General features: G+C 58.4%; 48 protein-coding genes and 1 tRNA gene (1 of these 49 cut by a window edge). 20 read left to right on the forward strand and 29 right to left on the reverse strand.

What is annotated here, in order from left to right:
* On the forward strand, positions 1-42 hold the final stretch of the coding sequence (gene gatB, locus SA339_09180) for an Asp-tRNA(Asn)/Glu-tRNA(Gln) amidotransferase subunit GatB (protein MDW5563385.1). 1299 nt of this gene lie to the left of the window's left edge; 42 of the gene's 1341 nt are visible here — the last part of the coding sequence; its start codon lies beyond the left edge, outside the window; its stop codon occupies positions 40-42.
* Here the strand turns inward: gatB and aspS are convergent.
* Both aspS and SA339_09190 read right to left on the reverse strand, forming a co-directional pair.
* Positions 39-1871, reverse strand: coding sequence for an aspartate--tRNA ligase (gene aspS / locus SA339_09185; protein MDW5563386.1), 1833 nt, complete (start codon positions 1869-1871; stop codon positions 39-41). The two genes, gatB and aspS, sit on opposite strands and share 4 nt — an antisense overlap.
* Before the next feature lie 124 nt (positions 1872-1995).
* Positions 1996-2475 (reverse strand): Lrp/AsnC family transcriptional regulator, encoded by a 480-nt coding sequence (locus SA339_09190; protein MDW5563387.1) that lies wholly within the window; start codon positions 2473-2475, stop codon positions 1996-1998.
* 131 nt (positions 2476-2606) lie between these two features.
* On the opposite strand from SA339_09190, the gene SA339_09195 reads away from it, so the two are divergent.
* The 5 genes from SA339_09195 (at position 2607) to SA339_09215 (ending at position 7297) form a co-directional block, all read left to right on the forward strand.
* The gene (locus SA339_09195; protein ID MDW5563388.1) at positions 2607-3794 is read left to right on the forward strand and encodes an alanine--tRNA ligase-related protein; all 1188 of its coding nucleotides are present in this window, start codon (positions 2607-2609) and stop codon (positions 3792-3794) included.
* A 101-nt stretch (positions 3795-3895) separates the two neighbouring features.
* The gene (locus SA339_09200; GenBank protein MDW5563389.1) at positions 3896-5239 is read left to right on the forward strand and encodes a glutamine synthetase family protein; all 1344 of its coding nucleotides are present in this window, start codon (positions 3896-3898) and stop codon (positions 5237-5239) included.
* A gap of 74 nt (positions 5240-5313) precedes the next feature.
* Positions 5314-6603 (forward strand): substrate-binding domain-containing protein, encoded by a 1290-nt coding sequence (locus SA339_09205; GenBank protein MDW5563390.1) that lies wholly within the window; start codon positions 5314-5316, stop codon positions 6601-6603.
* An 82-nt stretch (positions 6604-6685) separates the two neighbouring features.
* Positions 6686-7057 (forward strand): nascent polypeptide-associated complex protein, encoded by a 372-nt coding sequence (locus tag SA339_09210; protein ID MDW5563391.1) that lies wholly within the window; start codon positions 6686-6688, stop codon positions 7055-7057.
* 6 nt (positions 7058-7063) lie between these two features.
* On the forward strand, positions 7064-7297 hold the full coding sequence (locus SA339_09215; protein MDW5563392.1) for a HypC/HybG/HupF family hydrogenase formation chaperone: 234 nt from the start codon (positions 7064-7066) through the stop codon (positions 7295-7297).
* 29 nt (positions 7298-7326) lie between these two features.
* Here the strand turns inward: SA339_09215 and SA339_09220 are convergent, their stop codons facing one another.
* The 5 genes from SA339_09220 to SA339_09240 all read right to left on the reverse strand — a co-directional run bounded on the left by SA339_09220 (position 7327) and on the right by SA339_09240 (position 10994).
* Positions 7327-7974, reverse strand: coding sequence for a DUF1847 domain-containing protein (locus SA339_09220; protein ID MDW5563393.1), 648 nt, complete (start codon positions 7972-7974; stop codon positions 7327-7329).
* A gap of 110 nt (positions 7975-8084) precedes the next feature.
* Complete coding sequence (locus SA339_09225) at positions 8085-9026, reverse strand: thiamine pyrophosphate-dependent enzyme (GenBank protein ID MDW5563394.1); 942 nt, start codon at positions 9024-9026, stop codon at positions 8085-8087.
* Positions 9023-10183: a pyruvate ferredoxin oxidoreductase gene (gene porA, locus SA339_09230; protein MDW5563395.1), complete on the reverse strand. Its 1161-nt coding sequence runs from the start codon at positions 10181-10183 to the stop codon at positions 9023-9025. Before porA ends, SA339_09225 begins: the two co-directional genes overlap by 4 nt.
* Complete coding sequence (locus SA339_09235) at positions 10180-10443, reverse strand: 4Fe-4S binding protein (protein ID MDW5563396.1); 264 nt, start codon at positions 10441-10443, stop codon at positions 10180-10182. The genes porA and SA339_09235 overlap by 4 nt, the downstream gene beginning before the upstream one ends.
* Entirely contained in the window at positions 10443-10994 is a 552-nt protein-coding gene (locus SA339_09240; protein ID MDW5563397.1) for a 2-oxoacid:acceptor oxidoreductase family protein, read from the reverse strand. The genes SA339_09235 and SA339_09240 overlap by 1 nt, the downstream gene beginning before the upstream one ends.
* Positions 10995-11358: 364 nt before the next feature.
* On the opposite strand from SA339_09240, the gene ppsA reads away from it, so the two are divergent.
* A complete protein-coding gene (gene ppsA, locus SA339_09245) occupies positions 11359-13665 on the forward strand; it encodes a phosphoenolpyruvate synthase (GenBank protein MDW5563398.1) in 2307 nt (768 codons plus the stop codon).
* A gap of 19 nt (positions 13666-13684) precedes the next feature.
* Here the strand turns inward: ppsA and SA339_09250 are convergent, their stop codons facing one another.
* Positions 13685-14500 carry a CBS domain-containing protein gene (locus SA339_09250; GenBank protein MDW5563399.1) on the reverse strand — a complete coding sequence of 272 codons (816 nt, stop codon included), beginning with the start codon at positions 14498-14500 and terminating at the stop codon, positions 13685-13687.
* Positions 14501-14663: 163 nt separating this feature from the next.
* On the opposite strand from SA339_09250, the gene SA339_09255 reads away from it, so the two are divergent.
* Positions 14664-14739: transfer RNA gene (locus SA339_09255), tRNA-Asp, on the forward strand.
* Between the two features lie 21 nt (positions 14740-14760).
* On the opposite strand, the gene SA339_09260 is transcribed toward SA339_09255, so the two are convergent.
* From SA339_09260 to SA339_09275, 4 genes are all read right to left on the reverse strand, one after another.
* Entirely contained in the window at positions 14761-15855 is a 1095-nt protein-coding gene (locus tag SA339_09260) for an acetoin utilization protein AcuC (protein MDW5563400.1), read from the reverse strand.
* Positions 15856-15911: 56 nt separating this feature from the next.
* Positions 15912-16688: an ABC transporter ATP-binding protein gene (locus SA339_09265; GenBank protein ID MDW5563401.1), complete on the reverse strand. Its 777-nt coding sequence runs from the start codon at positions 16686-16688 to the stop codon at positions 15912-15914.
* A 22-nt stretch (positions 16689-16710) separates the two neighbouring features.
* Positions 16711-17751 (reverse strand): iron chelate uptake ABC transporter family permease subunit, encoded by a 1041-nt coding sequence (locus SA339_09270; protein ID MDW5563402.1) that lies wholly within the window; start codon positions 17749-17751, stop codon positions 16711-16713.
* Positions 17752-17830: 79 nt separating this feature from the next.
* Positions 17831-18763: an ABC transporter substrate-binding protein gene (locus tag SA339_09275; protein ID MDW5563403.1), complete on the reverse strand. Its 933-nt coding sequence runs from the start codon at positions 18761-18763 to the stop codon at positions 17831-17833.
* A 161-nt stretch (positions 18764-18924) separates the two neighbouring features.
* On the opposite strand from SA339_09275, the gene SA339_09280 reads away from it, so the two are divergent.
* Genes SA339_09280 through SA339_09290 form a run of 3 tightly spaced genes read left to right on the forward strand, consistent with a single transcriptional unit; the run spans position 18925 to position 19968 of the window.
* On the forward strand, positions 18925-19302 hold the full coding sequence (locus tag SA339_09280) for an aspartate 1-decarboxylase (GenBank protein ID MDW5563404.1): 378 nt from the start codon (positions 18925-18927) through the stop codon (positions 19300-19302).
* The gene (locus tag SA339_09285) at positions 19299-19736 is read left to right on the forward strand and encodes a ribonuclease HI family protein (protein MDW5563405.1); all 438 of its coding nucleotides are present in this window, start codon (positions 19299-19301) and stop codon (positions 19734-19736) included. Before SA339_09280 ends, SA339_09285 begins: the two co-directional genes overlap by 4 nt.
* A 31-nt stretch (positions 19737-19767) precedes the next feature.
* Positions 19768-19968: a dodecin family protein gene (locus SA339_09290; GenBank protein MDW5563406.1), complete on the forward strand. Its 201-nt coding sequence runs from the start codon at positions 19768-19770 to the stop codon at positions 19966-19968.
* Between the two features lie 179 nt (positions 19969-20147).
* Here the strand turns inward: SA339_09290 and hisS are convergent, their stop codons facing one another.
* Both hisS and SA339_09300 read right to left on the reverse strand, forming a co-directional pair.
* A complete protein-coding gene (hisS, locus tag SA339_09295; protein MDW5563407.1) occupies positions 20148-21398 on the reverse strand; it encodes a histidine--tRNA ligase in 1251 nt (416 codons plus the stop codon).
* A 127-nt stretch (positions 21399-21525) separates the two neighbouring features.
* Positions 21526-22122 carry a hypothetical protein gene (locus SA339_09300; GenBank protein MDW5563408.1) on the reverse strand — a complete coding sequence of 199 codons (597 nt, stop codon included), beginning with the start codon at positions 22120-22122 and terminating at the stop codon, positions 21526-21528.
* A gap of 579 nt (positions 22123-22701) precedes the next feature.
* Here SA339_09300 and SA339_09305 point away from each other — a divergent pair.
* Entirely contained in the window at positions 22702-23328 is a 627-nt protein-coding gene (locus SA339_09305; protein ID MDW5563409.1) for a hypothetical protein, read from the forward strand.
* A 600-nt stretch (positions 23329-23928) separates the two neighbouring features.
* Here SA339_09305 and SA339_09310 read toward each other — a convergent pair.
* Both SA339_09310 and arcC read right to left on the reverse strand, forming a co-directional pair.
* The gene (locus tag SA339_09310) at positions 23929-25044 is read right to left on the reverse strand and encodes a GTP-binding protein (protein MDW5563410.1); all 1116 of its coding nucleotides are present in this window, start codon (positions 25042-25044) and stop codon (positions 23929-23931) included.
* Positions 25045-25048: 4 nt separating this feature from the next.
* Complete coding sequence (arcC, locus tag SA339_09315; protein ID MDW5563411.1) at positions 25049-25993, reverse strand: carbamate kinase; 945 nt, start codon at positions 25991-25993, stop codon at positions 25049-25051.
* Positions 25994-26080: 87 nt separating this feature from the next.
* On the opposite strand from arcC, the gene SA339_09320 reads away from it, so the two are divergent.
* From SA339_09320 to SA339_09330, 3 genes are all read left to right on the forward strand, one after another.
* Complete coding sequence (locus SA339_09320) at positions 26081-27076, forward strand: zinc ribbon domain-containing protein (GenBank protein MDW5563412.1); 996 nt, start codon at positions 26081-26083, stop codon at positions 27074-27076.
* A 61-nt stretch (positions 27077-27137) separates the two neighbouring features.
* Positions 27138-29132, forward strand: a complete 1995-nt coding sequence (locus SA339_09325) for a DNA topoisomerase VI subunit B (GenBank protein ID MDW5563413.1) — start codon at positions 27138-27140, stop codon at positions 29130-29132.
* Complete coding sequence (locus tag SA339_09330; protein ID MDW5563414.1) at positions 29125-30225, forward strand: DNA topoisomerase IV subunit A; 1101 nt, start codon at positions 29125-29127, stop codon at positions 30223-30225. Before SA339_09325 ends, SA339_09330 begins: the two co-directional genes overlap by 8 nt.
* Positions 30226-30305: 80 nt before the next feature.
* On the opposite strand, the gene SA339_09335 is transcribed toward SA339_09330, so the two are convergent.
* The 6 genes from SA339_09335 to lysS form a co-directional block, all read right to left on the reverse strand.
* Positions 30306-30578: a hypothetical protein gene (locus SA339_09335; protein MDW5563415.1), complete on the reverse strand. Its 273-nt coding sequence runs from the start codon at positions 30576-30578 to the stop codon at positions 30306-30308.
* Positions 30575-31033 carry a hypothetical protein gene (locus SA339_09340; GenBank protein MDW5563416.1) on the reverse strand — a complete coding sequence of 153 codons (459 nt, stop codon included), beginning with the start codon at positions 31031-31033 and terminating at the stop codon, positions 30575-30577. The genes SA339_09335 and SA339_09340 overlap by 4 nt, the downstream gene beginning before the upstream one ends.
* A 9-nt stretch (positions 31034-31042) precedes the next feature.
* Complete coding sequence (gene feoB, locus SA339_09345; GenBank protein ID MDW5563417.1) at positions 31043-33019, reverse strand: ferrous iron transport protein B; 1977 nt, start codon at positions 33017-33019, stop codon at positions 31043-31045.
* A gap of 15 nt (positions 33020-33034) precedes the next feature.
* Positions 33035-33265 carry a FeoA family protein gene (locus tag SA339_09350; GenBank protein MDW5563418.1) on the reverse strand — a complete coding sequence of 77 codons (231 nt, stop codon included), beginning with the start codon at positions 33263-33265 and terminating at the stop codon, positions 33035-33037.
* The gene (locus SA339_09355; GenBank protein MDW5563419.1) at positions 33262-33501 is read right to left on the reverse strand and encodes a FeoA family protein; all 240 of its coding nucleotides are present in this window, start codon (positions 33499-33501) and stop codon (positions 33262-33264) included. The genes SA339_09350 and SA339_09355 overlap by 4 nt, the downstream gene beginning before the upstream one ends.
* Positions 33502-33671: 170 nt before the next feature.
* Positions 33672-35216, reverse strand: coding sequence for a lysine--tRNA ligase (gene lysS, locus SA339_09360; GenBank protein ID MDW5563420.1), 1545 nt, complete (start codon positions 35214-35216; stop codon positions 33672-33674).
* 146 nt (positions 35217-35362) lie between these two features.
* Between lysS and SA339_09365 the strand changes: the two genes are divergently transcribed.
* The 3 genes from SA339_09365 to SA339_09375 all read left to right on the forward strand — a co-directional run bounded on the left by SA339_09365 (position 35363) and on the right by SA339_09375 (position 36606).
* Positions 35363-35704: a hypothetical protein gene (locus SA339_09365; protein ID MDW5563421.1), complete on the forward strand. Its 342-nt coding sequence runs from the start codon at positions 35363-35365 to the stop codon at positions 35702-35704.
* A gap of 51 nt (positions 35705-35755) precedes the next feature.
* Positions 35756-35926 (forward strand): preprotein translocase subunit Sec61beta, encoded by a 171-nt coding sequence (locus SA339_09370; protein MDW5563422.1) that lies wholly within the window; start codon positions 35756-35758, stop codon positions 35924-35926.
* Positions 35927-36075: 149 nt separating this feature from the next.
* On the forward strand, positions 36076-36606 hold the full coding sequence (locus SA339_09375) for an inorganic diphosphatase (GenBank protein ID MDW5563423.1): 531 nt from the start codon (positions 36076-36078) through the stop codon (positions 36604-36606).
* A gap of 26 nt (positions 36607-36632) precedes the next feature.
* Here SA339_09375 and SA339_09380 read toward each other — a convergent pair whose 3' ends face one another.
* Positions 36633-37814: a hypothetical protein gene (locus SA339_09380; protein ID MDW5563424.1), complete on the reverse strand. Its 1182-nt coding sequence runs from the start codon at positions 37812-37814 to the stop codon at positions 36633-36635.
* A 530-nt stretch (positions 37815-38344) separates the two neighbouring features.
* Here SA339_09380 and SA339_09385 point away from each other — a divergent pair.
* Positions 38345-38677, forward strand: a complete 333-nt coding sequence (locus SA339_09385) for a hypothetical protein (protein ID MDW5563425.1) — start codon at positions 38345-38347, stop codon at positions 38675-38677.
* A gap of 92 nt (positions 38678-38769) precedes the next feature.
* Here SA339_09385 and SA339_09390 read toward each other — a convergent pair whose 3' ends face one another.
* Positions 38770-39318, reverse strand: a complete 549-nt coding sequence (locus tag SA339_09390; GenBank protein MDW5563426.1) for a flavodoxin family protein — start codon at positions 39316-39318, stop codon at positions 38770-38772.
* Between the two features lie 131 nt (positions 39319-39449).
* Between SA339_09390 and SA339_09395 the strand changes: the two genes are divergently transcribed.
* Positions 39450-39929 carry a hypothetical protein gene (locus tag SA339_09395; GenBank protein ID MDW5563427.1) on the forward strand — a complete coding sequence of 160 codons (480 nt, stop codon included), beginning with the start codon at positions 39450-39452 and terminating at the stop codon, positions 39927-39929.
* A gap of 93 nt (positions 39930-40022) precedes the next feature.
* On the opposite strand, the gene SA339_09400 is transcribed toward SA339_09395, so the two are convergent.
* The 5 genes from SA339_09400 to SA339_09420 form a co-directional block, all read right to left on the reverse strand.
* On the reverse strand, positions 40023-41024 hold the full coding sequence (locus SA339_09400) for a DRTGG domain-containing protein (protein MDW5563428.1): 1002 nt from the start codon (positions 41022-41024) through the stop codon (positions 40023-40025).
* The gene (locus SA339_09405; protein MDW5563429.1) at positions 41024-43120 is read right to left on the reverse strand and encodes an acetate--CoA ligase family protein; all 2097 of its coding nucleotides are present in this window, start codon (positions 43118-43120) and stop codon (positions 41024-41026) included. Before SA339_09405 ends, SA339_09400 begins: the two co-directional genes overlap by 1 nt.
* Before the next feature lie 247 nt (positions 43121-43367).
* Entirely contained in the window at positions 43368-43766 is a 399-nt protein-coding gene (locus tag SA339_09410) for a CBS domain-containing protein (GenBank protein MDW5563430.1), read from the reverse strand.
* Between the two features lie 84 nt (positions 43767-43850).
* The gene (gene cls / locus SA339_09415; GenBank protein MDW5563431.1) at positions 43851-45293 is read right to left on the reverse strand and encodes a cardiolipin synthase; all 1443 of its coding nucleotides are present in this window, start codon (positions 45291-45293) and stop codon (positions 43851-43853) included.
* Between the two features lie 201 nt (positions 45294-45494).
* Positions 45495-45679: hypothetical protein (locus SA339_09420; GenBank protein ID MDW5563432.1), on the reverse strand; the 185-nt coding region annotated here is incomplete at its 5' end.

A 45679-nucleotide genomic window follows, 5' to 3' on the forward strand; every position in this document is an offset into this window, starting at 1 on the left:
GTCGCAGAAAGGATGAAAAAGGAATTAGAGAAAAGGGTTTAGTTCTTTTCGTCCTCTTCGTCACCTACCAGGCAGAGGAGCTGGAGTTCGGAGAGCTTGCCCTCCTCCACCTTCGCCGGCGAGCCGTCCATCGGGCACTGGAACTTCTTGTTCTTGGGGAAGGCGATGACCTCGCGGATGGTATCGCAGCCCAGCAGGATGGAGACCAAGCGGTCGACGCCCAGGGCGATACCGCCATGGGGCGGGGCACCGTAACCCAGGGCTTCGAGGAAGAACCCGAAGTCGTTATCGATCTTCTCGTCGGACATGCCCAGGAGCTTGAACACCTTGCGTTGGACTTCGGGATCATGGCACCTCACCGAGCCGGAGCCGATCTCCGAGCCATCGAGGACCAGATCGTAGCTCAACCCCTGGATGGAAGTAAGGTCCTTGCATTCCCCTAGATTCATGTTCTCCGGCCGGACGAAGGCATGATGGAACGCCTCCAGCTGACCGGATACACTGTCCTTCTGGAACAGCGGGCAGCCGACCAGCCATACGAACTGATGCCCCTTGCCCTCGGTTAGGCGGAGGTCCTTGGCGAGCTTACGCCTGAGCTCTCCGCCGGCCTTGAGCGCGGCGATCTCCGAGCCCGCCAGGAACAGCAACAGGTCGCCCTCCTGGGCGTTCATCTGCTGTTCCAGCGCGGTGGTGACCTCCTTGGGGAAGTACTTGACGATGTTGCTCTGCAGTCCCTCGGAGGTCATGCGCATCCAGGTCAGACCGCCCATGCCCTGGGACTTAGCCCACTCGATGAGCCTATCCACTTCGTTGCGGCCGACCGCGGACTCGTCGCCAGCAGTCGACCTCATAAGATCGGCCTTGACGTTCATGCACTCGACCCGCCCGCCCTTGGAGAGTATCCGCTTAAAGATCTCGTAGTTCGCTCCTTTGACGATCTCAGTGACATCGCGGAGCTTGAGATCATAACGGATGTCCGGGGCATCGGTGCCGTAGCTGTGCATCGCCTCGTAGAAGGTGACCCGGGGGAACGGCGTTTTCAGCTCGGTTCCGTAGATTGCGCGCCACATGGAGGACAGAACCTCCTCGATGAGCGCCTGCACGTCGCGGTCGTCCACGAAAGACATCTCCACGTCCAGCTGAGTGAACTCCGGCTGGCGGTCGGACCGCGAGTCCTCGTCCCGGAAGCATCGGGCCACTTGGTAGTACTTGTCCATGCCTCCCACCATCAGCATCTGCTTGTACAACTGGGGGGACTGAGGAAGCGCATAGAAGGTGCCGAGCGAGATCCTCGACGGCACGATGAAGTCCCTGGCTCCCTCCGGCGTCTGGCGGCACAGGATGGGTGTCTCGACCTCGACGAAGCCGAGATCGTCAAGCGCCCGCCTTGCCGCGGCCACAAGGCGATGTCGGAACCGCAGGTTGTTGGCCATCTGGGTCCGCCTGAGGTCAAGGAACCGGTACTTGAGACGGAGGTCCTCCGACGGCAACAGGGACCCTTTCTGATCGGCCACCTCAAAGGGCAGGGGTCGGGAAGAGTTCAGCAGCCTAGCGTCCTCGATGAGCACCTCTAGCTGCCCGGTGGGGTTCCGAGAATCCTCGGTCCCGGGCACACGATTCCTGACCACTCCGGTGACCGAGATTACAGACTCTCGGCCGAAGGACTTGAGCATCCTCTCTAGGCTCTCGCGGCCGTCCCCTCTCGACATGGCCTCAGGGTCGTACACCACTTGGGTGGTGCCGTACGCGTCCGCCAGGTCAAAGAAGAGCACCCCGCCATGGTCTCGGGAGAACCTGATCCAGCCGGCCAGCTGTACATGCTTGTCCAGATGATCGGCGCGCAGTTCTCCGCAGGTGTGTGTCCTCATCATTTCCAGACCTCTTTAGAAGTCGCGGTCGTCCAAATATGTGGCCCCAAGATAAACCATTCGGTGCGGGGCCTTCAATTATCGATAGTGTGAAAGAAATATGGGTTGGGTTGGGCCCGAGACCCGATCATAGGATCTCATCCTGATGGTCCCCGGCGATATTCAGATCGGGGATGAACTGGTAGGGATCCTTGATCATGTTCAGCACCACGTAGGTGTTGGTCTTCTTGATGCCGTGGATGGTAAGCATGCGCTTGATCAGGTCAGAGAACTGGTCGCGGTTTTTGCAGGCCACCCAGGCGACCGAATCGCATTCCCCGGTGACGTCGAAGATGGCGAGCACGTTATCCATCGCCTTGATCTTGGCCTGCACGTCGAGGATATCTCCCTCGGTGTAGATATGCACCAGGGCCATGAACTCATATCCTAGCTTCAGGTAGTCGACGTTGGCTCGGTATCCCTTTACGATGCCCTGCTCCTCGAGATTCTTCACTCTTTGGATCAGAGTGGTGGGGTGGACCCCCAACCTCTTGGCGATCTGACGGTAGGAGCCCTGGCTGGATATGCAGAGTTCCTCGATGATGCGCTTGTCAAGCTCGTCTAGCATTTTAACTACCCTACTGGATGGTTGTCTAATGAGGATGGGGGTATAAGTAACTATTAGAGAGGGAGCGGTCCCGCCGGATTGTTATAGCCGGCCCGTAATCGTTAATAGCGGCCAATGATTAGCCACCGATGATGACCGTTTGCCTTTACCAGACCGATCCCAACTGCCGCCATTTCGAGTCTCGGGTCACGGAGGTGCGGGGTGACTGGATAGTCCTCGAGAGCACCGCTTTCTACCCCGGCGGAGGTGGACAGGACCCTGACCGGGGGACGCTCTCGGGAGCGGCTGTGGAGGAGGTCAAGAAGGACAACGGCAATGTGCTGCACAAGGTCCCCGGCCATCATTTCACGGTCGGAGACGTGGTGCAGGGGAAGATAGATTGGACGAGGCGATACGACCTCATGCAAGGGCATACCGGCGAACACCTGCTGTTCTCCAGTCTCTCCCGGGTCAGCCCGGAGCTCAAGGTGGTCAAGATCGCCATCACACCGGAGAAGAAGAGCGTCATCGTCTCCGGGGAGCTGGACTGGGAGAGGGTCAAAGAGGCCGAGCGGCTGGCCATGGAGGCCATCGCCCGCGAGCTGGCCATCACCGAACGGATCGTGGGACGGGACGACCCCTACCTGGAGGAGACGCGGGTCAAGCTGGACCGCATCCACGGAGACAGCGTGAGGATCATCGAGATCGGGGACGTGGACCGGGCGGCCTGCTCCGGCGTGCACGTGGAGAACACCCGGGAGCTGGAAATGCTGCTGGTCACCGGGGTGACCTCGGCCCGCCCGGTGGGGGACCTGGAGGTCGAGTTCCAGGTCGGGAACCGGGCGAAGATGAGCGCGGCCGAGCTGGCCATCACGGCCCTACGCGCGGCCGAGGCCCTGGGGTCCACGCCTAACGATCTCTTGGGGGCGCTTGGTAACCTGATCAGGGATCGGGAGAGAGCGACCGCTGCGCTCCGCAAGTACGGAGCTAAAGCGCTGGAGGAGCTCGTTCCCTCGGACATCAACGGCGTCAAGCTGTACTCGGGCATCTTCGAGAATATGGATAAGAAGACCATCACGGACGCCGCCACTCGGTTCATAAGGGACCGCGCGGCTTGCGTGCTGGGCACGGTAGGCGAGCGCTTCATGCTCATCGTGGCCTGCGATCCGTCGATCAAGGTCAACTGTGTTGAGGTGCTCAACAAGGCCCTGGAGAAGGTTGGGGGGCGGGGAGGCGGTAAGTCCAACTTCGCCACCGGGGGCGCTCCAGAGTCCAAGGGGGCGGAGGAGGCCATTGTGGTAGCCATCGCATTGGTCACCGATGCACTCATGAATGAGTAGACCTGACGCCGACGTCCAGTTGATTGAGCTGCCCGCCCTGACATTCGCAAGGCGTTGTTCAATCAGAAAGACTCTTTACCAAGCTTATCATACTATCATTTATGCCAGCCGCTAATGGGTTCTCGAGAGAGGACATCATAAAGACAGTCAAGGAACAACACGTCAAGTTCATCGAGATGCAGTTCTCGGACATCTTGGGCGCGGTAAAGACCGTCGCCCTTCCCACGTCCAACATCGAGAAGGCGCTGGATGAGGGCGTGTACATCGATGGGTCGTCGATCCTGGGCTATGCGACCATCGAGGAGTCGGATATGAGGGCCCAACCCATCCTTTCATCGTTCCAGGTATATCCTTGGACCGCCAATGGGAGCATCAAGACCGCCCGGCTCTTCTGCCAGATCTTCGACCACTCCGGCAACCGGTTCAAGGGAGATCCGAGGTGGGTGCTGGAAAAGATGGTGGCCAAGGCCAAGGAGAAGGGCTGGACCGTAAACCTGGGCCCGGAGTTTGAGTTCTTCCTCTTCAACCTGGATGCCTGCGGCAACCCGGTGGCCGCGCCCTCCGATTCGGCCGGCTACTTCGACCTCATGGCCCTGGACAAGGGGGAGGAGGTCCGCAAGAGCATCATGCTCAACCTCGATGAAATGGGGTTCGACTGCGAAGCCTCTCATCACGAGGTCGCCCCTGGCCAGCATGAAGTGGATATGCGCTACAATGATGCCCTGACCGTTGCCGACCGCATCATGACCTTCAAACTGGCGGTGAAGACCATCGCCCTGCAGCATGGACTGTGGGCCAGCTTCATGCCCAAGCCCATGTACAGAATGTCAGGGTCGGGGATGCACGTCCATCAGAGCCTAGCGGGATCCAAGGGGAACGCTTTTGACGACCCGTCCGGCAAGTTCGGGCTGAGCGAGAACGCCATGAAGTACCTCGGGGGGCTCCTCGCCCACTCCAAGGAGACCTGCGCCATCCTCAACTCCCATGTGAACTCCTTCAAGCGCCTGGTGCCTGGCTACGAGGCGCCATGCTATATTTCGTGGGCCAACATGAACCGCTCCGCGCTGATCCGTGTGCCCGCCGGAAGGGGCGTAAAGACGAGGATCGAACTGCGTAATCCCGATCCCGCAGGGAACCCCTACCTGCAGTTCGCAATGATGATCGCCTCTGGCCTCGACGGAATCGAGAAGGGCCTGTATCCGCCCGAGCCAGTGGAGAAGGACATCTTCCACATGAACAAGGAGGAACGCCACCGGAACAAGATCGACTCCTTACCCGAGAACCTCGGCCAGGCGCTGGACGTGATGGCGGAGAGCGAACTGGTGCGGAAGACCCTGGGCGATCACGTGTTCAACCACTACCTCAAGATCAAGGGGGACGAGTGGGACGAGTACCGCACCTTCGTGACCGATTGGGAGGTCCAAAGGTACCTGAAGTTCCTTTAAGTAAACCTTTTACGGCCTTCGGGCCGTCCTTTTCATATATTATGGGCACAAATAGTCCTCATCCAGGTATGGACATGTTCGCCTGGAAAAGATCGGCGATCGCCCTGGTGACGACGGGCGCCATCCTTCTGATGTTCACGACCGCGGCATCCGCTATTTCTGGAGGCCCGATGGCCGTCAGCGGGCATGAGGAGGACGGAAAGGTGGTCCTGAGCTGGCTTCCTCCCGAGACCTCGCCTGCCACCATCAATCAGACCGGTTGTGACTCCATGAACATGTCCATGAGCTACATCTACTCCAACTTTACTGCCCTCTACCCCAACATCACGGTGATGCTCCGCGGTGGTGGGAACGACCTGGGCTTCGCGCGATGGATCGCCGGAGAGTCTGATATCGACCAGGCGTCCAGGGCCATAAGCGTTTCGGAGACGGAGATGGCCATGGCCGAGGGCATGAACGTGACGGATACCAAGGTCGCTGTGGAAAGCGTGGCGGTCATCGCTGACCCCAGCTCCGGGGTCACCGAGCTATCCTTCGACCAGCTCAGGGGGCTGTTCAACGGATCGATCGCCAACTGGAAGGACGTGGGTGGGGCAGACCTGGCGGTAAAGGTGTTAGTGCCGCCGGCCACCGGCAGCCCCAACCTATTTTTCAACAAGTCAGTCATGGGCGCCTCAACGTTCGCATCCTCTGCGATCGCCATCGATGATGGTAAGGAGCTGGCCAGCGCAGTGGCCAACACCACTGGGGCGGTAGGCTTCGTCCGAGCTGGTTTCGCCGATCAGACCGAAGCTCGGTGCCTTGCGATCAAGAGCACGGCGGACGGGAAAGCCGTCCTAGGGAACGATACCGCCGCTGCGTACAATGGTACCTATGCCCTGTCCCGGTACTACCGCCTGTACACGAACGGCACCATCCAGGGCGCGCAGGCAGTATGGGCGGCATTCATCCTTGACCCCGGATACGGGCAGAGGGTCCTGGCCGACAATGGTTTCCTCCCCCTCCAGGATGGGGACAGGGAGAACAGCACTAGGAACGTCGACCTGACCTCCACCGAGGTCGGGTACCGCATCGTTCGGCAGTCGTCCGACGGATCGTCAGTGACCATCGATGTTAACAGCACCATGTACGTCGATTCCAACGTCACCGCGGGGAGCACCTATACCTACGCCGTGAGCGCGATCAACGATGCGGGGCAGGAATCCAGTGCCTCACCCATTTCTGTGACCGTGAACCAAACGGGAGGCTCGCAGGGAACGCCCCTAGCTGCTTCCATCTCCAGTCTGGGTGTCCTCATGTTGACGGTGACGGCGGTCGTGGCGGTCATGGTGGCGGTAGTGCTGGTCCGCCTGAGGCGCGAGTGAGGTTGAAACCCCTTCCGTCCCCCGCTCCTCTCGGCCGAAAAGGTTTAACTAGACCAAGGCAATCACAAGGGTCGTTGCCATGATGCCAGGTATGAGGGGTGTGAACCCTCGGCAGATGAAGCAGGCCATGAAGCGCATGGGTATCACCACCGAGGATATCAACGGCGTGGAAGAGGTCATCATCCGGACCAAGGACAAAGAATATGTCATCAAGGACGCCGCTGTGACCGTCATGGAGGTTCAGGGCCAGAAGACGTTCCAGGTCATCGGAGAGGCTTCCGTTTCGCCCAGGTCGGCCGCTCCCGCGGCGAAGAGCGGGGAGGTCCAGCTGCCCGAGGAGGATATCGAGCTGGTGATGGCGCAGACCGGAGCCGGGCGGGAGCAGGCGGTCAAGGCCCTCAAGGAGAGCGGCGGACAGCCAGCCGAGGCCATCTTGAAGATCATGTCAGCGTGAGGAACTATGTGCTTAGCTGTACCAGGTCAAGTCGTCTCCGTCGACAGCAATCAGGCTGACGTCGATTTCGGAGGCGTGGTTAGGAAAGTCAATGTGTCCCTGGTCGACGCCAGGGTGGGCGAGTGGGTCGTCGTGCACGCTGGCTTCGCCATCGAGAAGATGGATGAGGAGGAGGCACGGGAGACCCTCAAGCTCTGGTCGGAGATGCTGGACCTGGAAGAGGAGATCTCTGGGCAGTAATGAAATAAAAAAGGAAGGGGCGGACCCCTTCAATATTTCTTCAATATCTCCGAGAAGAATCCAGAGTACAGCGGCGCTATCGTATTGTTACCGGTCATGCGGTCCTTGACCGACAGCGTGGTCACGTAGGCTTTGGAATTCTTCGTGAACAGCATATCATGGCCGACGCAGAGTCCCAGCACGATGTTCAGCTGTGTACCTGCCTGGTTCAGCAGCTCGGCCTGGTAGACAGGATTGCACACCGACTCCATCTCACTCTTAATGCAGTTCTCCTTGGGAATGTCGAACTCCACCTTCTTCATGGAAAAGTTACGGCAGATGACCGAGCATACCTCGAACCCTCGGGCCTCCAGCACCTTGGTCAGCTTGATCCCCTCGTCCCTGGCGGCCAGGCAGAATGCCACTCCGATCTTTTTCCATCCCATCTGGTCGGCGAAAGCCATGATCTCGGATATGCGCGGCCTGATGGGAGTGAGTACTCCATTCACCGGCTGCAAGGTCCCCCGCTCGACCTTGGCCGCGGTCTGCATGATCTTCTGGGTCTCCGGTTCATGGTAGCGCTCGATAATCTCCTCTCGAGTCACCTCGGAGACGTTGGTCGGGCAATCCTTGAATTTGCCGGGCTCGCCGGCCTTGCATCCGGCATCCCCGCACCTATCGCATCTTGGAAAATCCATCAGTTCACCGTTATCGAATCTTTAGGGGAGTTAATATAGTCTGCCCCAAAATGTGCCACAAGCCTATTTTATTGAAAAAGCTTAAAAAGGAAGAATGAAGGGGTTTAGGCTCAGTGCTTGGATAGCCGGATGAGCTCGTCCCACTTGCGGTCCACGTTGGCCTGGATCTCCTCGACCAGCGCGGAGTGCTTGGGATCCATAAGGTGCTTGAAGCGGCCCTGGGACTTCAGCCAGTCCATGATCGGGCGCTTCTCCGCCTTGCCCTCGGCGATGCGCTTGCTCTCAGCGGTGATCCTCCACTTGCCGTTGTCGTACTCGTAGAGAGGCCACAGGCAGGTCTCCACCGCTAGTTTGGACATATCGATGGTCAGCGCCGAGTCGTACCTCCACCCGCGGGGGCAGGGTGAGATGACGTTGAGAAAGGCGGGGCCGCCTGCCTCAAAGCCCTTGGCGGCCTTCTCGATCAGGTCCTTCCAGTTGTGCGGGGACGCCTGAGCGGCGTACGGCAGTTCATGGGCGGCGACAATCTTGGTGATGTCCTTGGGGAACTCCCGCTTCCCGGGAATGCAGGTGCCCGATGGGCAGGTCGTGGTAGACGCTCCCTTCTCGGTCGCCCCGCTCCTTTGGATGCCGGTGTTCATGTACGCCTCATTGTTCATGCACACAAAGAGGAACTGGTGACCGCGCTCGATGGCCCCGGACAGCGCCTGGAAACCGATATCGTAGGTCGCACCGTCGCCGGCGAAGCAGACGAAACGCATGTCATCCTTAATCTTTCCCTTACGCTTGAGCACGCGGTACGCCGATTCGACCCCGGAGATCGTGGCGGCGGTATTCTCGAACGCACTGTGGATCCATGGGACGTTCCATGAGGAATACGGGTAGCCAGAGGTGGAGACCTCGAAGCACCCAGTGGCGTTAGACACGACCACCGGCTTATCCGTCGCCAGGAGCACCTGCTTAGCGACAACAGGCTCCGAGCAACCGGCACACAGGCGGTGACCCTCGGTGAGCCTGACCGGCTTGGCCGTCATCTCCTTGATGGATATCATTGCTTCACCCCCAGATAATTGATGTTCTTGGCCGTCCCGGCCTCCATCTCCCTGAACACGACCTTCAGGTCCTCGACCCCCACGTCCCTGCCTCCGAGACCATAAACATAGTTCACAGTCCGAGGGTGAATGCGGTTGTCGAACTCGGCCGAGCGCACGTCGGAGAACAGCGGCCCGACAGCTCCGAAGCTTATGACCCGGTCCATGACCGCCACGGCCTTCTTACCCTCAAGGGCCTTTGCGATCTCCTGGTAGGGGAACGGACGGAACAGCCGCACCTTGATGCAGCCGACCTTGTGACCCTCCTTGCGGAGGTCATCGACCACGGCCTTCAGCGTGCCGGCGGTGGAACCCATGGCCACCGCCACGTATTCGGCGTCGTCGACCATGTACTTCTCGATAAGATCGTACTTCCGTCCGGTCAGCTTCTCGAACTCGGCGGCGACCTCCTTGAACACCGGGATGACGTTGTTCATGGCCATGGCTTGCTGGTACTTGTGCTCGTAGTAGTAGTCAGGCATGTCGAATGGCCCGTAGGAATGGGGGTTCTTCCAGTCCAGTAGGGGCAGAAGCGGCTTGTACTCCCCGACGAACTTCTTGACCTGGTCGTCCTCCACGGGGGTGAAGGACTCGATAGCATGGGTCACAATGAACCCGTCCAGACAGTTCATCACCGGCAGGTGGACGTCGGGATGCTCGGCGATGCGGAAGGACATCAGAGAGTTATCGTAGGCCTCCTGCACGTTCTCGGCGAAGATCTGCACCCAGCCGCTGTCCCTCGAGCCCATGGCATCGGAGTGGTCACAGTGGATGTTGATCGGCCCGGAGAGCGCCCGGTTGGCCACGGTCATGACGATCGGCAAGCGCATGGAAGCGGCGATGTAAAGCATCTCCCACATGAACGCCAGGCCGGCCGAGGCGGTCGCGGTGACCGATCTGGCACCAGCGGCGGCGGCACCGATGCAGATGCTCATGGAGCTGTGCTCCGATTCGCTGCACACGTACTCGGTGTCGACCTCGCCGTCGGCGACGTAGTCCGAGAACGCTTCCACAATGATGGTCTGCGGCGTAATGGGGTACGACGCGCACACATCCGGGTTTATCTGCTTCCAGGACAGAGCCACTGCCTGGTCCCCGTTCGCTGCGATCCTCTTCACTGCTCTCCCTCCTCGACCATAACGATAGCGTTCTTGGGGCATTGGTTGGCGCAGATGCCACAGCCCTTACAATGAGATAGCTTGATTCCCTTCATCTCTCCGCCCTCGACCAGGATGGAGTTGTCCGGGCAGTACATCCAACAGAACATGCAGTTGATGCACTTCTCCTTATCCACGACCGGCCGCTTGGACCTCCAGGAGCCGGTCTTGTATTCCTTGGCAGTGCCAGGTTCCATGATGACGGTAATCTTAGCGGACATCAGTCCACCTCCTCGTAGGCACGCTCGACGCTGAGGATGTTCTTCTCCACGACCTTCTCCGGGAGCTTTCCGCCCAGCTTGTTGCGCAGCTCCTTCTTGATGCTGTCCAGCTCCAGGACGCCTGAGACCTTGACCAGCGCGCCCAGCATGGCGGTGTTGGCCAATGGCTTCCCTATAGTCTCCAGGGCGATCTTGGTCGCGTTCACGGCATGAACGTCCAGATCGGTCGCCAAAGCCCGTCTCAGGCTCTCTTTGCCCTCGGCGTAGTTGGCCACCAGTGCGCCTTCCTTCTTCATCCCCTCGAGCACGTTGATGTTGCCGATGAGGGTAGGGTCCAGCACGACAACGTAGTCGGGGAAGTAGACCTGGCTGTGCACCTTGATGGGCTCCTCGGAAATGCGGGCGAATGCCCGGATGGGAGCTCCCATCCTTTCCGGCCCGAACTCGGGGAAGGCCTTCATGTACTTGCCCTCTTCGAGCGCGGCACCGGCCAGGATCTCGTTCGCGGTGACAACTCCTTGTCCACCCCTGCCGTGCCATCTTATCTCCATGGTCCTCAACTTAGTCCCTCGCTGGGCTCCGTGTAATCTTGAAAATATATAACCTTATCTTAAAAACGGCTATTTATTGCCCAAATTTCTTCGATTAAGCATATAGAGGAGAGAGTTATTCGGAAACGATTGAAGGATATCGCAGCTGACTGCATACCCAGTATATGCTTACCATCCGGAGATCGCTAACGTCCAGTTCCTCGGCCTTCCCGCGGACCCAGGCGGTCCGCGGCCTGGAAGGGGCGATACGGCCAGTATATTTTAAAAAATTTCGATAGATGTCCTGCAAAAGATTAGGTTTAAGACCATTGACTTTATGTTGGCGATGCTCCATGCAATCACAGGAGTCGACCGGGGATCGTACATGAGACGGATCATGAGCATCAAAGACCTTGGAGTAAATGACATTCCGATCGCAGGCGGCAAAGCCGCAAATCTGGGAGAGCTTACCTCCGCGGGGTTCAAGGTCCCGCCGGGATTCGTTCTGACGACGGAGTCGTATGATTACTATCTCACTCACAACGACCTGACCACGGTCATCGAGAAGGCCCTGGCTGGCCTGGATGTATCATCGGATGCCTCCTTGCAGGAGGCTTCCGGCAAGATCCGCAAGGCGTTCGAGGAGGGCGATATGCCCAAGGACCTCGAGACCGCCATACTGGAGGAGTACAAGAAGCTGGGCAAGGGCAAGAACCCCCTTGTAGCAGTCCGCTCCAGTGCCACCGCCGAGGACCTTCCCACCGCGTCCTTCGCCGGACAGCAGGATACCTACCTCAACGTGTCTGAGCCAGCATCCCTCCTTCTGAGCGTCAAGAAGTGCTGGGCCTCCCTGTTCACCCCCCGGGCCATCGCCTATCGGGTGTCTAAGCACTTCGAGCACGACAAGGTTAAGCTTGCCGTCGTGGTCCAGCGCATGGTCAACTCTGACATCTCCGGGATCATGTTCACCATTGACCCGAACTCCGAGCTGCCCCACATCATTATCGAGGCCGGTTACGGTCTGGGAGAGGCGTTGGTGGGCGGCAAGGTCACTCCCGATACCTATGTCGTCGACAAGTTCCACAGCAAAATCCTCAACCGCCGCATCTCCAACCAGACCTGGAAGCTGGTCCGGGGGGAGAGCGGGGAGTGCATGCGCAAGGACGTGCCCGTGGAGCTCGCGAAGCGGCAGAAACTCACCGACGAGCAGATCCTGAAGCTTGCCGACACTGGCAACCAGATCGAAATGCACTACGGCAGGCCGATGGACATCGAGTGGGCCATGGAGGGCGACGATATGTTCATCGTCCAGGCCCGGCCAGTCACCACCCTGACCAACGGCAACGGGAACAAGGAGCCCAAGAAGGAGGAGAAACTAGAGTCCGCCCGTAACATCCTGATCAAGGGCCTGGGAGCCAGTCCCGGCAAGGCCTGCGGACCGGTGCGGATCTACACCGACGACATGAGCCTGGACGCTGTCAAGCAGGGCGATGTCCTGGTCACCCAGATGACCACTCCTGACATGGTACCGGCGATGACCCGGGCGATCGCCATCGTCACCGACGAGGGTGGAATGACCTGCCATGCTGCGATTGTGGCTCGCGAACTCGGGATACCCTGCATTGTCGGTGCTATCGAGGCCACCAAGGTACTGAAGAATGGTATGGGCGTCACCGTCCACGGGCAGATGGGCGTAGTGTACGAGGGTCTGGAGAAGGAAGAAAAACCTGCCACCGTAGTAGCGGCCGCTGCGGCGACCGCTGTGGCCACGCCGATCACCGCTACCAAGATCATGGTCAATGTCGGCGTACCGCAGAAGGCCGAGGAGTATGCCCAGCTGCCAGTGCAGGGCGTCGGCCTGATGCGCATCGAGTTCCTCTTCACCTCATATATTCAGGAGCATCCATGCGCGCTGATCGAGCAGGGCAGGGAAGACGAGCTTGTAGAGAAGCTGTCCCAAGGCATCGCCATGGTGGCCAAGGCCTTCTACCCCCGCCCCATCATCCTTAGGACTAGCGACTTCAAGACCAACGAGTATCACGACATGAAGGGCGGCTCAAAATACGAACCGAAGGAGCAGAACCCCATGATCGGCTGGCGCGGCTGCTCACGGTATGTATCAGACAGCTACCGGGCGGCGTTTCTCGCGGAACTCAAGGCAGTCAAGAAGGCGCGCGACGAGATGGGCCTGAAGAACGTCTGGGTCATGCTACCGTTCGTTCGCACGGTGGATGAGGTCAAGCAGATCGAGAAGATGATGAACGGGGTGGGTCTGTACCGGGGCAACGACTTCAAGCTCTATCTCATGGCCGAGGTACCGGTGATCGTCTTCATGGCCGAGGAATTCGCCTCCGTGTGCGACGGTTTCTCCATCGGATCGAACGACCTTACCCAGCTGACCATGGGCGCGGATCGCGACTCGGACATCCTGGGCCGGATGGGCTACTTCGACGAAAGGTATCCGGCGATCAAGCGGGCCATCGCCCACCTGATCAAGCATGCCCATGCCAAGGGCATACCGGTCGGCATATGCGGGCAGGCGCCCTCGGTATATCCGGAGTTCTGTGAGTTCCTGGTGCGCTCGGGAATCGACTCAATCTCGTTGAACGCGGATACCGTGGTGAAGACCATCAACTATGTCGCCGCGGCCGAGCAAAGGATGATCCTGGAGTTGATAAGGAAGCAGCTCTAAACAATACGGGCCGGCGGGCTCACTTTTTCTCGCTCGCCGGCTCCTCGTCCTTCAACAATCTGGAATACACTTGAACCAGGGGGTGGTGCGAGCTCTGGATGATCTTAACGTCATCAAGAGTGTGTACACCCATCTCATCGGCCGACTTCTCCATCCCCAGTTCGATCTCGCGGTCGGGTTCCAGGACGAAGGCCTGGAACTGCCGTACCCCCATGTCCCTGGCCGCCAGAACACGGTGGTGGCCGTCCACCAGTACGTAGTGGTTGTTCTTCTGGATAACAATAAGAGGCTCGACCAGGCCCCGCTTGATCTCGTACTGCCTTCCCCTCAGCTCGTCAGCAAAAACCTCATGCTGGGTCGGCCTGATCATCTCGATGGGGATCACCCTCCGCTTAATGGCAATGCTGACCCCGTGCTTCTTCTCTAAGAAAGTCTTCAGCATGTTGATCTTGTTGGGGGTGGCCTTCTCGATGTGCGAGCGGATGATGTCGATATTTGACAGCATACCGACAGCAAGGCCGTTATCGTCGACCACCGGGACGTTCCTCAGCCCGTAACGGAAGAGGACCCTGGAGGCGTCATCGATGTCCATGTCCGGAGAGACGGTGATGGTGCCTACCTTGATGATATCCCGGACCTTGTCCTTGGGTCGGTCGATGGCCCTCAGCAGCTCCTTGGCGGTAACGAACCCGATGATATGTCCGTTCTCGGCCACCGGGAGACCGTGGAACTCGGTCTCGATCAATTTGCTCCGGGCCTGCTCCACCGTGTAGTCAGGAGGTATGGACACGACCTCCCGGACCATGTAATTGCTGACCTTCAGCTTCCCGTCCATGGGCTCCCTGCCACCCACATAACCAAGGGAGACACATAAAGTTGATGCACATTTCGTGTACCCAGGGCCGGGAAGTGCGTGACGGCATCATCAAAAAAGGTACCAGCAATCAGGGCGTCTCGCAAACGCATATATAGGACTAACATATTTGGGTCAAAAGCAAGCCCTGGTAGTGTAGCGGCCTATCATGAAGCCCTGTCGAGGCTTCGACTCGGGTTCAAATCCCGACCAGGGCGCCAATCGTTCTCATTCTCCTGTGTTCAAGCGAACCGGATCATCTTCTCCACCATCGGTAGGGCGATCTCCTCCTGCCGGGCGATGACCCTGTCAACTTCGGCCATAATCTCCGGTGAGGGTTCCTGGGTCTCTCGATCGTGGAGGGCAGCCAGCCGCTCGTCCTGGTCCGACGGCCATCCCGCCATCTCCCCGAACATGATGGTCCAGGTACGGCGGGTGGCGTCGATGTCGTAGCCCCCTCCCCCGACCACCAGGTATCGGCCATCGCACAGCTCGTGAGCGAGACCATGCATGGTGCGCGCTAGCTCAGCATATCCCAGGGTGGTGAGACCAAGGCCGACCAGGGGGTCCTTGTAGTGTCCGTCAGCGCCGAATTGGTGAATGATGAACTGCGGCTGGTAGGCCTTGAGCGCAGGGAGGGCTATGGTACGGTAGGCCTCCATGTATGTCCGGTCGTCGGTCCCCGGAGGCAGGGGGATGTTGATGTTGTAGCCCTTCCCCTCGTCCGTTCCCCTTTCATCCATGTTCCCCGTACCAGGGAAGAAACCCCGGCTGAAGCGATGAAGGGAGATCGTCAGCACGCTCTCCCCGTAAAAGATGTCCTGTGTTCCGTCCCCATGGTGGCCGTCGATATCCACCACCGCTATGCGCTGCAATCCGAACTCCCTCTGGAGGCAGCGCACCGCTACCGCGATATCATTGAACACACAGAAACCCGATACCGCTTCGGGATGAGCGTGGTGCAGCCCGCCGGCGGGATTGAAGGCGTGCTCGAACTCACCGTTCATTATGCCCTCGACCCCCCGAACCGTGCCGCCGACCGCCGCCAACGCCCCGGTGAACAGTCCGGGGTTTCCAGGGGTGTCCCCCCGATCCAGGAGGCTCCCTGCGATGCATCCTCGCTCGACCTCGGTCACGAAGCTGGGCGGGTGAACCCGGTTGAGCCGCTCCATGCTCACCAGGGGGGGCGTGACCTCTCTGGCCTGGCCATCCAATATGCCCAGCGAGCCGAGGGTGTCCTTGGTCAGCCGTTCCCTGATCGGCTGGAAGGGGTGCCTGGGACCGAACTGGTACAGCATGTACTCATCTGTGTAGATGAACGCGGAATCGCCGGACATGGACCATTAACCATTGCAGGCCATCCGTCTTATAATTGTCCCGAGCGGCGTCCAGCCTATTCCTCGGTCTCTCCGCGGCACGACCGGATGATCGCCACGCTGTGAGCCCCGATACGCTCATCAAAATAAACTGAGGCCTCTATGCCGAACACCCGGCGAAGGTTGGCCGGGGTCAGGGCGTCCATGACGTCCCCGGCGGCGACGACCCGACCTTTCTGCATGAGAACGAGCTTGTCGCAGTACCTGGCGGCGAGGGCGAGGTCATGGGTTACAAAGATGACGATGAGCTTCTCCGACCGGGCCAGCCCGGTGATCAGATCCAGGATGTCGAGCTGGTGGTTGACATCGAGGTGCAGGGTCGGTTCGTCGAGAAGCATGATGCGGGGCTTCTGGGCCAAAGCCCTGGCGATGATCACCCGCTGCCGCTCTCCCCCGCTCAGCTGGTCCATAGGTCGACCGGCGAGGTGCTCGGTGTTGGTCATTTCCATTGCTTCCTGGACGATCTCCAGGTCCTGCTTGGACTCTGACTCGAAACGCTTAAGGGCGGGAGTGCGGCCCATGAGGACAATGTCCAGGGCGGTGAATGGAAAGTTGACGTTGGCGCTCTGGGGCACCGTTCCCATGCGGGTGGCGATCTCCCGTCGGGTCATGTCACGGTAATCGCGGTCGTCGATGAGTACCGTGCCTGCTTTGGGCGATAGAGAGCGGTTCAGGCACTTGAGAAGGGTGGTCTTCCCCGAGCCGTTGGGACCGAGGATACCGATGATCTCCCCCTCCTTGGCATCGAGGTCGATGGCGGTGAGCACGTCCTTGCTCCCATAGCTGAAGCCCACACCGGTGACGCTAAGCTTTACTTTACCACCCCATGGACTTCTTGCGGGCCATCAACAGGTAGATGAAGAACGGCGCTCCCAACAACGAGGTTATTATGCCCACCGGCAGCTCGGCCGGGGCGATCACAGTACGAGCCAGGGTGTCCGTCCAGATGAGGAACAACGCTCCACCGACGATGGACGCAGGCAGCAGGATGCGGTGGTCCGGTCCCACCAGGATGCGGACCACATGCGGGATTATCAGCCCGACGAAGCCGATGACTCCGGACACTGAGACTGCCATGGCGGTGACCAGCGAGGAGGCCAGCAGGAGGATCAGGCGGGTGCTGTTGACGTTGATGCCCAGGTTCCCGGCTTGTTCTTCACCGACCATCATGGCATTGAGGTCCCGGGCCAAGAGGGTGATCACCCCGCAACCCAGAATGACCGCGGGTAGCGATATTACCACTTGTTCCCAGGTCGCGTCATTGAGGCCCCCCATTAGCCAAAAGACCACTCCGGACAGTTTCTCCCCAGCGAAGTACTGCATCGCTGAGACCAAGGCGCTGAACAGCGAACCGATTGCTATGCCTGCCAGCAACAGCGTTTCCACCGGCACGTACCCGCTGCGATTCCTGGAGATGGTGTACACCAGGAATAAGGTGATGAAGGAGAAGACGAAGGCCATGGCCGGGATAGCGAAGGCCCCGCTGGCCCACGATACTCCGAGCACTATGGCCAGGGAGGCACCGAAAGCCGCACCCGACGATATGCCGATGACCGAGGGCGAGGCCATGGGGTTGCGGAACAGGCCTTGCATGGTGGCCCCGGCGACCGCTAACGAGGCTCCGACGATGGCCGCCAGGAGGATCCTCGGCAGCCGCAGGTTGATGATGACCTGCCGGTCGCGGTCCGTTCCCCCGCCCATCAGTACAGAGATTACCTGGTCGAAGGGAATGTTGATCACCCCGACGCTCAGGCATACGATGATGGTAACGAAGAGTGCCAGCAACAGCCCTACCAGGATGAGACTCCAGCGAGCCATCTTGCTCCTCTGCAGTTCAGCGATCTCGGTTGCTGACATTCGGACCCTTATTCCTCTCTGATGATATTACCCAATCTATTTATAAATTAGAATGAAAATAAGAATGGGTTTGGCTGTTCTAGGCGAACAGCTCGGGATGAAGCCACTTGGCCATCTGCTCCAGGGCATCTACGACCCGGGGGCTGGTGGTCAGGGTGGTCCCGTCGATGCGGTAGATCTTGTCGTTCGATACCGCACTCACCGAGGTGCCCAGCGTCGACTTCAGGTCATCGTTGGTCTTGGTGCTCTGGTTCTCGATGATGACGATATCCGGGTTTTCTGCAATAATGCTCTCGGCCGAGGCCTTCCAGTTCCCGGTGCCGTTGTTGAAGATGTTTACCCCGCCGGCCATGTTGATGAGGTCGTTGGACATCGTGTTGTTGCCGACCGTCTGCCCGCCCTTGCTCATCAGCTCCAAGTAGACCTTGGGCTTCTCCGCGTTGGTCAGGTTTGAGGTCTTCTGGACGATGGCGTCGATGCGAGCCTGCATATCTGAGACCATGGCGTCGGCCTTAGCCTTCTCACCGATGGCCTCGCCCATGGCGCTGATGGTGTGAAGGATGGTTGGCACATTCTTAGGGTAGAACGCAACCACGGGGATGCTGGAGTTCTCCATGTTGCCGATGAAGTTGGCATACATATTGAAGTTCCAGACGACCACTAAGTCCGGATTCTGAGCGATGATTGATTCCACGCCGATGGAGCTGACCGCGCCGAGCTTGGTGATGTTGTCGGTGCTGTTAAGAAGCCACTCCGACGAGGAGTCCACGGCCACCACGCGGCCCTTGGCGTCAAGGTCGAAGGCGATCTCGGTGAAGGCTGAGCCGAGGCACACTATGCGCTGGGGCGCCGAGGTCAGGTTAACGGTCTTCCCGCGGTCGTCCACGATGGAGATCGCTCCGGCGATGTTTCCCTTGGACCCGCCGCTGTTCAAGTACAATAAGGCAACGGCCGCGCTAGCAATGACCAGAACGGCAATGATTGCGACTACTGCTATCGCTCTCTTGTTCATGATTATCCCCTATGTCTACTTTCCTAGGGCTTCACGCCCTTTACGAGGGGAAAGAGGGCAACCGATAAAAATATTCTGCAACTCAGCGGCCGCTCGCCCTCTCATCAGGACGGACGACCATTGACGGTGGAGAAAGGAAAAGCTTCTTGAGCTAGGGCAACATGCTCGAAGGTATGCGCAGCGTCCTCCGGGGTAAGATCCACCGCGCCGTGGTCACCCAGGCTGACCCAGATTATGTCGGTAGCATCGTAATAGACCAGGCTCTGCTGGATGAGGCGGACATATGGCCTGGAGAGCGGGTCCTCGTCTCCGATGTCAACAACGGAGCGAGGTTCGAGACCTATGCGGTATCCGGAGAGCGGGGTTCGGGAGTCATCTGTGTCAACGGGGCGGCGGCCCGTCTGGCCCGCGTGGGCGACAAGGTCATCATCATGGCCTTCGAACTGACCGATCATCTCATCGAACCTCGTATCGTCCTGGTCGACGAGCACAACCGCCGGACCAAGGTCCTCCGCGCCCCTGGGCCGATGACACCATGAGGCTCAAGGTCTACACCGACGGCGGATCCCGGGGGAATCCTGGCCCTGCCGCGTACGCCGTGGTCATCACCGATGAAGGGAACAAGATCGTAAGGGAATACGGTCGGTATTTGGGCAAGATGACCAACAACGAGGCGGAGTACAACGGCGCCATTGCCGCCCTGAAGGAGGCGCTCGCCCTGGGTGCGGACGAGGTCGAGGTGTTCAGCGACTCTGAGGTCATGGTGCGCCAGGTGAACGGTGTGTACCGCTGCAAGGCTGCCAATCTGCAGCCCTTTTTGGACGAGGTCCGAGCGCTGAGGGCGAAGTTCAAGCAGACGACCTTCCGGAACGTTCCACGCGAGCATCCCATGGTCTCACGCGCAGATCATCTCCTCAACGAAGAGCAGGACACCATGAAGTCCCTCCTTCCTCGCGGTAAACCCAATCCTTAAGGTCAGGAGCTGCCAAGGTACATCGATCGCTATGGTACAGAAGGTCGTGGAGATCGTCGGGATATCTGAAAAGGGTTTTTCCGAGGCTGCTCAGGACGCCATTACGGTGTGTGCTCGGACAGTCAGGGGCATCCAGTGGGCAAGGGTGACGGAGATGGAGTGCAAGGTGGAAGGTGAAAGAATCGTCGAGTATCGGTCGCTCATGCGCATCTACTTCGACGTCGAGAGTTGACCTCGATTTCGTGCTCGAACCCAGTGCCGAACTATCGCAAGATACGGCATGATAGGCGCAATCCTTATATAGAAGTGTATTATTGGTAATTATTAGTGCCCGAGGTCGGTGAACTCAACTCTCCTCTTAACAAGGAAATTTTCCTCCGAATCCCCACCAAACACCGACCTTGGGCATTTCTATTCGCATCTTATTGACGTGATAAGGTCCGCTAGGGATACCAATTTCTGCTCCCCGGTGGACATGTCCCTCACCGCTACCGAACCCTGGGCCAGTTCCTTCTCCCCCACGATGACCGCCTGGCGGGCGTTGATGGAGGCGGCGTACTTGAAGTTCTTGGATATGCTTCGGCCCATGAGATCGACCTCGGTGATCCTGCCGCTCCGGCGCAGCTGGGCCGCGATTCTGAACGCCTCGTCCTTCATCTTGTCGTTGACCGGGATGACATATGCATCAACGTGATGCTGCGGCCCGGCGTACCCCTCTCGCTCCAAAGCTAGCAAGGTCCGGTCGAACCCGATCCCGAAGCCGGTGGAGAAGGTCTTCTCGCCCCCGAAGAGTTCGGTAAGCGAGTATGAACCGCCTCCGCAGATCTGCTTCTCCGCCCCCAGTACCGGAGCGTCCATCTCGAAGACCATGCCGGTGTAATAGTCCAGGCCGCGCACGACGCCAAGGTCGACCTCGACGTTGGTGAAGCCATAGTCGGACAGTATATGGAAGATGGACTCCAGGTGGTCCCTGGCCTCACCGCTGATCTTGCTCAGAACCTCGATCGGGCCGCTGGTCTGGGTAATCTCGATGATCCTCTCTATGTCCTCGGCGGACATCCCGGCCTCGGTCATCCTCGTCCTCGCTTCGTCATACTCCTTCTTATCCAGCTTCTGCAGGATGGGCGGTGCCTTGGTGGCATCGATCCCGGCCTGAGCCAGGAGACCTCGAAGAACGCCGATGTGGCCGATGCGGATGTTGTATTCCTTGAGGCCTACCTGCCTCATGATCGAGGCGGCGAGGGCGATGACCTCGGCATCCGACTCCGGACCGGGGTTGCCGATCAGCTCCGCGCCGAACTGGTAAAACTCGCGGAATCGACCCGACTGCGGTCGCTCATAGCGGAAGCACTGCCCGAAGTAGAACATCTTGAGCGGCCGGGGGTAGTTGGTCAGCTCGTTGACGAAGAACCGCATGACCGGCGCGGTCAGCTCCGGGCGGAGCGATATTTCCCGACCCCCCTTGTCCTGAAAGGCATAGATCTCTTCGACCACGTTGGGACCGGACTTGAGGGTAAAGAGTTCAGTATTCTCGAAGATGGGGGTGGATACCTCACGGAAGCCGAACAGCGCGGCCTCCCGGCGCATCTTGTTCTCAAGGTGCCTCCTCTTCTCCATCTCCTCTGGACCGAAGTCTCGGGTCCCCCGGGGCCTTTGGATCATCGCCGGCAACATGGAATGGCGTTATAAAATCATTTTCCCACGCGGCATTGCTGGCTCCGTTTTTTATATGTAGAATAGGCCTGGACCGGCCCTTGGTCCGTCGGGTCTATGCCCACCTTGTTGACAGCTATTGGTTCTTTAGCGCTTCCCGCTCTTGACGATATTTGCGGAACGATGAGTCAAGCCTGTTCTCAGGCACATGATCCACGATCGCGTTCACAAGGTCCCTGAACCGATGGTTGGCATTGCCCATGTGTACCTTCATCAGGTGATGATTGTAGCTCGTGAATGATAGCTGCGCATAGCCGGAGTTCCATGCGAAGCTAACGTACCCAACATCGTCCCAATACATCTGCTTGTATCGATGGCGGAAGCCCATGTAGATGTTCTCGACGAAATCGGGGGTCGCAATGGTGACGTAATCGACATAGCGAAAAATGAGGAACCAGATCGGCCCGAAGAGCGATAGACCGATCACACCAAGATACATGCCTGGGTGATTGTCGACAGTGGGAGCGAAGAAAACCGCCAGGCATTGAAGCGGGAGACCGCCCATTATGGCGAGCTTCCGCACCCGCCTCATGTTATCGATGAAGAGCGCCTGATCTCCGTACTGTCGGTAAAGCCCGTTCATGACCTTCTCGATCCTTGCGTCCTCCCTTTTCTTTAAGTATCCTGTGCCGAACACGAGGAGGATGATGCAAGCGGCAACGAACAATTCCATGACAAATGGTAGAGAGAATATATCCAACACGCCCGGCTTGAATCGGACCATGGCGATATAAGGCAAGTGCAGGGGGATGGATGAGAAGAGAGGGAATGAGGAACGTTAGCAATCAGGATCTTACTTCCGTCCGGCAACTTTTTGTTATAAATTTATAAATATGAATATCTAAATAATATCACAGGGGAGGAAATGAGACCTTTCGTTTACACCGCTGGACTGATATTGGTGGTCATTTCACTCGCCAACGCCCTCTGGCAGCTAATCTCGGTCCAAATGATCGTTGGCGATACAAGCGGAACGGTATTCTTTCTCTTGCTTGCCGTACTGGGATCTGTGATCGCAGCGGCCGGCGCCCTGACGGGTACAGCATCCGAACAACATCATTGAGTGGCCTGTTGGCCAGGTAAGGGACCTCGTTGACTGATAGCAAACATATGCCTGGCCATTAATGAAGCATTTTACCGTTGGACCAATGTCTTTCCCCGATCGCGTGATCTCTCTCAATTGAAGGAGAAGAGCCGAGCGTAGCCATAAGAGAAACGATATACTCCTGGCCCTCGATACGGTTCTGAGAGCATGAGCGAGGAAGCATTCCAGGGAAGCGGTCCGATCAGGGACCACGACAGCGGAGAGCTGATCCTGACCAACCCTCCAGAAGCCAAGGTCATCATGGTGGCAGAAAGTCCGTCCCCTGGCCTGATGACCATCTACCGCGCCTGCCGGACCTTCGATGATGAGTCCGCCCGACGAATGATCTTCGCTGCCGGTGAGCCGGGCCGTCTGCTGGTCCGTGCGCAGCACTTCCTGCGAGAGATGAACGACGTTCAGGAGGAACAGAAGATGAGGCAGTTGTACAAGCTGTTCCGCTTTGGTCACCTCATCTATCTGAACCCCCGTCCCGGCGATGACCGCCTGGCTTCCCAGGCCCAGGAAGCGGGGAGGAGGGAGATGGATGCTCTCCTGAACAAGGGAGTTCAAGCGATCGTGGTGTTCGGGGAGCTGGGCAAGAACTGGGTGCGCACCAACTTCCCGCCCGAGGGTTTGATGATCGTCTTCCTCCCCCAGCCGTCCAATCATATATCCAGTTGGTACCCATCGTTCCTGGAGCGGACCGCCCGGGAACGGGGGACCGACGCCCTTGCCGTCCGCGATGCCATGGCAGTGCAGATTGACAAGCTGGTCCGCCTGTGCTCTGATTTATGATCAACGAGTGCAGGAACAGGTCCAGATCGTCGATGGTAGCCTCGACATCCTCGATCCCGACGACAATCGCGGTAGGGCGACCTTGATCCCAGGCAGGCTCGTCCCTAGGGCGGGACGACTGCATGGGGGGTTGAGGAGTATGCCGTCGACACCGACGGCAGAGGCGTGGACGACCTCGATGACCAAAGTCATCAAGGGTACTTCAGGAGAATGTAAGAACTGCCTTAGATGTCTTCCTGACAAACGATAAGGTCCCCCGCTCGGAGACAGTAGGGCAGACCCGTCTAGGTCCCCGCCATGCCTGAGGCGAACAGCAGATAGCGTCTTCCCGACTCAAGCTCGGCGATCTTACGCTCGGCCGCGGACACCATGGGATTCCCGTGGCGCGTTTAGACGTACGGGCCTTCGGGTAACTTGCCGTCACAGGCACTCTTTTCCGCGGTGGGAAAGGAGCATGTGGATGATTGGTGGATCAGAGTGTTGGCCGAGCCGGCCTCCCTGCTAAAAGATGGTCATCGGCGTGAACGGAGACAGTGGATTGATCTTTGGTCCCTTTCGTTGGCCACGATGGGAACGAACGAGGTCCAAAATATACCATTCTTACTCTCCGCCGCGCTTGACCACGACGGTGATGATGTCCCCGTTCATCAGTAGATGGTCCTCGCCCACGGTCTGCCCGGGGAACTTGGCCGATTTGCCCCATATGGTGGCATAACGGAAGTTGCGACGGAAGGAGCGGTGGATTCGGTCGCAGAGATCCCCTACGGTCGAGCCGTTCATGATGACCATGGGCTCTTTCATGTCCGCCTCCTGCCCCTGAGGCTTGAGGAACACGTGAATGAAGTCGAGCTTGCGGAAGATCTCTTCCCTAAGCTCCTCGAGGCCTACCTCCTTGTTCGCCGCCACGTACACGGGTTTCCAAGGCCTCATCTTCTCCTTGACCTTGTTGAGGTGTCCCTCGTCCACCAGATCGATCTTGTTGACCACGGCGGCCGATCGCAGGTACACACGATTACCAGTTAGGACGTCGATTAGCTGCTCCTCGTCCACGTCCTCGCGTATGATGACCTCGGCGTTCACGTAACCATAGGCGGCGACCATGTCCGCGGCGATCTCCGCGGTGATCTTGGTCAGCTGAACGGTGGGTTTGACCTCGATGCCTCCCCGGTCGGTCTTGGTGATCACGACGTTCGGCGGGCGGGTGTTCAGGCGGATGCCGGTGTTGTATAGCTCGTTGACCAGCACCTCGATGTTGGTATCGTAGACGTCGATGACGAAGAGGATGAGATCGGAGGTGCGGACGACGGCCAGCACCTCCCTGCCCCGGCCCTTGCCCCGTGAGGCGTCGCGAATCAAGCCAGGCATGTCCAGGATCTGGATCTTGGCAAACTTGTGGTACATGATGCCCGGGATCACATCAAGCGTGGTGAAGGCGTAGGCGGCGACCTCGCTTTTGGCCCCGGTAAGCTTGTTTAGCAGGGTCGACTTACCCACCGACGGAAAACCGACCAGCGCCACGGTAGCGTTGCCCGATTTCTTTACCGAATAGCCCTGCCCTCCGCCTCCCGAGGCGGCCCGGCGCTTCTCCTGCTCCATCTTAAGGCGGGCGATCTTGGCCTTCAGGAGACCGATGTGACCTTGGGTCTTCTTGTTATACTGGGTCTTGCCGATCTCTTCCTCGATCGCCTTGATCTGCTCATCAATGGTAAGGGCCACTCGTTCACCGGTCTTGGATTTTGGTTCCCGCCTTACTTGACAATGCCGTATGTAAAAGTTCCGGTCTGGTGATGACCACCCTGGTCCCACCCGAGCGCACGAAGTCGATCCCCGCCTCGACCTTGGGGCCCATGGAGCCAGGAGGGAAGTGACCATCTTCGAGATGGCGCTGGGCTTCGTCAGGAGTAATCTCGCCGAGCAGCCTCTGCCTCGGCGTCCCGTGGTCTAGGTAGGCACCGTCGACGTCGGTCAGCATGATCAGCTCCTCGACACCCATGCCCTTGGCCAAGCAGGCCGAAGCAAGGTCCTTGTCCACCACCGCCTCGACGCCTTCCAGCCGGTGCCCCCGCCTTACCACCGGGATGCCCCCACCTCCCGCAGCGATGACCAGGTCGTTCCCGCCCCTCACCAGTCTAGAGATGGAATCAGCTTCGACGATCCCTATCGGCCGAGGGGAGGGGACGACCCTCCGCCATCCGCCCCGGGCGCGGTCCTCTCTCATCTCCCATCCCTTGGTCCGCTCCAGCCGCCTCGCCTCGTCCGCCGAGTAGAACGGGCCGATTGGCTTGGAAGGATACTTAAACGCCTCATCATCTTCGGCGACAATGACTCTGGTGAGCACACAGGGCACCGTACGCTGGCAACATTGCGTCGCCAGTTCCTCTGTCAACGCCTGCTGGAAAAGGTAACCGATCAAGCCCTGGGACTCCGCCACGCATACGTCAAGAGGCATGGGCGGGATCTCGTCCTTAGCCGCCTCGTTCTGAAGAAGAATATCTCCCACCTGCGGCCCATTGCCGTGGGTCAAGGTGATGTGGTAGCCGGCGTCGACCATGGCCGCGATGTGCCGGCATGTTTCCTTAAGGTTCCTCGACTGGTTTTCCCTTGTCGGGAGTTGTCCCTTCCGCAGGATCGCGTTACCGCCTATGGCCACGACAGCGGTCCTCATCACTCTGTTTTCATCTTCTCTGCGATTGAAAAAGGTTCCCCTGCCTTGGGCAGAGCTATAATAACTCCTAGGAGCATGCGGAAAACGATGTCAACGCTGGACGATCTTAAGGACCGGTTCCTCAAGTTCCGCGCCAACAAGTACGCGGTCTACGTTGGGCTGGCCCTGACCTTCATCGTATGCACGCTCCTGCTGCTGTACTCGTCGTACCTGCTATGCTTCGGCATTTTGCTGGTGGCGGTGGCAGGCTACTACATCCCAGTCCTCTTCGGGCTGAAGTCCAGGAAGAAATTGGCGGTGTGGGGCGTGGTGCTGATCGTGCTCCTTGCCGTGCCTTACACCATGTTCATCATCGCCCAGGAGAAGAACGCCGAGAACATCAAGCTCAGCACCGCCAATGGATCGATGACGAACGGAACTGTCACTCCATTCTACGGCAATGATACTACTGTCCACGTGTTCTCGGTGGAGGTTACCAACTCCACCTACTCCAACGTGCGGGTCGTGGTCTATGATGTCCAGACCAGTTCAGTAGTGGTCAACGCGACGATGGAAGGTAACACCTCGACGAACGACGGCCTGTTCACCTACGAGACCACCCTGGCCAACAAGTCCAGCTATGGCTACTGGTTCGCTGCCGATACGAACGATGGGTTCAAGGCTACATCCAGCAACTACGGTCCGCTGCATGCCGACGATACCGCCCTTTTCGTCTACTGGTTCCCCCTGATCATCTTCGCCCTGTTCATCGAGATCGGCGTCCTGTACTTCCTCCTGCTGATCATGGGCTACTGGATGGAGCGCACCAGGGCCCGGGCGGCCGATAAACAGATGCAGCAGGGACCGAGCGACACTCTCCCGCCAGCCAAGGGCGGCAAGGAGGAGAAGTTCGTATGCTCAGAGTGCGGGGCCGAAGTGCCTAGCTCCGCCCAACGCTGCCCCCAGTGCGGGGAACGGTTCGACGAGCCTAAGGATGCCAAGCCGAAGAGCAAGAAGGAAGAGTTCGTCTGCACGGAGTGCGGGGCGGCCGTGGACGAGAATGCCAAGACCTGCTGGAACTGTGGGAAGGAGTTCGAGAACTAGTCTCACTTTCGATCACCCCACGGTGAAACCTTTTAAAACCCCTTTCCTTTGTGGTTCTGGGATGCCTCCTACTACCGCTCAGAAACTGGCCAAGAGCCAGAAGGAGATATCAGTCTCCGAGTTCTTCGAGAAGAATCGACAGATCCTGGGTTTCGATTCACCGATCAAATCGCTCATCATGGGAGTCAAGGAGGCCGTGGACAACGCCCTCGACGCCTGCGAGGAGGCGCAGATCCTTCCTGACATAGTGGTCAAGATCGATAAGATCGACCAGAAAGAGTACCGTGTCAGCGTCGAAGACAACGGCCCGGGCATCGTGTCTACATCCATGCCCAATGTGTTCGGCCGTTTGCTGTACGGCTCTAGGTTCCACGCCGTGCGGCAATCCAGGGGTCAGCAGGGCATCGGGATCTCCGCCACCATCATGTATGGGCAGATCACTACCGGGAAGGCAGCCACCGCACGGTCCAAGGTGGAGGGAGCGGAGGCAGCCAAAGAGATCGACATTATCATCGACACCAAGAAGAACGCCCCCATCCTGCTGCGGGAGGACTACATACCCTGGAACGACAAGCCACACGGCACCAGGGTGGATTTTTACATGAATGGACGGTACGTCACCGGCAAGCAGTCGGTGCTGGAGTATCTCCGCCAGACGGCGATCGTCAACCCCCACGCCACCATCACCTTCATTGATCCCGACGGCAAGCGTTTCACATTCGAGCGGGCCACGGACCAGATGCCCCCTCTGTGCAAGGAGATCAAACCTCATCCCGACGGCATTGAGCTCGGGACGCTGATGAACATGATCAAGGCCACCAAGGAGAAGAACCTGATCAAGTTCCTGCAGAACGATTTCAACCGCATCTCCGAGCGTGTGGCGCGGGAGATCTGTGCTGCCGCCGGATTGCCCGAGACCACCCGGCCCAGCAACCTTACCCTCGAATCGTCCAAACAGCTGTTGGAGGGGATCGGCAAGGTCAAGATCATGGCGCCCCAGGTTGACTGCCTGTCACCGATCGGAGGGAACCTCATCCGCAAGGGCCTGAAGCATGTATTAATGGACATTAAGCCGGAGTTCTACGCTCCTCCGGTGAGCCGGGAGCCCAAGGTCCACACTGGCAATCCCTTCCTGGTCGAGGTCGGTATCGTGTACGGTGGCGACCTCCCATCGGACCAGCCGGTGCAGATCCTGAGGTTCGCCAACCGTGTGCCGCTCCTCTATCAGCAGGGGGCATGCGTGGTGACCAAAGCGATCGAGGGGACCGACTGGAGAAGGTATGGGCTGGAGCAGCGGGGCGGCTCTGGAATTCCGTTCGGGCCGGCCATCATCCTCGTCCACGTCGCGTCCACCAAGATTCCGTTCACATCCGAGGCCAAGGAGGCCATCGCCTCCGTGCCCAACATCCAAGAAGAGATATCTCTGGCGCTCAAGGCCTGCGGCCGAAGCCTGAAGACCCATCTCAACAAGAAGGAGAGAAAGACCAAGACGCGGTCCAAGTTCGAGATCGTCCAGGTCATCATACCGCTGATGGCCGAAAAGACCTCTAAGATCGTTGGCAAACCAGTACCCGACCTCCGGGGAACCCTTACTAAGATCATGAACGTGGTATGGATCGATGACGAGGTCAGTTATGCCAGTAAGCGCCACCGGGTGAAGGTGCAGGTATACAATTACACGCCGAAACAGCAGAGGTTCAAAGTCCACACCGTCCTGCCCAAGGGATCCCTGGACCTCGCCTCGTGCAACCTCAAGCCCCTGGAGGTCAAAGAGGACGAGAAGATTACCTGGGAGCTGCCCAAGATCGCCTCCACCGCCTTGTATGAGCTGACCTTCGAGCTTCAGGGATTGGATCAGGATGCCTTTTCGGAGACGGAGGTATACGTCTCTGGCATCAACCCTGTGGATGTCATGGGTGCCGATCCCCTCCCCGGCGATTGGGACCTGGAGGGCGTCAACTTCACCGAGGATGAGGCCCCGGCAGCGGAGAAAGCAGAGGATGAGGAGGAGGAGCCGGACTACGACGAGTCGGGAGAGGAGCTCAATGATGAGTAATCAACGCAACACTGATGCCATAAAGCGGCTCTATTCCATATCCGAGTCGATCTACGATCAGCTGGACAAGGGCCAGGTACCCAAGATGGTCCTCCCCCTGAGGACCAAAGCCAACATCAAGTTTGATACCCGAAGCAACGTGTGGAAGTACGGCAGCTTGAGGGGGGCCCGCTCGGCCAAGAAGGTCAAGGGAGCCATGATGTTACTCCGCACCTCGTACATGCTGGAGCTCATCCAGGACATGATCGAGACCAACAAGTCCTCGACGCTCAGAGAAGCGTACTATATCTCTGAGGGTTGGGGGAAGGCTAAGTTCCATTCCCAGGACGAGTCGAACCTTCTTGCGGAGGATCTCGAGATCGTGACTCAGTGCCTCAGGGAGGATTTCAAGCTTCGCCCCGAGGAGGATGGGGCCAGGGTCATCGGCGACATCAATATCATAGAGACGGACCGCAAGGGCAAGAAGAAGGCGATGAACTGTCGGGACGACGTCGGCGACTCCGGCTACGGGATACCTTACAATGTGGAGAAGGAGAAGCTGGAGCTAAAGAACACCTCCGCGAAGTTCGTGGTGGCCATCGAGACCGGCGGTATGTTCGACCGCCTGGTGGAGAACGGGTTCGACGAGGATTCCAACGCCGTATTAGTGCATCTGAAAGGCCAGCCGGCCCGCTCCACTCGGAGGTTTATCAAGCGCCTCAACGAGGAGATGCACCTGCCGGTGATCGTCTTCACCGATGGTGACCCCTGGTCCTTCCGCATCTATGCCTCTGTGGCCTACGGCGCGATCAAGACCGCGCACCTGTCAGAGTACCTCGCCACCCCCACCGCCGAGTACATTGGTATCACCGCCTCGGACATCGAGAACTACGAGCTGCCTACAGACAAGCTGACGGACATGGACGTGAGGGCGCTCAATGCCGAACTCAAGGACCCTAGATTCAATACCGACTTCTGGAAGGGCGAGATCGACCTCATGCTCAAGCTGAACCGGAAAGCTGAGCAACAAGCCCTGGCCAAGTATGGCCTGGACTACGTGACCGACACCTACCTGCCGGACAAGCTTAACGAGCTGGGCCTGCTGAAGAAGTGATCCCCCGAGCGGCATGTCTGACCGCTGGGAAGCGACAATGAGAGGAAAAAAGCCGGGTTACTCAGGGACCGCCCGGCCCATCATCCCTTCTCCACTGCCTTTCTTCCCTTCGCGGTCATGATATAGGTTATGCTCCGGACACCTTCCGACGCGTTCCTACACTCTGAACATCGGCATCCGCGACATTGAGCTGAGGCGCAACCGCCCTCGTCCATTATTCTTTGGATGAAGCCTTTGTCCTCCAGGAGCCTCAACCTCTGCCGGACGTCCTCTTCGCCCACGGCCAACTGATCAGCCATGTCCGTCACGGTGTTGATGCCGACACGGAGCAGCTCCAGGGTATCTCTTATCATTCCTTCCTCCCCGTCACCTGTGACCGGGGCTTTACGGCCCCGAACGCCTTGAGCTCGTGCCACAGCACCGCCAGGCAGGGGACCATCATGGGTATGGCGGGGGTGAAGTCGTCCCATGGCACCCAGCCGACGAATTCTTCATTGGCCAACAGAAAGGCCTCCGAGGCGTCCGCCATCAGAGTCAATAAAGCCACCAGGCCGATGAAAAGGCCCAGCATGCATCCAACGATGAGGAAGGCATCTCCATCCGCTCCGTTCCGGGACCTCTTCAGGGCAGCAAAGAATGTCGCACCGACCAGGAGGAGCGCCAATCCCAGCATCACGTTCCCGTTGGCTGAAGCATAGGTCAACCAGCCCTCGTGTGCGAAGATGGCCGCTAATTCCAGAACTCCCAGGGCCAGGAACCCCGAACCCATCGTCAAAGATAACATCGACCTTTTATTGTCCACGTTCACATTTTCACCTCACCACATCAGGTTGCCCAGATTGAAGACGATGAAGGCAACGATGTATGCGACCACAAGGCTGTAGATCACCGAGAACGCTGTCCACTTCAAGGAACCGGTCTCCTTCCACATCACACCCAGGGTCGCCAGGCAGGGAGTGTAGATGAGCACAAAGGACATCAGGCCCAGCGCGGTGGGTGCGGCCATGCTGTTGTCGATGCTCTCCTCCAACCCTTTGCCTTCTTCGGACCCATTTAGCACGCCTAGGGCGCCCACGACCACTTCTTTGGCCAGGAACCCAAATACCAGGGCGACGACCACCCTCCAATCGAACCCCAGCGGTGCGAATAAAGGGGCCAGGGTATGGCCTATCGCTCCGGCGTAACTGGCCTCGGTACCGTATTCCACACCCCAGGGCAGGCTTGCCAGCGCCCACACTATTATCGCGCCGAAGAGGATGACCGTTCCAGCCTTCTTCAGATACATGGAGCCTTTCTCCCACATGTGGATCACCGTACCCCTCCACAGGGGAAGGCGGTAGGGAGGCAGCTCCATTATGAAGGGTGTGCCCTCTCCTTTCAGTATCGTGTGCCGGAAGACCAGGGCCGAGAGCACGGCGACGCCGATGCCGAGCAGGTACATGCCGAACACTACCGTCCCCGCGTTACTGGGGAAGAAAATACCTGCGAACAGGACATACACGGGCAGCCTTGCGGAGCACGAGATGTAAGGGGCTGAAAGGATGGTAATCAGACGGCTCTTGGGATCCTCTATGGTACGGGAGGCCATGATGGCTGGGACGTTGCAGCCCAAGCCCAGGAGCATAGGTATGAACGATTTTCCGTGCAGGCCGATCTTGGACATGACCCGATCCATGATGAACGCGGCCCTGGCCAGATATCCGGTGTCCTCCAATATCGATAGGAGAATGAACATGATGAATATGTTCGGCACGAAGACCAACACGAAACCGACACCGCTGATGATGCCGCTCCCGAGCAGAGAAGCGAGCCAATCCGGTTGTACGTTCTGAGCCATAACTTCGGACAGCCACGCAAACCCGGAATCGATCGCCGTGGCGAAGGGAGCGGCCACCACGAATGTCAGCTGGAAGATGCCCCACATCAAGGCGAGAAAAATGGGGATGCCGAGATACTTGTTGGTGACTACCCGGTCAATAGCATCCGAGAGGGACCTCTTCTCCGTTCCCCGGTGGTAGACGTCGGAGAGCAGTGAGGTGATCTTGTCATACCTACGGTCCACGAAGGACATCTCCATCTCTTCCTGGTCCACCGTCTTGAGCATCGAGCTGATACTCCTGACGGCCTCTCCTCCCTTCACCAGGTCCTCCGGCCGAATGAGACCTTCGATGAGCCTGAGACTGGACCATCTCATGGAGTACATGCTCCCACGCTCCCGGAGCAAGAGACTTTCGATCCCGCTAACCAGCCCCTCGGCCTCCCGGCCCAGGTCCACTAGCGGGCGGGGGATCTTGCCCCCCGAGGATGTTCTAACGATGACGTTCAGGAGATCATTGATTCCTTTCTTCCCGGTGGCCGATACACGAACCGCTGGTACGCCCAACAGGTCCGATAACTTGTCCACATCGAGCTTATCCCCACGGGCATCGGCCATGTCCGACATGTTGAGGGCGAGCACCAGCCTCTGCCCCATGTCCAGCAATTGAGTGGTGAGATAGAGGTTGCGCTCCAGGTTGGTGGAGTCGACCACCTGCACCACCACGTCGACTCCGCCGGCGGCAATGAAATCGTTAGCCACGGCCTCGTCCGGCGAGCGGGCCGCGAGGCTGTAGGTGCCGGGCAGATCGGTTATGTTCAGGACCTGGTCCTGATGCCATCGGGTACCGGTCTTCTTCTCTATCGTGACCCCGGGCCAGTTACCGACATGCTGCCGCGAACCGGTCAGCACGTTGAACAGGCTGGTCTTGCCCACATTGGGGTTCCCGATCAGGGCTACGTTGATTTCCTTTCTCACGCTGCCCACCTAACCTTAGTACAGCTTGATCTTGCTCGCTAGCCCCATGCTCAGCGCCAAGCGAGTTCCGTTCACCCATACGATTAGGCCTCGGCCATCGGTCTTGAGGACTTTGATCTTGGCTCTCTCCACGAATCCCATCTCCCTAAGCCGCGTAGAGGCCCAGGTATTCCCGGCAATCTCCCTTACGATGCACTCGCTTCCTTCCCCGACCATTGCCAGGGACAGCTCCGCGGATATCTTCATCCCTCCCTCGGCCAGACGACCACGGCGGAAGCATCGCTTTTGCGTAAGGATATGGAGTAGCCTCGGACGGTGAACTCTACCGGATCGTTGAGCGGGGCCCTGCGGACCATGACGATCTCTGCCCCGGGGCAGAGCCCCATCTCCGCGATCCTACGCCGTGCTGCTCCTTTCGATTCCACTCTTACAATGATGGCAGAGCTCCCGGGCTCCAGCCGGTCCAGGGTGATCTCGTTCATTTATACACCTTTTTAGGAATACCGAAATTTTTCTTTCGGAGTTCCTAAACTATAGTTCGGTATTTAAATTTAGCCTAGCCTAAATCTTTTTCCGCGAAGAATGTGATCAGAGGGGGACGAGAAAAATAGCGCGATTGGAAAAATAAAAATGAAGAAGCGGCCAGGCTGCTTCAGTTACCCGCTTCCCGGATGCGACCGAGCACGAAGTCCCGGTCGAGGGTAGAAAGGAAGAACCCGAGCCTGGGCCCCTGCTTCTGGTCGCAGAAGATGCGGTACAGGGTCTGGAACCCACCCCTGGCGCCGATGGCGGCAGCCTTGGCACAGCCGTACATGGCGTCGTGGATGGATTCCCCCTTCCACTCCACGCTCTCCATCGCCACCAGAAGGTCGCGGAGGAAGGTCTTCTCCTGCTCGGTCAGCTGGCAATCGGGCATCGCCTGGCATACCGCAAACTTGACCTCATCGGGGGCGAAGGAGCTGAGCCAGTAGCGGACGCAATCGACCCGTTGCTTCAGGATGCCCATGTCCTCCGGCGATACCGAATCGTCCACCGCGCCCATGCGGCGGAGGACCGAGAGCACGCCCTCGAAACCGTCGGTGATCTGGACCAGGGACACGAGGTGACGATACGGCACCTGCAGGGGCAGCTTGGATCGTGGCCCCTCGGGCTGCGACAGCTCGTAAGCCCGCAGGAGGTCTTTGTCCCTCTCTTCGCAGCCACCGCAGTAGTACATGTTCTCAACCCGGTCGTATTCGTCCACCATGTCCAAGATACCCAACCCCGCGTCGTAGTCGATGTGGCGGTTGGTGTTCACCCGGAGCACAATATAGTTCATGACTGAGGCAGGGGTGATGCGCAACGCATCCACACCGGTGACCGTCGAGCCGGTGGACTTATGCATCTGCCCCTTTCCCTTCAGCTGCACGAACTCATAAGGAATAGGGTGCGGTGGGTCGATGCCGAAGACCTCCTTCGCCAGCCGGACCCCGGTATCATACGAGCCCCCGGCCGCCGCATGGTCCTTTCCGAACGGTTCGCAGGTCACCCCGAACACTTTCCACTTGGCGGCCCACTCGACCCGCCATGGCATCTTGCCGTCGGCCTTGCGAATGTCCGCCTTCCCAGAGTGGCCGCAGGCACAGCGGTAGGAGACGAAGGGGAACTCGTACCCCTCCACCTTGGCATGAGTCAACCGACCGCACTTCTCACATCGCGGCGTGTAAGGGTAAAAATCCTTGGGGACATCCCGACCGGAGACCTCCTTGAGAATCTGGACCACGAGATCCTTCTTAGTGATGGCCATGTCGATGACTTCGGCGAACTTGCCCTGCTCGTACTGCTCATGCGTCCACAGCACGTCACAGTGGATGCCAAGCTCCTTGATTGAGTCGAGGAACGGCTGGATATAGTGCTGGGCATAGTTCTTGTGCTCCCCGCAGGGGCAAGGGATGTAGGCGAGCGGTCGTCCGACCTCAGCCTCGAAGCTCTCCGGCAGGAAGGGATACCTCTTACGGAGGGGGTCCCAGGAATCGACGAGATAGATCATGCGGACGTTGGCTCCCTTCTTGGCGACCGCCTTCCTCACCGCCTCCGCAGTGATCGCTTCCCTCAAGGTCCCTACGTGCAGGGTCCCCGATGGAGTGATCCCAGTGTTGATCAGATGGATATCGCCCTTTTCCAGAAGAGTGTTGGCCTCAACGTCTGCCCAGTGCATGATATCGACCAATCGCGAAAAGAGAGCGCTCTAATTAAACTATCCCGTTGGGCTGCACGCTCTCCTCCTTTTTACGAAACGATGGGACTAAGGAAAAGAGGATAAGCAACCTGAGACAATAGTAAAAATTTATGTCGACCCTACACATGATAAAGGCCGTAGCGGTCTTGAGGGCCAAGGAGCTGCAGGAGCAGCGCCCCGAAGCCTTGGTCACCCAGGAGTTATTGGAAGATCGGGCGATCGTCTCGGTAAGATTGAATGACCGGATACTGGAGACCGACTTCATCGAGTCCAAAAACTCCATCCTGCACCCCCGCAGGTGCAATGAGTACTATGATGTCCTAGGACAGGGGATCAAGCTCGGGATCATCGTGCCGACCAAGGATGTGGAGGTGGAAAGGGTAAAATTGAAGCGCGTCAAGGGTCCGGACCGCCTTGTCGTCCTCGGCTACGACGAGAACCTGGGTTATCACCCTGCGGCCGTCTGAACCACACCTCAAAATATTTAATACATTGAGCGATTCTGAAGGTTTGAGCATATGCCCCCAAAGAGCAAGAAGAACACGGGATTCCAATCCGCTGCAGGCCTCATCCGATACTTTGACAATGAGGTCGACAAGGGCCCGGTATTGAAGCCTTGGTACATCGTTGGCGGGATCCTAGCTCTCGTCATCATCGTGTCCCTGGCCAAAGTCATCTGGCCTGTTTGATCCGACCCGACCGGAGCTGCCCGGGAGCAACTGTTCTACGTCGCTTCCTACCGTGGCATTCCCTACCTCGGAGACGCTCGCAGACACCGCAATCGCGTTGGAAATTATTAAATGCGAGTTGCATTGTCCCGGGGTCGAGTGAACGTAACATGACCATGTGGAAAGATCTGCCGGTCGGGAGAGACCCCCCCAATATCATCAATGTGATAGTGGAGACCCCGAAGGGCAGCAAGAACAAGTATGAAGTGTCCAAGGACTATGATGCGATCGTGCTGGACAGGGTCTTGCACTCCAGCGTGGTGTTCCCTCTCGAGTACGGAATGGTTCCCCGGACGTTCTACGAGGACGGGGATGCCATCGACGCCATGGTCATCATGTCCGAACCGACTTTCACCGGTTGCATCGTCGAAGCCAGACCTATCGGTCTGCTCCGCATGCGTGACGAGCACGGTGGCGACGATAAGGTCTTGTGCGCCGCGACCAGGGATCCCCGCAATCGCGAGTATCATGACCTGCACAATCTCCCTACCCACTACCTGGAGGAGATCGCGGAGTTCTTCCGGACCTATAAGCACCTCGAGGAGGGGAAGAACACCGAGGTTCTGGGATGGGAAGGTAAGAAGTCCGGTCTGGATTGCATCCTAGCCGGGATGGACCTGTTCAAACGCAACTTCGAATAATAAAAAAACGGGGGCGAGGCCCCCTTTTACTTTTCCTCTTCCTGACGGATGACCCTGCGAGTCTCCGTGGTCGTCGTCTCCGAGTATTCCGGCGGCTTTTCTTTGTGCTCCGAACTCATCCCCTTCTTAAAGCCGGAGGTTAGTTCCTTAGTAACTGAGGCGGTCTTGCGTATGGCCCTGCCGATCACTTCACCGGCACGGTTGGCGAAATCCTCCGCCCCCCTGCTCTCCTCAAGCTCCTTGGCCTTTCCGGAGACCATGTGGGAGACATCCCTTCCCTTCGCGCCCATGGTCGAGGCCACCTTGCCAGTGTCGACCGACTTAGCCTTTTCGGTGACCGTCTGGGTCATCCCCTTGGCTTTGGAGACCGCCGCGGCAGTCATGCCCTGCTCCCGGGGCGCCTGCCCCGAGGGTGCCGAGGGATAGTAACCGGAAGGTGCACCCGAGGGAGCACGGCCGGTCGCCTCAGGTCCACTGGTGAAGTATTCGCCGGTGGACGCTCTCTCGGTATCCTGGTATCGGGGATCGCGATACACGCTCCCGGTTCCGGCGGGATAGTCGGTGGCCGATCTTCTGCGTTCTGCTCCCCCTTCCCTGCTGCCCACATCTGGGCCAGCGGTGAAGTATTCGCCGGTGGACGCTCTCTCGGTATCCTGGTATCGGGGATCGCGATACACGCTCCCGGTTCCGGCGGGATAGTCGGTGGTGGAGGGTTTCCTTGATTCCCCGGCCCCTCTTGCTACATCCGGGCCGGACGTGAAGGATTCTCCGGTAGAAGCGCGCTCGACAGGCGATTCAGGCGATTCTGGATAATAGCTTCCCCTGCCAGCGGGATAGCCCACGGCATCGGACCCGGTCCGCCTCATGTCCTCCCTGCTCATGTACCTCTGTTCGGATGGGGGGCCCTGCATGCTCGGCCCGCTGGTGAACGACTCACCGGTCGAGGCGGGTCCCCTCGGCTCGGCGTTGGGGTCACGATATCGGCTGCCAGTTCCAGCGGGGAAATCGGTCTGCCTCTCCACCCAATCAGAGGGCTGCTCCCTACCCACCCCACTGCCCCGCTCGAGCTGGGGGTTAAGCCCAGGGACCACTCTTCGTTCTACGTCCTGGGTGTCCTCGGGCCTGATCTGCCCCTGTTGCCCATATCTTGGGGACGTTTGAGATGCGCCGGACCTCTCAGCCTGCTCCATGGCGATCTGGGCCCTCATATCCTCGCCTCCCTCCTTCATACGACGGACCCGTTCCTCATCATCTAACTTTTTTTGTACTTCCATCCTGCGTTGTTCGTTCATCATGGTTTTGTTCTCCTGCTGATCTTCGTCTCTCCTTGCCCCTGGCCGTGGCCTACCCATTAGTACGAAGACCATCGGCCCCTGTTGCCCTGACGACGTAGCTTTTTGGTGCTGACCATATAAACAATTTACTGCTATTGAAAATGATAATACTTATCCAGATTGATTTTTATATTGAAATATATGGTATCCTAAATTATAAAATCTGTAATGAACAAAAAGGTTCTGCGTGCAGCGGGGGTCGGTTATCCTTCGGACGATGATCGAAACATCTTCAACTTGTCCTGCGGCGAGCGAGGTGTTCGAACGCCATCATCACTGTGAGCTCCGCTCCCAGCAGCTCCTACGCCCCATCCAGTCCCGCTCCGCCGGCGCCTTCGACATTCGTCATCCGGGCCGAACCGGCCATCCCCTTCTTTAAATAGACTGGGTTGAGATTATTGATCATGGCCGATATTCTGAGCACGGCAATTGGCTTCTTGATTGCACTGGTGATCAGCACCATCATCATCTACCTGGTGGCCAAGTTGACGGGGGAGAAGGAGGGCATCGGGACTGCGGTGCTGGCCGCCCTTATCGGTACCGTCATCTATACTATCACCTACTGGCTACTGGGCAACGGGCTGCTGGCCGCGGTTCTTGGAGGCATCGTGTGGCTGCTGGCCCTGAAGGGGTTATACGGCATAGGCTGGCTCAAAGCGCTGCTTGTAGCCATCCTCATATGGATCATTACCGCCATCGTCGGGATCTTCCTTCCCACCCTGACCGGCCCGCTGTAGGTGCCGTATAGATCCAGTTGCTGAGCCACATCGATACAGTTGGAGGCCTCACCGTCCGCTACCCGTGGAAAGGAAGCGGACGATAGGAAGCATCAGAGGGATTGACCCAAAGACCGTGCCTCCTTCAGCAGGTCCTTACGCTCCAAGACCGCATTGGGACTTCCCCCGGCGGCCATGTTAACCGCTCCCACCTTGACGAAGCCGTAGGTGGTGAGGAGCTTGTCAAAGTCCTTGAATACGGTGTCGAACAGCCTGGGGTCCGGGTTGCCCTGGCTGGTGATGACGACGGCCTTCTTCCCCTTGGGCAGTGTCACCGTGAAGTCGGGATTAAGGAACACATACATACGGTCGATGAACGCACGGAACTGGGAGGTGAACTGCCAGTAGTATATGGGCGAACCGAAGACCACCGCGTCGGCGGTCCTCATCGACTCCATGAGCCGGGACATGTCATCATTGAGCTGGCATCGGTGGTGGGTCTTGCAGTACATGCAGGCCTGGCAACCCTTATAGTCCATCTGATTGAGATTATACTTCTCCACCTGGCCGCCCTTCTCGGCGACGGAGCTGAGGACCTCTTGTACTAACGTCTCCACGTTCCCGTTCTTGCGCGGACTACCTACGATACCGATGACTTTCATTCCGATCGAGCCAGGTAATCGGTTTCCCATACTTCAATACCGTGCCCGTTCCGCCCGCGAGGGCCTTCGGCACATCCTCGGACCGGGGGGTGATACTTTTAATTTATAGAACACGATAATGCTAGCACCGGATGGTGAGTGGTAAGATGAAGGTTCTCATAGTATACGATACGGTGTCCGAGGCCAAGGTGACCGGCAAAGTCGCCGACGCGGTGACGGTGGCGATGAGGGAGACGGGGGCCTCGGTGGAGGCGTACTTCGTAGAGGATGCTGGCAAGATGAACGTCAAGGACTTCGATTGCCTGATCGTGGGGGCACCGACGATGGCATGGCGGCCATCGAAGCGGATGAAGGGTTTCCTGGCCAGCCTCAAGGGCACCGACTTCTCCGGCAAGTCGGCGACATCGTTCGACACCCAGATGAAATCGAGCCTGAGCGGCAATGCCACCAAGCATATGGATAAAGAGCTTATCGGACTGGGGTTCAGGCTCGTTTCGCCAGCCTTGGTCGCCTACGTGGAGAGCAAGGACCGGATGTACATGCTCATGGATGGTGAGCTGGAGAAAGCCAAAGCGTGGGGCAGAGAGGTGGCCAAGGCGCTGGCAAAGTGAGCGCCCATCGATCGGATGAGCTTAGAAGTGCATCGAACGCAGGGCGCACCGCCATGATGCGCCCTGCCGATGAATAATTTGTTTAGTGGAGTTTCAGTCCTTCCAGACCTTTTCCAGGTCAACGTGCCGGCGGACCATCTCAGCCACCATGTCGATCTTAGCGGTGTCCGAGGGGTCTATGCGAGCGATCAGATTGTCCACCATGTCTGCGGCGACCTGCGTACCGTGGCCGACCAGGAGGACCGGCACCTGCATATCCTCGGCCTTGGCCAGGATCTGGTTGTCAGGATACAGTCCACCGGTCAGGATGAGGCAGGAGGTGTCGGTGCTGAGTGCGGCCATTAGCATGTCCGACCGGTCACCGCCGGTGATCATAGCCTTGCGGTTCAGCCGGCGCATTTCCTTCATTGCCGATTCGGCGGTCATACCGCCGACCATGATCTTCTCCACGCTACGGTTGAGACCTTCCACTCCGGCAAGGACCTCGGCGTTGAGGCCTTCCACGATTTCCTTGACGTGGGGATAGTTGAGCTCCTCCATAGCCGGGATGGTGCCCAGGACATCGACCCCGCCGTTCTTGACCAGCCTTTCCACTCCGGGGTCGTTGCACATGTTGAGGATGACCCCCTTTAGCTTCTGGCCGTTCGCTTCCATGAGCCGCTGATACACGGTGATCATGTCGATCGCCTCCGGCGTACCGGGGGAGATGAGGATGACCTCGGCGTTCAGCTCCTTGGCGATAGCCATACCGTCCATGTGGTGCCTGGCGCCCGTGCTGAAGAGCTGCGGCCCTTCGACCATCATGAACTCAGCCTCGTCCTTGACCTTGTCGAACCCATCTATGACGCTCTGAATGCTGACGGGATTGAAGGTGTCGTACTTCAAGGGGGAGAGCATCTCCTCGCTGGCTTCGAGGCCCAGCGCCACTTTCATCATGTGAGCGTCCCGGTCCACCACCCGGTGGTTGATGCACAGGACCTCCTCGCGGAATGGCTTGTAATATCCCAGCTTCCCCGAGAAGTTCTTGGCCAGGCCAAGGGCGATCGTGCTCTTACCAGAGTATTCAAGCACCGAGCTTAGAAATAGTGTCCTCATTAGTTCTCCCTCCTTAGTACCACAAGGGCGTCCACAGCATATGTGCCCTTCCCCTCATCCCCGACCATTACCGGATTGACCTCCAGTTCCGATATCTCCGGGAAATCGAGAGCGATCTGAGCGATGCGGAAGATTGTGTCCTTTAACGTTTCGATGTCCGCGGCCTTGCCTCCCCTCGCCCCCGTGAGGATGGGGTACGAGCGGATGGACCTGACCATGGAGTCCACGTCATACTTGGACAGAGGGGCGATGCGCTGTGACACGTCCTTCATGATCTCCACGAACACCCCTCCCAACCCGAAGGTGATGACCGGCCCGAACTGCTCGTCCCTGGTCATGCCCATCAGGACTTCTTTCCCTTTGACCATCTGGCAGATGGTTATGCCGTTGAGAGCGGCCCCGGGCACACGGGAGCGGACCTTCGACATCATGAGCTCGTAGCTCTGCCGTACCGCCTCCTCCGAGTTCACCCCGACCATCACCCCGCCCACGTCGGATTTGTGGGCGATGTCCGGGGAATCGATCTTCATGACCACCGGGAAGCCGATCCTGGAAGCGGCCTGGGCCGCCTCCTCCGGGGTCCTGGCAGTTATCTCCATGGGGATGGCGACGCCATAGGCACGTAAAATCTCCTTCCCCTCGCTCTCGCTCAGCGAGGTTCGCCCGGTACGACGCACCAGATCGATGATTTCCTTAGCCCTCCGCTTGTCGCCCTCGATCACCACGGGCGATGTGTCAATGGACGCATCTCTCATCTTACGGTAGCGGACCATTCCCCCCAGCGCTCGGATGGCCTTGTCCGGGGAATCGTAGCAGGGGACCTTGGCCTCGTGCATCATCTCTATGCCTACGCTGGTCTTGCTCCCTCCGACGAACGCACCGACCACCGGCATGGAGACTTTGCCGGAGAATGACGCTAGGTGCTCCGCCACTGCCTTGATATCCACAGTGTCCAGGGGAGCAAGGAGGACGGCGACGCAGGACACGTTGGGGTCCTCCATGACCGTCTTGAGTGCGAACTCGTATCGGGCCGCGGTCGCATCCCCCAGCACATCCACCGGATTGTAGACGTTGGCCGCCTCGGGGAGGTACGACTTCAACTTGTCGATGGTGCTCTTCTCAAAGGATGCCAGCGTGAGGCCGTAATCGGAGCAAGCGTCCGCGGCCATGACTCCGTGACCGCCGGCATTGGTCACGATGGCGAGACCATCGCCCTTAGGCATGGGCATGTTGGAGAATACCTGGAGGAGATCGAACAGCTCGTCAATGGTCTTCACCCGCAGCACGCCCGACTGAGCGAGCGCCGCATCGTAGACCTTGTCACTGCCCGATAGCGCCCCGGTATGCGAGGATGCGGCCTTGGAACCCGAGCTAGTCCTCCCAGACTTGAGTACGATGATGGGCTTCACCTGAGTGGTGCTGAACGCCTCTTTCATCAACTCCTTGCCACGGTTGGCGCCCTCGATGTACATCCCGATGACCTTTGTCTGCTCATCATCCTTGAGATATGCGAGCAGATCGGCCTCATCAATGTCGACCTTGTTGCCTACGCTGATGAATTTGGAGAAACCGAGCCTGCTCTTGGTGGACCAATCGAGCATTGAAGAGCACACCGCCCCGGACTGGGAGGCGATGGCGATGGACCCGGCCATAGGGTGGATGTTGGTGAATGTGGCATTCATCTTGTGATGGGTGTTCATTATGCCCATGCAGTTCGGTCCCAGGACGCGCATACCGTACTTCTTGGCGATGTCCCCGACCTTGCGCTCGAGCAGCGCGCCCTCCTTGCCCAGCTCCTTGAACCCTGCGGTGATGACAATGGCCGCCTCCGCACCCTTGATGCCCGCCTCCTCCATCACTGAGGGCACCAGGGTGCTGGGAACACAGATGATGACCTGCTCTACCTTCCCCGGTATGGCGGTCAGTGAGGGATAGGCCTTACACCCCAGGATCTCCCCGGCCTTGGGGTTGATGGGGTACAGCTTCCCCTTGAACTTGGACTGGATCAGGTTGTTGAAAACAATGTGACCGATCTTCCGTTCGTCGTTCGATGCGCCGACCACCGCTATGCTTTCTGGCTCGAAGAGGGCTTTCATTGGGATCAACCAAGAATCGTTGATAAATTTTTGTCCGTAACTTTCGAGGTCGAATTTAAAAGTTGGCTAAAAAACCCCTAGTTTGACATAGGTCGCCATCGACAATCGTAGTAAAAGTTGTTTCCGTGTTCTAAAATCACGACAAATGTACGATAATAGAGATTATTATTTTAGAAAAAGAAAGAAAATGTCCAGCGGGCCGTAGCCCGGGGGTTCGGTCCATGCGGCCAGGGCTGTTCAGCCGTGGTCACTGGATCTTGTCGCAGCAGAAGTTATCGAAGATATCCTTCCAGAACAGGATGCCGACAAGCTTGCCATCCTTGTCCACCACCGGAAGGCGGGCGACATCGTGGGCTCTCATCATCTTGACGGCTTCGGCCAGCTTGGTATCGGGCTGAACGGTGTGTACCGGCTTGGTCATTACCTCGGAGATCTTGAGGTGGATGAACTTGGACCGGCTGGTCATGAAGCGGCGCAAGATGTCCCGTTCGGTAAAGATGCCCTGCACCGCCCCTGTCTTTTCGTCCACCACGATGACGCTGCCGATGTCGTTCTCGATCATCAGCTCGATGGCGCTGATGACGGAATCCTCAGGAGCGACTATCTCCTTCTTCTTGATCATGTAATCTTTAACGAGCTCGACCATTTTTATCGGACGGGCGGAAGGTCCAGCTCAATAAATAATTTCCTCAAGGGTGTCGAGGGGGAGCAGGCCCCGCGACTAAGGGGTTCACAGCAGGGGAGCGGCGAGGCGGAACACCGACTCCTTGATCCGTTCCGACAACGGCCGGTGGTCGTACGCTTCCTTGGTTAGCTCGGTGCAGGACTCCATATCCCGGAGGAAGATCGTCTCATGCTCCTTTCCCACCTCGTCGCTGTAGATCACGGCATTGGTCTCGAAGTTCAGACTGAAACCCCGGATATCCCAGTTCGCGCTCCCGATGCTGGTCACGACCCCGTCGACAATGATGGTCTTCGCGTGCAGGAAACCGTTCTCATAGTAATAGGCCCTTACTCCCGATACGAGCATCTCACCAACATACGACTGGCTCACCCAGTGGACCATGGGCACGTCCTTGCGGCGGGGGACCATGATCCTGACGTCCACACCGGACCGGGCGGCGATGCTCAGCATATCGATTACGCTCCTGTCCGGGACGAAGTAGGGCGTTTGTATGCGAATCGATACACGTGCCGAAGCGATGAGCTTCAGATACGCCTCCTTCACCTGGTCGGCCCGCTCCGTCGGACCGCTAGACACGACCTGCATGGCCACCTCCCCGGGGCTGTCCCCTCGAGGAAAGTAGGACTGATTACTGATGCTGTCCTCTCCAGAGGAGTAGCTCCAGTCCACCAGGAACCTGCGCTGCAAGGACTGGACCCCGCGCCCTTCCACCCGCATGTGGGTGTCCCGCCAGTGGCCCAGTTCGGGGTCCTTGCCGATGTACTCCTCTCCGACATTGAAGCCGCCGATGTATCCTATCTGTCCATCTATGACTGCTATCTTGCGGTGGTTTCGATAGTTGATGTTGAGGTTGAGCCATCTCAGCCCCGGAATGTGCGAAGGATAGAACCTGGCGTACTGTCCCCCTCTGGCCTTGAGCTCAATGAGCATCATCGGCGAAGGTCTAGCTCCTACATCATCAATGAGGAGTCGGACCTTAACACCCTCCTCGGCCTTGGCGATGAGAATGGAGAGCAGCTCGTTCCCCACGGCATCGTCATGGAACACATAATACTCGAGATGGATGTGATCCTTCGCCCGCCGGACGTCCTCGAACAGGAGGTCGTACATCTCTGGCCCCTCGGTAATCAGGCGCACCGAGTTTCCGCCGGTAAGCATGGCCCCGCCGTCCTGCAGCAGACGGACCAGCGGCTCCTGCTCCTTCAGAAGCCCTCTGGACCGATCGGCCCCCTCCTCCAGGGTGCCCGGGATGCCCGCCGCGCTCAAGCTGCGGGCATATCCCCGCTCCTTCTCCTCGAACCTCAAGACCCGCCGGTTCCATCGATGGGGCCTCCGCCCGAAGACTATGTAGAGGAAAAAACCAACCCCGGGAAGGAGAAACAAGGCCATTATCCAGAAGATCACGTTGTTGGGACTGCGCCGCTCCAGGAAGATAATAGCAAGGGCCAGAAGGAGGTTCGCGATGTAGATTACAGTGATCAAGTCCATATCCGGCGGCGCTCCTCTGGTGTGCTCAGGCTACTTATTCCAACCCCCGGTACATATCGCTGGCGTTCTCAGCACGCGGAGGGGCGCCGCACCCGACACCTCGGGCCTTCTCAATGGCGCATTAATGACGCTTATCCACGCTTGCGACTAGGGTCCCTCCATGGCCTGAGACGGAGTGCCTACCCGGCGTGATTATGCCGCTCACCTCGGCCGCAGGAGCGCTACCTCATAGAGCCTCTTGACGTAGGCAGGGGAAGGTTCCTCGAACTCCTTGATCCATTGAAGCTCATATCTCTTGGACAACTGCCTAAGCTGGTCCTCGGAGAAAAAGTGCACCACGAAGCCCATGGGGTTCTTCCACATGTCCTCCCCCTGCGGCTCGAACT

The sequence above is a fragment of the Methanomassiliicoccus sp. genome, assembly GCA_033485155.1.
In the GTDB taxonomy this organism is placed as follows: Archaea; Thermoplasmatota; Thermoplasmata; order Methanomassiliicoccales; family Methanomassiliicoccaceae; genus UBA6.

Excerpts from the sequence above, each read along its gene's own strand:
- SA339_09300 (MDW5563408.1), bottom strand. The coding sequence starts at position 22,122 with ATGGAATTGTTCGTTGCCGCTTGCATCATCCTCCTCGTGTTCGGCACA.
- SA339_09285 (MDW5563405.1), top strand. The coding sequence starts at position 19,299 with ATGAGGCTCAAGGTCTACACCGACGGCGGATCCCGGGGGAATCCTGGC.
- SA339_09370 (MDW5563422.1), top strand. The coding sequence starts at position 35,756 with ATGCCCCCAAAGAGCAAGAAGAACACGGGATTCCAATCCGCTGCAGGC.
- SA339_09210 (MDW5563391.1), top strand. The coding sequence starts at position 6,686 with ATGCCAGGTATGAGGGGTGTGAACCCTCGGCAGATGAAGCAGGCCATG.
- hisS (MDW5563407.1), bottom strand. The coding sequence starts at position 21,398 with ATGATCCAAAGGCCCCGGGGGACCCGAGACTTCGGTCCAGAGGAGATG.
- SA339_09320 (MDW5563412.1), top strand. The coding sequence starts at position 26,081 with ATGTCAACGCTGGACGATCTTAAGGACCGGTTCCTCAAGTTCCGCGCC.
- SA339_09305 (MDW5563409.1), top strand. The coding sequence starts at position 22,702 with ATGAGCGAGGAAGCATTCCAGGGAAGCGGTCCGATCAGGGACCACGAC.
- SA339_09215 (MDW5563392.1), top strand. The coding sequence starts at position 7,064 with ATGTGCTTAGCTGTACCAGGTCAAGTCGTCTCCGTCGACAGCAATCAG.
- SA339_09205 (MDW5563390.1), top strand. The coding sequence starts at position 5,314 with ATGTTCGCCTGGAAAAGATCGGCGATCGCCCTGGTGACGACGGGCGCC.
- SA339_09280 (MDW5563404.1), top strand. The coding sequence starts at position 18,925 with ATGCTCGAAGGTATGCGCAGCGTCCTCCGGGGTAAGATCCACCGCGCC.
- SA339_09395 (MDW5563427.1), top strand. The coding sequence starts at position 39,450 with ATGGTGAGTGGTAAGATGAAGGTTCTCATAGTATACGATACGGTGTCC.
- SA339_09355 (MDW5563419.1), bottom strand. The coding sequence starts at position 33,501 with ATGAACGAGATCACCCTGGACCGGCTGGAGCCCGGGAGCTCTGCCATC.
- SA339_09240 (MDW5563397.1), bottom strand. The coding sequence starts at position 10,994 with ATGGAGATAAGATGGCACGGCAGGGGTGGACAAGGAGTTGTCACCGCG.
- SA339_09195 (MDW5563388.1), top strand. The coding sequence starts at position 2,607 with ATGACCGTTTGCCTTTACCAGACCGATCCCAACTGCCGCCATTTCGAG.
- SA339_09260 (MDW5563400.1), bottom strand. The coding sequence starts at position 15,855 with ATGTCCGGCGATTCCGCGTTCATCTACACAGATGAGTACATGCTGTAC.
- aspS (MDW5563386.1), bottom strand. The coding sequence starts at position 1,871 with ATGATGAGGACACACACCTGCGGAGAACTGCGCGCCGATCATCTGGAC.
- SA339_09390 (MDW5563426.1), bottom strand. The coding sequence starts at position 39,318 with ATGAAAGTCATCGGTATCGTAGGTAGTCCGCGCAAGAACGGGAACGTG.
- SA339_09365 (MDW5563421.1), top strand. The coding sequence starts at position 35,363 with ATGATAAAGGCCGTAGCGGTCTTGAGGGCCAAGGAGCTGCAGGAGCAG.
- SA339_09330 (MDW5563414.1), top strand. The coding sequence starts at position 29,125 with ATGAGTAATCAACGCAACACTGATGCCATAAAGCGGCTCTATTCCATA.
- SA339_09380 (MDW5563424.1), bottom strand. The coding sequence starts at position 37,814 with ATGAGGGCCCAGATCGCCATGGAGCAGGCTGAGAGGTCCGGCGCATCT.
- SA339_09290 (MDW5563406.1), top strand. The coding sequence starts at position 19,768 with ATGGTACAGAAGGTCGTGGAGATCGTCGGGATATCTGAAAAGGGTTTT.
- SA339_09225 (MDW5563394.1), bottom strand. The coding sequence starts at position 9,026 with ATGATATCCATCAAGGAGATGACGGCCAAGCCGGTCAGGCTCACCGAG.
- SA339_09220 (MDW5563393.1), bottom strand. The coding sequence starts at position 7,974 with ATGGATTTTCCAAGATGCGATAGGTGCGGGGATGCCGGATGCAAGGCC.
- SA339_09405 (MDW5563429.1), bottom strand. The coding sequence starts at position 43,120 with ATGAAAGCCCTCTTCGAGCCAGAAAGCATAGCGGTGGTCGGCGCATCG.
- SA339_09270 (MDW5563402.1), bottom strand. The coding sequence starts at position 17,751 with ATGTCAGCAACCGAGATCGCTGAACTGCAGAGGAGCAAGATGGCTCGC.
- SA339_09325 (MDW5563413.1), top strand. The coding sequence starts at position 27,138 with ATGCCTCCTACTACCGCTCAGAAACTGGCCAAGAGCCAGAAGGAGATA.
- SA339_09235 (MDW5563396.1), bottom strand. The coding sequence starts at position 10,443 with ATGTCCGCTAAGATTACCGTCATCATGGAACCTGGCACTGCCAAGGAA.
- SA339_09400 (MDW5563428.1), bottom strand. The coding sequence starts at position 41,024 with ATGAGGACACTATTTCTAAGCTCGGTGCTTGAATACTCTGGTAAGAGC.
- SA339_09375 (MDW5563423.1), top strand. The coding sequence starts at position 36,076 with ATGACCATGTGGAAAGATCTGCCGGTCGGGAGAGACCCCCCCAATATC.
- SA339_09335 (MDW5563415.1), bottom strand. The coding sequence starts at position 30,578 with ATGATAAGAGATACCCTGGAGCTGCTCCGTGTCGGCATCAACACCGTG.
- SA339_09385 (MDW5563425.1), top strand. The coding sequence starts at position 38,345 with ATGGCCGATATTCTGAGCACGGCAATTGGCTTCTTGATTGCACTGGTG.
- SA339_09350 (MDW5563418.1), bottom strand. The coding sequence starts at position 33,265 with ATGAAGATATCCGCGGAGCTGTCCCTGGCAATGGTCGGGGAAGGAAGC.
- SA339_09275 (MDW5563403.1), bottom strand. The coding sequence starts at position 18,763 with ATGAACAAGAGAGCGATAGCAGTAGTCGCAATCATTGCCGTTCTGGTC.
- cls (MDW5563431.1), bottom strand. The coding sequence starts at position 45,293 with ATGGACTTGATCACTGTAATCTACATCGCGAACCTCCTTCTGGCCCTT.
- SA339_09190 (MDW5563387.1), bottom strand. The coding sequence starts at position 2,475 with ATGCTAGACGAGCTTGACAAGCGCATCATCGAGGAACTCTGCATATCC.
- SA339_09410 (MDW5563430.1), bottom strand. The coding sequence starts at position 43,766 with ATGGTCGAGCTCGTTAAAGATTACATGATCAAGAAGAAGGAGATAGTC.
- lysS (MDW5563420.1), bottom strand. The coding sequence starts at position 35,216 with ATGCACTGGGCAGACGTTGAGGCCAACACTCTTCTGGAAAAGGGCGAT.
- arcC (MDW5563411.1), bottom strand. The coding sequence starts at position 25,993 with ATGAGGACCGCTGTCGTGGCCATAGGCGGTAACGCGATCCTGCGGAAG.
- ppsA (MDW5563398.1), top strand. The coding sequence starts at position 11,359 with ATGAGACGGATCATGAGCATCAAAGACCTTGGAGTAAATGACATTCCG.
- SA339_09250 (MDW5563399.1), bottom strand. The coding sequence starts at position 14,500 with ATGGACGGGAAGCTGAAGGTCAGCAATTACATGGTCCGGGAGGTCGTG.
- SA339_09200 (MDW5563389.1), top strand. The coding sequence starts at position 3,896 with ATGCCAGCCGCTAATGGGTTCTCGAGAGAGGACATCATAAAGACAGTC.